The organism is Burkholderia sp. HI2500, assembly GCF_002223055.1.
In the GTDB taxonomy this organism is placed as follows: domain Bacteria; phylum Pseudomonadota; class Gammaproteobacteria; order Burkholderiales; family Burkholderiaceae; genus Burkholderia.
Map to the genome: position 1 here is coordinate 2,968,456 of NZ_NKFL01000006.1, position 57,535 is coordinate 3,025,990.

At 66.1% G+C, this 57,535-nt stretch carries 51 protein-coding genes (2 of these 51 running past the window's edge); 30 read left to right on the plus strand and 21 right to left on the minus strand.

Annotation, left to right across the window (positions count from 1 at the left end; translation table 11 throughout):
• Positions 1–960, minus strand: partial view of a propionate catabolism operon regulatory protein PrpR gene (gene prpR, locus CFB45_RS31140; RefSeq protein WP_089428837.1) — the beginning only. It extends 1,023 nt beyond the left edge of the window; only the first 960 of its 1,983 coding nucleotides appear in the window; the start codon lies at positions 958–960; its stop codon lies beyond the left edge, outside the window.
• Between the two features lie 170 nt (positions 961–1,130).
• On the opposite strand from prpR, the gene prpB reads away from it, so the two are divergent.
• The 4 genes from prpB (at position 1,131) to prpF (ending at position 7,347) form a co-directional block, all read left to right on the plus strand.
• A complete protein-coding gene (prpB, locus tag CFB45_RS31145) occupies positions 1,131–2,024 on the plus strand; it encodes a methylisocitrate lyase (RefSeq protein ID WP_039349639.1) in 894 nt (297 codons plus the stop codon).
• A gap of 260 nt (positions 2,025–2,284) precedes the next feature.
• Positions 2,285–3,457 (plus strand): bifunctional 2-methylcitrate synthase/citrate synthase, encoded by a 1,173-nt coding sequence (gene prpC / locus CFB45_RS31150; protein WP_043181158.1) that lies wholly within the window; start codon positions 2,285–2,287, stop codon positions 3,455–3,457.
• Between the two features lie 78 nt (positions 3,458–3,535).
• Complete coding sequence (gene acnD / locus CFB45_RS31155; protein ID WP_089428838.1) at positions 3,536–6,130, plus strand: Fe/S-dependent 2-methylisocitrate dehydratase AcnD; 2,595 nt, start codon at positions 3,536–3,538, stop codon at positions 6,128–6,130.
• A 26-nt stretch (positions 6,131–6,156) separates the two neighbouring features.
• The gene (prpF, locus tag CFB45_RS31160) at positions 6,157–7,347 is read left to right on the plus strand and encodes a 2-methylaconitate cis-trans isomerase PrpF (RefSeq protein WP_089428839.1); all 1,191 of its coding nucleotides are present in this window, start codon (positions 6,157–6,159) and stop codon (positions 7,345–7,347) included.
• Between the two features lie 57 nt (positions 7,348–7,404).
• Here the strand turns inward: prpF and CFB45_RS31165 are convergent, their stop codons facing one another.
• The 7 genes from CFB45_RS31165 to CFB45_RS31195 all read right to left on the minus strand — a co-directional run bounded on the left by CFB45_RS31165 (position 7,405) and on the right by CFB45_RS31195 (position 14,902).
• Complete coding sequence (locus CFB45_RS31165) at positions 7,405–8,343, minus strand: alpha/beta hydrolase (protein ID WP_089428840.1); 939 nt, start codon at positions 8,341–8,343, stop codon at positions 7,405–7,407.
• Between the two features lie 33 nt (positions 8,344–8,376).
• A complete protein-coding gene (locus CFB45_RS31170) occupies positions 8,377–9,531 on the minus strand; it encodes an acyl-CoA dehydrogenase family protein (protein WP_089428841.1) in 1,155 nt (384 codons plus the stop codon).
• 38 nt (positions 9,532–9,569) lie between these two features.
• Positions 9,570–10,892, minus strand: coding sequence for an MFS transporter (locus CFB45_RS31175; RefSeq protein ID WP_089428842.1), 1,323 nt, complete (start codon positions 10,890–10,892; stop codon positions 9,570–9,572).
• Positions 10,893–10,902: 10 nt separating this feature from the next.
• Positions 10,903–11,955, minus strand: a complete 1,053-nt coding sequence (locus tag CFB45_RS31180; protein ID WP_089428843.1) for a porin — start codon at positions 11,953–11,955, stop codon at positions 10,903–10,905.
• An 82-nt stretch (positions 11,956–12,037) separates the two neighbouring features.
• The gene (locus CFB45_RS31185; RefSeq protein WP_089428844.1) at positions 12,038–12,838 is read right to left on the minus strand and encodes an enoyl-CoA hydratase/isomerase family protein; all 801 of its coding nucleotides are present in this window, start codon (positions 12,836–12,838) and stop codon (positions 12,038–12,040) included.
• Entirely contained in the window at positions 12,835–14,055 is a 1,221-nt protein-coding gene (locus CFB45_RS31190; RefSeq protein WP_089428845.1) for a CaiB/BaiF CoA transferase family protein, read from the minus strand. Before CFB45_RS31190 ends, CFB45_RS31185 begins: the two co-directional genes overlap by 4 nt.
• Positions 14,056–14,119: 64 nt before the next feature.
• Positions 14,120–14,902 carry a crotonase/enoyl-CoA hydratase family protein gene (locus CFB45_RS31195; RefSeq protein ID WP_089428846.1) on the minus strand — a complete coding sequence of 261 codons (783 nt, stop codon included), beginning with the start codon at positions 14,900–14,902 and terminating at the stop codon, positions 14,120–14,122.
• Between the two features lie 134 nt (positions 14,903–15,036).
• On the opposite strand from CFB45_RS31195, the gene CFB45_RS31200 reads away from it, so the two are divergent.
• From CFB45_RS31200 to CFB45_RS31215, 4 genes are all read left to right on the plus strand, one after another.
• The gene (locus CFB45_RS31200) at positions 15,037–15,804 is read left to right on the plus strand and encodes an IclR family transcriptional regulator (protein ID WP_089428847.1); all 768 of its coding nucleotides are present in this window, start codon (positions 15,037–15,039) and stop codon (positions 15,802–15,804) included.
• Positions 15,805–15,890: 86 nt separating this feature from the next.
• A complete protein-coding gene (locus tag CFB45_RS31205) occupies positions 15,891–16,943 on the plus strand; it encodes a CaiB/BaiF CoA transferase family protein (RefSeq protein WP_089428848.1) in 1,053 nt (350 codons plus the stop codon).
• 141 nt (positions 16,944–17,084) lie between these two features.
• Complete coding sequence (locus tag CFB45_RS31210) at positions 17,085–17,333, plus strand: type II toxin-antitoxin system Phd/YefM family antitoxin (protein WP_089428849.1); 249 nt, start codon at positions 17,085–17,087, stop codon at positions 17,331–17,333.
• Positions 17,323–17,604, plus strand: a complete 282-nt coding sequence (locus CFB45_RS31215) for a type II toxin-antitoxin system RelE family toxin (RefSeq protein ID WP_089428850.1) — start codon at positions 17,323–17,325, stop codon at positions 17,602–17,604. The genes CFB45_RS31210 and CFB45_RS31215 overlap by 11 nt, the downstream gene beginning before the upstream one ends.
• 116 nt (positions 17,605–17,720) lie before the next feature.
• On the opposite strand, the gene CFB45_RS31220 is transcribed toward CFB45_RS31215, so the two are convergent.
• Positions 17,721–18,164, minus strand: a complete 444-nt coding sequence (locus tag CFB45_RS31220; protein WP_011353771.1) for a PaaI family thioesterase — start codon at positions 18,162–18,164, stop codon at positions 17,721–17,723.
• Positions 18,165–18,434: 270 nt separating this feature from the next.
• Between CFB45_RS31220 and CFB45_RS31225 the strand changes: the two genes are divergently transcribed.
• Positions 18,435–20,054, plus strand: coding sequence for a methyl-accepting chemotaxis protein (locus CFB45_RS31225; RefSeq protein WP_089428851.1), 1,620 nt, complete (start codon positions 18,435–18,437; stop codon positions 20,052–20,054).
• Here the strand turns inward: CFB45_RS31225 and CFB45_RS31230 are convergent.
• Positions 20,027–21,136 (minus strand): AGE family epimerase/isomerase, encoded by a 1,110-nt coding sequence (locus CFB45_RS31230; RefSeq protein ID WP_089428852.1) that lies wholly within the window; start codon positions 21,134–21,136, stop codon positions 20,027–20,029. The genes CFB45_RS31225 and CFB45_RS31230 overlap by 28 nt on opposite strands.
• Positions 21,137–21,250: 114 nt before the next feature.
• Between CFB45_RS31230 and CFB45_RS31235 the strand changes: the two genes are divergently transcribed.
• Positions 21,251–21,949: an MgtC/SapB family protein gene (locus CFB45_RS31235; RefSeq protein WP_046548701.1), complete on the plus strand. Its 699-nt coding sequence runs from the start codon at positions 21,251–21,253 to the stop codon at positions 21,947–21,949.
• 312 nt (positions 21,950–22,261) lie between these two features.
• Here CFB45_RS31235 and CFB45_RS38715 read toward each other — a convergent pair whose 3' ends face one another.
• On the minus strand, positions 22,262–22,480 hold the full coding sequence (locus CFB45_RS38715) for a hypothetical protein (protein WP_144025246.1): 219 nt from the start codon (positions 22,478–22,480) through the stop codon (positions 22,262–22,264).
• 485 nt (positions 22,481–22,965) lie between these two features.
• Between CFB45_RS38715 and CFB45_RS31240 the strand changes: the two genes are divergently transcribed.
• Positions 22,966–23,772 (plus strand): helix-turn-helix transcriptional regulator, encoded by an 807-nt coding sequence (locus CFB45_RS31240; RefSeq protein ID WP_242808562.1) that lies wholly within the window; start codon positions 22,966–22,968, stop codon positions 23,770–23,772.
• 11 nt (positions 23,773–23,783) lie between these two features.
• On the opposite strand, the gene CFB45_RS31245 is transcribed toward CFB45_RS31240, so the two are convergent.
• The 6 genes from CFB45_RS31245 to CFB45_RS31270 all read right to left on the minus strand — a co-directional run bounded on the left by CFB45_RS31245 (position 23,784) and on the right by CFB45_RS31270 (position 30,747).
• Positions 23,784–24,740, minus strand: coding sequence for a D-aminoacyl-tRNA deacylase (locus tag CFB45_RS31245; protein ID WP_089428854.1), 957 nt, complete (start codon positions 24,738–24,740; stop codon positions 23,784–23,786).
• 35 nt (positions 24,741–24,775) lie between these two features.
• The gene (locus CFB45_RS31250; RefSeq protein ID WP_089428855.1) at positions 24,776–25,378 is read right to left on the minus strand and encodes a LysE family translocator; all 603 of its coding nucleotides are present in this window, start codon (positions 25,376–25,378) and stop codon (positions 24,776–24,778) included.
• Positions 25,379–26,194, minus strand: coding sequence for a formyl transferase (locus CFB45_RS31255; RefSeq protein WP_089428856.1), 816 nt, complete (start codon positions 26,192–26,194; stop codon positions 25,379–25,381).
• Positions 26,191–28,761, minus strand: coding sequence for a lyase family protein (locus CFB45_RS31260; RefSeq protein WP_089428857.1), 2,571 nt, complete (start codon positions 28,759–28,761; stop codon positions 26,191–26,193). Before CFB45_RS31260 ends, CFB45_RS31255 begins: the two co-directional genes overlap by 4 nt.
• A 3-nt stretch (positions 28,762–28,764) precedes the next feature.
• Positions 28,765–29,697, minus strand: coding sequence for a PLP-dependent cysteine synthase family protein (locus CFB45_RS31265; RefSeq protein WP_242808635.1), 933 nt, complete (start codon positions 29,695–29,697; stop codon positions 28,765–28,767).
• 81 nt (positions 29,698–29,778) lie between these two features.
• Positions 29,779–30,747, minus strand: a complete 969-nt coding sequence (locus tag CFB45_RS31270; RefSeq protein WP_256978436.1) for a GHMP family kinase ATP-binding protein — start codon at positions 30,745–30,747, stop codon at positions 29,779–29,781.
• Positions 30,748–31,272: 525 nt separating this feature from the next.
• On the opposite strand from CFB45_RS31270, the gene CFB45_RS31275 reads away from it, so the two are divergent.
• The 16 genes from CFB45_RS31275 (at position 31,273) to CFB45_RS31345 (ending at position 46,327) form a co-directional block, all read left to right on the plus strand.
• Entirely contained in the window at positions 31,273–32,082 is an 810-nt protein-coding gene (locus CFB45_RS31275) for a hypothetical protein (protein WP_089428860.1), read from the plus strand.
• Positions 32,083–32,152: 70 nt separating this feature from the next.
• Positions 32,153–32,989 carry an alpha/beta fold hydrolase gene (locus tag CFB45_RS31280; RefSeq protein WP_089428861.1) on the plus strand — a complete coding sequence of 279 codons (837 nt, stop codon included), beginning with the start codon at positions 32,153–32,155 and terminating at the stop codon, positions 32,987–32,989.
• A 79-nt stretch (positions 32,990–33,068) separates the two neighbouring features.
• On the plus strand, positions 33,069–34,670 hold the full coding sequence (locus tag CFB45_RS31285; protein ID WP_089428862.1) for an amino acid adenylation domain-containing protein: 1,602 nt from the start codon (positions 33,069–33,071) through the stop codon (positions 34,668–34,670).
• On the plus strand, positions 34,603–34,860 hold the full coding sequence (locus CFB45_RS31290; protein ID WP_089428863.1) for an acyl carrier protein: 258 nt from the start codon (positions 34,603–34,605) through the stop codon (positions 34,858–34,860). Before CFB45_RS31285 ends, CFB45_RS31290 begins: the two co-directional genes overlap by 68 nt.
• A 29-nt stretch (positions 34,861–34,889) precedes the next feature.
• The gene (locus CFB45_RS31295) at positions 34,890–35,813 is read left to right on the plus strand and encodes a chlorinating enzyme (RefSeq protein WP_089428864.1); all 924 of its coding nucleotides are present in this window, start codon (positions 34,890–34,892) and stop codon (positions 35,811–35,813) included.
• An 85-nt stretch (positions 35,814–35,898) separates the two neighbouring features.
• Positions 35,899–36,135 carry a phosphopantetheine-binding protein gene (locus CFB45_RS31300; RefSeq protein WP_089428865.1) on the plus strand — a complete coding sequence of 79 codons (237 nt, stop codon included), beginning with the start codon at positions 35,899–35,901 and terminating at the stop codon, positions 36,133–36,135.
• A gap of 35 nt (positions 36,136–36,170) precedes the next feature.
• Positions 36,171–37,037 carry an alpha/beta fold hydrolase gene (locus tag CFB45_RS31305; protein ID WP_256978437.1) on the plus strand — a complete coding sequence of 289 codons (867 nt, stop codon included), beginning with the start codon at positions 36,171–36,173 and terminating at the stop codon, positions 37,035–37,037.
• On the plus strand, positions 37,034–37,612 hold the full coding sequence (locus tag CFB45_RS31310; RefSeq protein ID WP_089428867.1) for a GNAT family N-acetyltransferase: 579 nt from the start codon (positions 37,034–37,036) through the stop codon (positions 37,610–37,612). Before CFB45_RS31305 ends, CFB45_RS31310 begins: the two co-directional genes overlap by 4 nt.
• 69 nt (positions 37,613–37,681) lie before the next feature.
• Entirely contained in the window at positions 37,682–38,305 is a 624-nt protein-coding gene (locus CFB45_RS31315) for a LysE family translocator (RefSeq protein ID WP_089428868.1), read from the plus strand.
• Positions 38,306–38,326: 21 nt separating this feature from the next.
• Complete coding sequence (locus tag CFB45_RS31320) at positions 38,327–39,154, plus strand: thioesterase II family protein (protein WP_089428869.1); 828 nt, start codon at positions 38,327–38,329, stop codon at positions 39,152–39,154.
• Complete coding sequence (locus tag CFB45_RS31325) at positions 39,151–40,752, plus strand: gamma-glutamyltransferase family protein (RefSeq protein ID WP_089428870.1); 1,602 nt, start codon at positions 39,151–39,153, stop codon at positions 40,750–40,752. Before CFB45_RS31320 ends, CFB45_RS31325 begins: the two co-directional genes overlap by 4 nt.
• A gap of 7 nt (positions 40,753–40,759) precedes the next feature.
• Entirely contained in the window at positions 40,760–42,286 is a 1,527-nt protein-coding gene (gene ilvA / locus CFB45_RS31330; protein WP_089428871.1) for a threonine ammonia-lyase, biosynthetic, read from the plus strand.
• Positions 42,287–42,343: 57 nt separating this feature from the next.
• Positions 42,344–42,916 (plus strand): LysE family translocator, encoded by a 573-nt coding sequence (locus CFB45_RS31335; protein WP_174974202.1) that lies wholly within the window; start codon positions 42,344–42,346, stop codon positions 42,914–42,916.
• A gap of 1,061 nt (positions 42,917–43,977) precedes the next feature.
• Entirely contained in the window at positions 43,978–45,366 is a 1,389-nt protein-coding gene (locus tag CFB45_RS31340) for a flagellar hook-length control protein FliK (RefSeq protein ID WP_089428872.1), read from the plus strand.
• A gap of 175 nt (positions 45,367–45,541) precedes the next feature.
• Positions 45,542–45,697, plus strand: coding sequence for a hypothetical protein (locus CFB45_RS39200; RefSeq protein ID WP_006481665.1), 156 nt, complete (start codon positions 45,542–45,544; stop codon positions 45,695–45,697).
• 150 nt (positions 45,698–45,847) lie between these two features.
• Complete coding sequence (locus CFB45_RS31345) at positions 45,848–46,327, plus strand: GNAT family N-acetyltransferase (RefSeq protein ID WP_071333859.1); 480 nt, start codon at positions 45,848–45,850, stop codon at positions 46,325–46,327.
• Positions 46,328–46,462: 135 nt separating this feature from the next.
• On the opposite strand, the gene CFB45_RS31350 is transcribed toward CFB45_RS31345, so the two are convergent.
• The 3 genes from CFB45_RS31350 to CFB45_RS31360 all read right to left on the minus strand — a co-directional run bounded on the left by CFB45_RS31350 (position 46,463) and on the right by CFB45_RS31360 (position 50,366).
• Positions 46,463–49,552, minus strand: a complete 3,090-nt coding sequence (locus CFB45_RS31350; RefSeq protein ID WP_089428873.1) for a heavy metal translocating P-type ATPase — start codon at positions 49,550–49,552, stop codon at positions 46,463–46,465.
• Positions 49,553–49,767: 215 nt separating this feature from the next.
• A complete protein-coding gene (locus CFB45_RS31355) occupies positions 49,768–50,091 on the minus strand; it encodes a type II toxin-antitoxin system HicB family antitoxin (protein ID WP_089428874.1) in 324 nt (107 codons plus the stop codon).
• Complete coding sequence (locus CFB45_RS31360; RefSeq protein ID WP_206124945.1) at positions 50,088–50,366, minus strand: toxin HicA; 279 nt, start codon at positions 50,364–50,366, stop codon at positions 50,088–50,090. Before CFB45_RS31360 ends, CFB45_RS31355 begins: the two co-directional genes overlap by 4 nt.
• Before the next feature lie 311 nt (positions 50,367–50,677).
• Here CFB45_RS31360 and CFB45_RS31365 point away from each other — a divergent pair, with 311 nt between their 5' ends.
• Together CFB45_RS31365 and CFB45_RS31370 are read left to right on the plus strand one after the other, a co-directional pair.
• Positions 50,678–52,114 carry a DUF1254 domain-containing protein gene (locus CFB45_RS31365; RefSeq protein ID WP_089428876.1) on the plus strand — a complete coding sequence of 479 codons (1,437 nt, stop codon included), beginning with the start codon at positions 50,678–50,680 and terminating at the stop codon, positions 52,112–52,114.
• 148 nt (positions 52,115–52,262) lie between these two features.
• On the plus strand, positions 52,263–56,066 hold the full coding sequence (locus CFB45_RS31370; RefSeq protein ID WP_089428877.1) for a DUF748 domain-containing protein: 3,804 nt from the start codon (positions 52,263–52,265) through the stop codon (positions 56,064–56,066).
• Between the two features lie 56 nt (positions 56,067–56,122).
• Here the strand turns inward: CFB45_RS31370 and CFB45_RS31375 are convergent, their stop codons facing one another.
• Positions 56,123–56,347 (minus strand): hypothetical protein, encoded by a 225-nt coding sequence (locus CFB45_RS31375; protein ID WP_027790361.1) that lies wholly within the window; start codon positions 56,345–56,347, stop codon positions 56,123–56,125.
• 318 nt (positions 56,348–56,665) lie between these two features.
• Between CFB45_RS31375 and CFB45_RS31385 the strand changes: the two genes are divergently transcribed.
• Positions 56,666–57,535, plus strand: partial view of an alkaline phosphatase family protein gene (locus tag CFB45_RS31385; RefSeq protein WP_373558424.1) — the 5' portion only. 807 nt of this gene lie beyond the right edge of the window; the window shows 870 of its 1,677 coding nt (coding positions 1–870); the start codon lies at positions 56,666–56,668; the stop codon falls past the right edge of the window.

The window sequence follows — 57,535 nt, forward strand, 5'->3', positions numbered from 1 at the left end:
CTGCATGGTGGGCTGCGAGCGCAGCGCGCGGTCGAGCCGTTCGACCGCGCGCGATTCCTGGAACGTCAGCACGCTGCCCGACGTGACGCCGCGATCGACGAGCGGCCCGCGATGCACGACGTAGCGCACGCCGCGCACGGTCGCGAGCGCGTCACCGTCCTCGCCGCGCAGCGTGCGCAGCTCGGGCCGCAGGTCGACGAGCGCGCGGCCGACGGCCGCCGCGGGTTCGACCCCGAGCGCCGACGCGAGCCGCTCGTTGATCGCTTCCACACGGCCGCGCGCGTCGAGCGCGACCACGCCGTCGCGCAGATGCTGGAGCAGGTTGTCGAGCCGCTGGCGGCGGAACGCCTCGGCATGTGTCGCATACGCGACTTCGAGTGCCGTATCGACGGCCTTGCGTACCGATGCGTGCGAATACAGGAACACCGCGCCCATGCCGGCGCTGGCCGCGAGATCGGTGACGAGGCCGGGGCCGACGATCGTCTCGATGCCGCGGTCGTGCAGGTCGTGCACGCAGGCTTCCGCTTCCTGCGCGGACTGATATGACGCAAACTGCACGTCGAGGCCGTACGCGGCGACGAAGCGGCGCACTTCGGGCGGCGTTTCCCCGGCGCTGACGAGCGCGATCCGCGACGCGTCGCGCCGGGCGCGTGCCAGCGCCTGCATCACGTCGAAACCGGTCGGCGACACGACCACCACCGGCACCTGCGCACGCGTCTTCAGGAACCCGCCGTTCGAGCCGGCCGCGACGATCACGTCGGGCCGCGCGGTGCCGGCCTCGGCGATCGCGCTGAGCGCGTCCTCATAGGCGCGCGTCACGATGCGCACGTCGGCGCGTTCGTCGAATTCGCCGGCGATCTCGCGAAACAGATCGCGCAGGCGGCTGATGCCCATCGCCCAGATGCGCGGGCGCGCCGCGCGATCGGCCGGGCCGACGGGCTTGGTCGAGGAGAGGTCCATGGCGGTCGATTATGCGCGCGCGATTTCATTTTTGAAACATGAAATTGCTGAATTGAAATCGCCGGGCACTTCGACGCCCGTGCCGGTTGCTTAAGAATCAGTGGGTTAGCGACGTGGCGCGAGCTGGCCCGGTCCTTGCTGTTGATGGTCGTTCCTTCAGGAGGCCGTTCATGAGCAATACGCATCTTCAGAGCGCCGGCGCGAAATTCCGCGCGGCAGTCGCGGCGGAGCAGCCGCTGCAGGTGGTCGGCGCGATCACCGCCTACGCAGCCAAGATGGCGCAGGCCGTCGGCTTCAAGGCCGTGTACCTGTCGGGTGGCGGCGTCGCCGCGAACTCGCTCGGGATCCCCGACCTCGGCATCAGCACGATGGAAGACGTGCTGATCGACGCGAACCGGATCACCAACGCGACCGACCTGCCGCTGCTGGTCGACATCGATACCGGCTGGGGCGGCGCGTTCAACATCGCGCGCACCGTGCGCTCGTTCATCAAGGCCGGCGTCGCGGCCGTGCACCTGGAAGACCAGGTCGGCCAGAAGCGCTGCGGCCACCGTCCGGGCAAGGAAGTCGTGCCGATCGAGGAAATGGTCGATCGCGTCAAGGCGGCGGTCGATGCGCGCACCGACGACCAGTTCGTGATCATGGCGCGCACCGACGCCGCCGCCGCCGAAGGGATCGACTCGGCGATCGAGCGCGCGGTGGCCTATGTCGAAGCCGGCGCGGACATGATTTTCCCGGAAGCGATGAAGACGCTCGACGACTACCGCCGCTTCAAGGCCGCCGTGAAGGTGCCGATCCTCGCGAACCTGACCGAATTCGGCTCGACGCCGCTGTTCACGGTCGACGAGCTGCGCGAGGCGAACGTCGATATCGCGCTGTACTGCTGCGGCGCGTATCGCGCGATGAACAAGGCCGCGCTGAACTTCTACGAGACGGTGCGCCGCGACGGTACGCAGAAGGAAGCCGTGCAGACGATGCAGACGCGTGCCGAGCTGTACGACTTCCTCGGTTATCACGAATACGAGCGCAAGCTCGACGAGCTGTTCGCGCAGGGCAAGAAGTAACGCGCCCGCGCGCCGGGACGCGATTCCGGAGAGCGTTGCATGGGGCTGGATCAGGTGCTGAAGCGCCGAATCCGGCCGACAGCTTTGCATCGGTCGGGCCTTGTGCCGTGGCGCCGGTTCAACCGACAGCCTTGCATGGGGCCGCACCAGGCGCTAAAGCGCCAAGTCCGGCCGACCGCGAAGCATGGGGCCGGACTAAGCGCTGAAGCGCCAAGTCCGGCCGACAGCCAATATCCCGATACACATTGGAGAGCAGAAACATGAGCGAGACGAAAGACGCAGCAGCACCGGCCGCCGCAGGCGCATTCAAGCCGAAGAAGTCGGTGGCGCTGTCGGGCGTGACGGCCGGCAACACGGCGCTGTGCACGGTCGGCAAGACCGGCAACGACCTGCACTATCGCGGCTACGACATTCTCGACGTCGCCGAGTCGTGCGAATTCGAGGAAATCGCGCACCTGCTCGTGCACGGCACGCTGCCGAACCTGACCGAACTGGCTGCGTACAAGACCAAGCTGCGCGCGCTGCGCGGCCTGCCGAGCGCGCTGAAGGCCGCGCTCGAGCAGATCCCGGCGTCCGCGCACCCGATGGATGTGATGCGCACGGGCGTGTCGGTGCTCGGCACCGTGCTGCCGGAGAAGGACGACCACAACCTGCCGGGCGCGCGCGACATCGCCGACCGCCTGATGGCGTCGCTCGGCTCGATGCTGCTGTACTGGTATCACTTCTCGCACAACGGCAAGCGCATCGAGACGGAAACCGACGACGACTCGATCGGCGGCCACTTCCTGCACCTGCTGCACGGCAAGACGCCGTCGAAGTCGTGGGTCGAGGCGATGCACACGTCGCTGATCCTGTACGCAGAGCACGAATTCAACGCGTCGACGTTCACCGGCCGCGTGATCGCGGGCACGGGCTCGGACATCTATTCGGCGATCACCGGCGCGATCGGCGCGCTGCGCGGCCCGAAGCATGGCGGCGCGAACGAAGTCGCGTACGAGATCCAGAGCCGCTACAGCTCGCCGGACGATGCGGAAGCCGACATCCGCCGCCGCGTCGAGAACAAGGAAGTCGTGATCGGCTTCGGCCACCCGGTCTACACGATCTCCGATCCGCGCAACAAGGTGATCAAGGGCGTCGCGCACAAGCTGTCGAAGGAAGCGGGCGACCTCAAGCTGTACAACATCGCCGAGCGCCTCGAATCGGTGATGTGGGAAGCGAAGAAGATGTTCCCGAACCTCGACTGGTTCAGCGCGGTGTCGTATCACATGATGGGCGTGCCGACCGCGATGTTCACGCCGCTGTTCGTGATCTCGCGCACGTCCGGCTGGAGCGCGCACATCATCGAGCAGCGCATCGACAACAAGATCATCCGCCCGAGCGCGAACTACACCGGTCCGGAAGACCTGCAGTTCGTGCCGATCGAAAAGCGCTGACATGCCCACCGTGCACGCCGGCCGCCCGCGTGACGGGGGCGGGCGTGCGCCGGACGCCATACCCGAGTTCCCCACACCATGAATACCGCCAACCGCAAACCCCTGCCCGGCACGTCGCTGGACTATTTCGACGCGCGTGCCGCGGTCGAAGCGATCGCGCCCGGCGCCTACGACACGCTGCCGTACACGTCGCGCGTGCTCGCCGAAAACCTCGTGCGCCGCTGCGATCCGGCGATCCTTGCCGATTCGCTGAAGCAGATCATCGAGCGCAAGCGCGAACGTGATTTCCCGTGGTTCCCGGCGCGCGTCGTGTGCCACGACATCCTCGGGCAGACCGCGCTCGTCGATCTCGCCGGCCTGCGCGACGCGATCGCCGACGGCGGCGGCGACCCGGCCAAGGTGAACCCGGTCGTGCCCGTGCAGCTGATCGTCGACCACTCGCTCGCCGTCGAATGCGGCGGCTTCGATCCGGATGCGTTCGCGAAGAACCGCGCGATCGAGGATCGCCGCAACGAGGATCGCTTCCACTTCATCGAGTGGACCAAGAAGGCGTTCGAGAACGTCGACGTGATCCCGCCGGGCAACGGCATCATGCACCAGATCAACCTCGAGAAGATGTCGCCGGTGATCCAGGCGCAAGACGGCGTCGCGTATCCGGACACCTGCGTCGGCACCGACAGCCACACGCCGCACGTCGACGCGCTCGGCGTGATCGCGATCGGCGTCGGCGGCCTCGAAGCGGAGAACGTGATGCTCGGCCGCGCATCGTGGATGCGCCTGCCGGACATCGTCGGCGTCGAGCTGACCGGCAAGCGCCAGCCCGGCATCACCGCGACCGACGTCGTGCTCGCGCTGACCGAGTTCCTGCGCAAGGAAAAGGTGGTCGGCGCGTACCTGGAGTTCCGCGGTGAAGGCGCGGCGAGCCTCACGCTCGGCGATCGCGCGACGATCTCGAACATGGCGCCCGAATACGGCGCGACGGCCGCGATGTTCTTCATCGACGGCCAGACGACCGACTACCTGCGCCTCACCGGCCGCAGCGACGAGCAGGTGAAGCTCGTCGAGACCTACGCGAAGGCGGCCGGCCTGTGGGCCGATACGCTGAACGATGCGCAATACGAGCGCACGCTGACGTTCGACCTGTCGAGCGTCGTGCGCAACATGGCCGGCCCGTCGAACCCGCACAAGCGGCTGCCGACGTCCGATCTCGCCGCGCGCGGGATCGCCGGCCAGTGGGAAGAGAAGGCGGGCGAGATGCCCGACGGCGCGGTGATCATCGCCGCGATCACGAGCTGCACGAACACCAGCAACCCGCGCAACGTGATCGCGGCGGCCTTGCTCGCACGCAACGCGAATGCGCGCGGCCTCACGCGCAAGCCGTGGGTGAAGAGCTCGCTCGCGCCCGGCTCGAAGGCGGTCGAGCTGTACCTGGAAGAAGCGAACCTGCTGCCCGAACTCGAGAAGCTCGGCTTCGGCATCGTCGCGTTCGCGTGCACGACCTGCAACGGGATGTCGGGCGCGCTCGACCCGAAGATCCAGCAGGAGATCGTCGATCGCGACCTGTACGCGACGGCCGTGCTGTCCGGCAACCGCAACTTCGACGGCCGCATCCATCCGTATGCGAAGCAGGCGTTCCTCGCATCGCCGCCGCTGGTGGTCGCGTATGCGATCGCCGGCACGATCCGCTTCGACATCGAGAAGGACGTGCTCGGCCACGACCAGGACGGCCAGCCCGTCACGCTGAAGGACATCTGGCCGACCGACGAGGAGATCGATGCGATCGTCGCGTCGAGCGTGAAGCCCGAGCAGTTCCGCAAGGTTTACGAACCGATGTTCGCGCGTAGCGCCGATGCGGGCGAGCGCGCGGCACCGCTGTACGAGTGGCGCGCGCAGAGCACGTACATCCGCCGTCCGCCGTACTGGGAAGGCGCGCTGGCCGGCGAGCGCACGCTGCAAGGCATGCGCCCGCTCGCGGTGCTCGGCGACAACATCACGACCGACCACCTGTCGCCGTCGAACGCGATCCTGCTGGACAGCGCGGCCGGCGAATACCTCGCGAAGATGGGCCTGCCGGAAGAAGACTTCAACTCGTACGCGACGCACCGGGGCGACCACCTGACCGCGCAGCGCGCGACCTTCGCGAACCCGACGCTGATCAACGAGATGGCGATCGTCGACGGCGCGGTGAAGAAGGGCTCGCTCGCGCGCGTCGAGCCGGAAGGCAAGGTCATGCGGATGTGGGAGGCGATCGAGACGTACATGAAACGCAAGCAGCCGCTGATCGTGATCGCCGGCGCCGACTACGGCCAGGGCTCGTCGCGCGACTGGGCGGCGAAGGGCGTGCGGCTCGCGGGCGTCGAGGCGATTGCCGCCGAAGGCTTCGAGCGGATCCACCGCACGAACCTGATCGGCATGGGCGTGCTGCCGCTCGAGTTCAAGCCGGGCACGAACCGGACGACGCTCGGCATCGACGGCACCGAGACCTTCGACGTGATCGGCGAGCGCACGCCGCGCGCCGACCTGACGCTCGTGATTCATCGCAGGAACGGCGAGCGCGTCGAGGTGCCGATGACGTGCCGGCTCGATACGGCCGAGGAAGTGTCGATCTACGAAGCGGGCGGCGTGCTGCAGCGCTTCGCGCAGGACTTCCTCGAATCGTCGCAGGCGGCTTGATCGCGTCACACAGGGATAACGCACACATGGCTCACACTCTTCAAATCAGGATTCCCGCGACCTACATGCGCGGCGGCACCAGCAAGGGCGTGTTCTTCCGGCTGCAGGACCTGCCGGACGCCGCGCAGGCGCCGGGCGCCGCGCGCGACGCGCTGCTGCTGCGCGTGATCGGCAGCCCCGATCCGTACGGCAAGCAGATCGACGGGATGGGCGGCGCGACGTCGTCCACCAGCAAGACGGTGATCGTGTCGAAGAGCACGCGGCCCGGCCACGACGTCGACTACCTGTTCGGCCAGGTGTCGATCGACAAGGCGTTCGTCGACTGGACCGGCAACTGCGGCAACCTGTCGGCGGCGGTCGGCCCGTTCGCGATCAGCGGCGGGCTCGTCGATCCGTCGCGCGTGCCGCGCGACGGCGTCGCGACCGTGCGGATCTGGCAGGCGAACATCGGCAAGACGATCGTCGCGCATGTGCCGGTGACGAACGGCGCGGTGCAGGAGACGGGCGATTTCGAGCTGGACGGCGTCACGTTCCCGGCGGCCGAAGTGCAGCTCGAATTCATGGACCCGGCCGCCGAGGAAGAAGGCGCGGGCGGGTCGATGTTCCCGACCGGCAACCTCGTCGACGATCTCGCGGTGCCGGGCGTCGGCACGCTGAAGGCGACGATGATCAACGCGGGCATTCCGACGATCTTCGTCGAAGCGGAAGCGATCGGCTATACGGGCACCGAGCTGCAGGACGCGATCAACGGCGATGCGAAGGCGCTCGAGAAGTTCGAGACGATTCGTGCGCACGGCGCGCTGCGCATGGGCCTGATCGACACGCTCGATGAAATCGCGACGCGGCAGCACACGCCGAAGATCGCGTTCGTCGCGAAGCCGGCCGACTACGTCGCCTCGAGCGGCAAGCGCGTGAACGCGGGTGACGTCGACCTGCTGGTGCGCGCGATGTCGATGGGCAAGCTGCACCACGCGATGATGGGCACGGCGGCGGTCGCGATCGGCACGGCCGCGGCGATCCCCGGCACGCTCGTCAACCTGGCGGCGGGCGGCGGCGAACGCAACGCGGTGCGCTTCGGGCATCCGTCGGGCACGCTGCGCGTCGGCGCGGAAGCGCAGCGCGAGAACGGCGAGTGGACCGTCACCAAGGCGATCATGAGCCGCAGTGCGCGCGTGTTGATGGAGGGCTGGGTGAGGGTGCCGGGCGACGCGTTCTGAGCGTAGCCGGTTGAGCGGTACGGATGCGGGCGGCTTCGGCCGCCCGCGTCGTTTTCATCATCCGTGCAGGAACCGGCGCAGTGCATCGTGGCTGAGGCGGCGCGCCGTTTCGGACACGCGCGCGCCGGGCACGATGTCGAAACCGTGCACGCCGCCGGGGAGCACGTGCAGTTCGGTCGGCACGCCCGCGCGAAGCAGGCGCTGCGCGTAGTCGAGATTTTCGTCGAGGAACAGGTCGAGCGAGCCGACCGACAGGAACGCGGGCGGCAGGCCGTCGAGCCGCGTGGCGCGTGCGGCGGCGGCGTACGGCGACACGCCGTCGACGCCCGGCGCGTGACCGAGCAACGCGCTCCAGCCGAACCGGTTGTTGGCCGCATGCCAGACGAACTCGCCGGCATGCGGATGCGACGCACGCGTGCAGGTGCGATCGTCGAGCATCGGATAGATCAGGTGCTGGAACGCGAGCCGGTATTCGCCGCGGTCGCGTGCCAGCAGCGCCAGCGCGGCGGCGAGCCCGCCGCCCGCGCTTTCGCCTGCCACGCCGATCCGCGCCGCGTCGATGCCGAGTGCATCGGCGTGGCGGAAGACCCACGCGAGCGCGGCGTAGCAGTCCTCGATCGCGCCGGGAAACACGGTTTCCGGCGCGAGGCGGTAGTCGATCGAGATCAGCGCGCAGCCGAGCTGCGTCACGAGCGACCGGTGCACCGCCTCGAGATCCTTCGCCGCGCCGCGCACGTAGCCGCCGCCGTGCATGTGGACGATCGCCGGGAGCGGGCGTGCGCCGGCCTCGGGCAGATAGACGAGGACCGGGACGTCCGGCGCGCCGGCGGGGCCGGGCACCGCGCGGTGTTCGAGCGTGCTGCCGGCGAGGTCGGGCGGTGGCAGCGGCAGCACGCGTTCGCGCGACTGTGCGAGGTTGTCGGCGCTGAGCGTGACGGTCGGCCAGGCCGCGAGCAGCGGGCGGATTTCAGGATCGACGAGATGCAGGGTATCCAACGCATGGCTCCATCGTGACGGTGGGTCGCGCGATCACAGCACGCTGCGCGCGACGACCCAACGGTGTACCTCGGTCGGGCCCTCGAAGATGCGCATCAACCGCGCTTCGCTGGCCATCTGCTGTAACGGCATTTCCTTCGTCATGCCCATCGCGCCGAGCGTCTGCATCGCGTGATCGATGACGCTCGATGCCATTTCGGTCGCGAACACCTTGACCATCGAGATCTGCGTGCGCGCGTCCTGCCCGGCATCCACGCGCGCGGCCGCTTCGTAGGTCATGAGGCGGCACGCGTGGATCTGCGTGAGTGCGTCGGCGACCCACCACTGGACAGCCTGGCGTTCCGCGAGCGGCACGCCGAAGGTCGTGCGCTGCTTCGCATGGTCGCACAGCATCGCCACCGCGCGCTCGGCGCGGCCGATGCACCAGGCGGCCATCTCCAGCCGCCGGTTCGCGAGCCGGGCCTGCATCGGCGCGAAACCGGCGCCTTCCCGGCCCAGCAGTTGCGCGGCGGGAAGGCGGCAGTTCTCCAGCACGATTTCATACGTGGACAGCCCGCCGATCATCGGGATCCGGCGTTCGATGACGAAGCCCGGCGTATCGCGGTCGACGATGAACGCCGACATGCCGCCGCGCTTGCCCTTGCTTCGATCGGTGAGCGCCATCACGATCGTCCAGTCGGCTTCGGTCGCATGGCTGATCCAGATCTTGCGGCCGTTCAGCACCCAGCTGTCGCCGTCGCGCACGGCCGTCGTGGACAACGCGCCCGGATCCGAGCCGGCGCCCGGCTCGGAGATCGCCATCGCGGCACGCGTGACGCCGCGTGCGTACGGATCGAGATAGCGCGCGCGCTGCGCGTCGTCGGCCACTTCGCACAGCATCCGCAGGTTCGGCGAGTCCGGCGGCAGGATGTACGGGGTCACGGTCGCGCCGATCGCTTCGTTCACGCCGACCATCGCGACGGCCGGCAGGTCGGCGCCGCCTGCCTCGAGCGGCGCGTCGAGCCCCCACAGGCCGAGCTGTCGCGAGCGCTCGTCGAGGTGCGCGCGCTCGTCGTCGAGCAGCCCGAAGCGCTGGCCGTCGGCCTCGCGCGCCATCACGGCCGCTTCGAGTGGAATCAGTTCGTCTTTCACGAAGCGTGCGACGAGGTCCCGGATCATCCGGTGGTCGAGTTCGAGGTCGAAATTCATGAGGGTCGATGAGAGTGAGGGAGGAACGGCCGACGCGGTCAGCTCGCGTCCGGACGAGACGATGCGCGGGTGCGCAGCGTGAACAGCAACGCGATGGCGCCGGCTGCGAGCAGCGCGGCGTTGAAATAGAGTCCGCCGCGCATCGACCCGGTGGCCGTGTTGAGCACGCCCATCAGGAACGGACTCGCGAATCCGCCGATCGCGCCGGACATCGTGATCGCCGCGATCGCGACCGCCATCGAGCGCTTCGGCAGCGCGAGCCCCGGCAGCACCCAGAACGCCGGTAACGCCGCGGCGTGCGTCGCGACCGCGACGCAGAGGGCGATCATCATGTGTGTCGTGCCGGTCACGCGCGCCAGCCCGGCGAGCGCCGCTGCGCACGCGATCATCGCGATCGCGCCATGCCCGCGCCATTCGCGCCGGCGTTCGGTGCGCCAGCCCATCCCGAGCATGCCGACGATGCCGCACAGGTAGGGCAGCGCGGACAGCAGCCCGATCTGCATCGCGCCATGCAGGCCGCCGCGATGCAGGATCACGGGCATCCAGAACACCAGCGCATAGCCGGCGGCCGCGATCGCGAAATTGGCCGCGCACAGCAGCCAGAAATCGCGCTGCGCGAGCAGCGGGCGGGCCATGTTCGCCTCCGGCGTGCCGGCTTCGGCCTGCGTATGCGCGGCGCGCAGCGCGGCCTTGTCGGCGTCCGACAGCCAGCGTGCGTCGTCCGGCCGGTCGTCGAGAAACCGCAGCGCGACGAAACCGAGCACGCTGCTCGGCAGCCCTTCCACGAGGAACAGCCATTGCCAGCCGCTCAGGCCCGCGGCGCCGTCGAAGTACGACAGGATCGCGCCCGACACGGGGCCGGCGATCATCCCCGCGAGGTACAGCGCGGTCATGAAGAGCGCGAACGCCTTCGCGCGCTGCTGCGGCGGATACCATGCGCCGAGATAGAACAGGATGCCGGGGAAGAAGCCGGCCTCGAACACACCCAGCAGGAAGCGGCACGCGTAGAACTGCGCGGGCGTCGTGACGAACATCGTCGCGGCCGAGCCGAGCCCCCACAGCACCATGATCCGGGCGATCGTCCTGCGCGCGCCGATCCGCGCAAGCAGCGCGTTGCTCGGAATCTCGAACGCCATGTAGCCGATGAAGAAGATGCCCGCGCCGAGCCCGTAGACGGCGTCGGAGAAGTGCAGCTCGGCCGCCATCTGCGCGTGCGCGAAGCCGATGTTGATTCGGTCGATGAACGACAGCGTGTAGCAGAGGATCAGGAACGGCAGCAGCCGGCGCGAGATCCGGCGGTAGAGCGCCGGCGTCGCACCATCGTCGGCGGCGGCCGGGTGGGTCGAAAGGGTCGGGGTCATGAGCACTCCGTCAGAAGCGGTGAACGAGGCCGAGCGCGAACACCTGCTCGGTGCCGCCCGGTTGCGGCTGCAGGCCGACGACGACCGTGTTGCGGGCGTTGCCGGCGTTCTTCATGAAGAGATAGCGTGCGTAGAGCGACGTCCGCTTCGACAGCGGGTGGTCGTACCCGATGCCGAGCGCGGTCGCGTCGTTCGCCGAGCCTTTCACGTCGCGGCGCACGACCGAGACGAGCACGCGATCGAGCGCGCCGACGTCGATCGACGCACCGGCGCTCGCGGTCGAGAACGCAGGCAGGTTGCGCGCCGTGCTGACGCCATAGAGAAACGCGGCGTACAGCTTGACGTGCGCGAATGCGTAGTTGGCCGCGAACACGTAGTGGCGGGTCGTCGACGGGGAGACGACGGGCGCCAGGTTGCCGGCCGACGTGTCGCCCTGGAAGCCGGCGCCGACGTAGAGCCCGCCGATCCGGTACTGGAGTCCCGCGCCGTAGTTGCGGCCGGCCTGCGTGGACAGCGCGTTCGGCGTCGGGAAGCCGTACGTGGCCATCACGCGCAGGCCGTTCCAGTCGGGGCTCAGGTATGACACCGCCTGGTTGAAGCGCGGAATCGGCGGCGTCGTGTTGGCGGTGATCGTGTCCGTCGACGTCGCGAGCAGCGCGAGCGGCGACAGCCGTTCGTTGAGCCCGAACGGATCGCCGTCATAGACGACGTAGAACGATGGCGTGTATTGCCGGCCGAGCCGGAGGTCGCCGTAGCGCGTGTTCTGCAGCGCGACATAGGCCTGCCGGTAGAACAGCGTGCCGCCCTGGAACGACCCGTCGGCCGGCGAGAAGCCGCTTTCCAGCACGAACTTCGTCGACGTGCCGCCGCCGAGATCCTCGACGCCCGTCAGCCCGAACCGGCTCGTCGACGAGCCGCCGCCGCTTTGCCGCACGCTCGACAGGCTGCCGACGCGATCGAATTCGACGTAGCTGTCGACGATCCCGTACAGCGTGACCGACGACGCGTGCGCCGATGTGGCGCATAGCACGCACACGCCGACCAGGAATGCTTTCCGTTGCATGAAGGTGTCTCCGTTCCATGTTTTTTGCGCGCCCGCGTTCTGGGAGCGGTTGCGTGCGCTTTGTCGCCGTGCTGCGTCGGGCTCAGCGTCCCTTGAACACCGGCTTGCGTTTCTCGAGGAACGCGCGGGCGCCCTCGAGCCGGTCTTCGCTCGCATAGACGTCGGGGCCGACGTCGAGCCGCAGCGCGGCGGCCACCGGCAGCCCCTGGCTGCGGGTCGCGGTTTCCTTGATGCGGCGGATCGTGAGCGGCGCGTTCGCGGCGATCGTCTGCGCGAGTTCGCGCACGGTGTCGTCGAGTGCGGCGCCGGGGACGACGCGGTTCAGCAACCCGGCGCGCTGTGCCTCGTCCACGTCGAAGCGGCGGCCCGTGAACAGCAGCTCCATCGCGATCGCGCGCGGCAGCAAGCGCGGCAGCAGCACGCTCGCGAAGTTCGCGCCCATGCCGACGCGCGCTTCGGGCAATGCGAAGTACACGTGGTCGGCGGCGATCCGCAGGTCGCACGCGAGCGCGATCTCGAAGCCGCCGCCGATCGCGTAGCCGTTGATCGCCGCGATGGTCGGCTTGCGCAGCTCGAGGATCAGCTCGTGCACGTTGCGTGCGAGCCCGCGCATCGGCTGCATGCCGCGTATCTCGGGGTCGCCGAGATCGACGCCCGCGCTGTACGCGCGTTCGCCCGCGCCGCGGATCACGATGACGCGGATCGACGGGTTGTCGTCGAGCGTGACGAGTTCGTCGCACAGCCGCCGGATCGCTTCGGCGGACAGTGCATTGGCGACGTGCGGACGATGGATCGTCAGCCACGCGATGCCGCTGTCGTCGTTGCGCAGGATCGACGGGGCGTCGTCGCCCGTCAGCGAAGAGAGCGAGCCGGATGGGGTCATGACGCGCTTCCGGTGGCGTCCGCACGCGTGTCGTGGAGCACACCCGCCTGCCGCAGCGCGTCCCGGTGCGCCGCGTCGATGCCGAGCGCGTCGAGCACGGCGTCGGTGTCGGCGGCGAACGGCTGGGGCGGCCGGCGTATCGATCCGGGCGTGCGGGAAAGTTTGGCGGGGACGCCCGCGCCGGTGTACGTGTCGGTCTTGACGAACATCGCGTTGTGCGTGGCTTGCGGGTGGCCGAACGCATCGGCGACGGTGTTCACCGGGCCCGTCGCGACGCCGGCGTTCAGCAGCCGCTCGACGATGTCGTCGGCATGCAGTTCGGCGGTCAGCTGGCCGAGCAGCGTATCGAGCGCATCGCGATGTGCGACGCGCTTCGCGTTGGTCGCGAACCGGGGATCGCGCGCCAGCTCGGGCACGCCGAGCGTTTCGACGAGCCGCGCGAACGTGCGGTTGTTGCCGGCGCCGGTCGAGATCGGCTTGTCCTTGCACGGATAGACGCCGTACGGCGCGATCGCGGCATACACGTTGCCGGTCGCGACGGGCACGTCGCCGGTCGCCATCCAGGTCGTGCTGACCGGATGCAGCATCGACAGCGCGGTGCTGAACAGGTCGATGTCGACGTGCTGGCCGAGTCCGGAGCGGATCCGTTCGACCAGCGCGAGCAGGACGCTCGACACGGCGCTCAGGCCCGCCGCGTAGTCGACGACCGGGAACGGCACCTTCAGCGGCATGCCGCCCGGCTCGCCGTTGATCGACATGAAGCCGGCGAGACCCTGCGCGACGGCGTCGTAGCCCGGAAACCGCGCCAGCGGGCCGTCGGTGCCGTATCCGGAGATCGAGCAGTGGACGAGGCGCGGGAAGCGCTCGCGCAGGCAGTCTTCGTAGCCGATGCCCCAGCGTTCGAGCGTGCCCTGCTTGAAGTTGTCGATCAGCACGTCGGCCGTGTCGAGCAGGCGGAACAGCACGTCGCGCCCGTCCGGATGCGACAGGTCGAGCGCGAGATTGCGCTTGTTGCGGTTGAGCCCCCAGTAGTAGCTGGAGATGCCGCTCGGCATCGCGGGCCCCCAGTCGCGCGTTTCGTCGCCTTGCGGCGGTTCGATCTTGACGACGTCCGCGCCGTGGTCGGCGAGCGTCTGCGCGCAGAACGGCCCCGCATAGACGCGGCTCAGGTCGACCACGCGCACGCCAGCGAGTGCGCCTTCGTGACTGCTTGTCATGACGATGTTTCCTTCGATGTGGGATTCGGCTGGCCGGCACGCCGGCATGCGATGCGTCGCGGATTCAACCGCGCGCGGCGAACAGGGCGTTCACGGCTTCGCGGTGTTCGGGGGTGGCGTGCGCGAACGCCTGGTACGACGCCGACAGGTCGAGCAGCGTGTCGAGGCTCGCGTGGCGGCCTTCGCGCAGCAGCCGCTTGGTCAGGCGCAACGCGGTGCCCGAATGCCGGGCGATGCGGCCGGCCAGTTCAAGCGCGTGCGCAAGGAGGTCGCCATCGGGAACGACACGCGATACGAGCCCGCAGCGCAGTGCCGCCTGTGCGTCCAGCGCATCGCCCGTGAACGACATTTCCGCGGCGACGGCGGCGCCGACGATCTGCGGCAGGAACCACGCGCCGCCGTCGCCGGGCACGAGGCCGAGGGCGATGAAGCTTTCGGCGAAGCGGGCGCGTTCGGCGGCGATGCGGATGTCGCACATGCACGCGAGATCGGTGCCGGCGCCGATGGCCGGGCCGTTGATCGCCGCGATGGCCGGCACTTCGAGGTGCTGGAACGCGTGTGCAATGCGCTGGATGCCGCGGCGATAGCTGGTCCGTATCGCGGCGAGGTCGTGCTGGTCCGATTCCATGAACGCACGCATCGCCTTCACGTTGCCGCCCGACGAGAACGTCGTGCCGGCACCGGTCAGCACCAGCACGCGGATCGATTCGTCGCGGTTCGCGTCGTCGCAGCATTCGGTCAGTGCGTCGATCGCATCGTTGTCCGAAATGGCGTTGCGTGTTTCCGGACGGTTCATCGTGACGGTCAGGATCGGTCCCTGCCGTTCACGGATCAGAAAGGCTGTCATGGTGTCTCCGAATGTTCCGTGCCGCGCGACTTCACGCCGCGGGCCGAAGCCTAGTATCGTCACGACGGTTGGCGGCGGGAAATTCCGTTCCACGTATGTGGAAGGCTCGCCCGGTGGCGTGAGGAGACGGCGGGATGAGCGGAAACGTGGTCAAGAGCGCGGCGCGCGTGTTTGAAGTGCTGGAGCTGTTCAGTGCATTGCAGCGGCCGCTGAGCGTGCGGGAGATCTCCACGCGCTGCGGCTATCCGGGGTCGAGCGCGGCGGCGCTGCTGACCAGCATGAAGGCGCTCGGCTATCTCGCGTACGACGATGCCACCCATACGTATGCGCCGACTGCGCGGCTCGTCAATCTCGGCGAAGCGCTCGTCGATTCGACGGCGGGCAGCCGGCGGTACTGGCATGCCGTCGCAAAGCGGCTGGCGGTCCGCACGCGCGAGGCCGTCGTGATCGCGGTGCAGAGCGACCTGTACGTGCAGTACATCGATGCGGTCGAGGGCGCGCATACGCTTCCGATCCACTTCTACGCGCCGATCGGCACGCGTCGCGAGATCTGCATGTCGAGCCTCGGCTGGGCGTTGCTGAGCCTCCAGCCGGACAGCGCGATCCGCCGGCTCGTGTCGCGCAGCATCCGCCGGCTCGGCAAGTCGGGCCGGACGATCGACGAGGATGTCGTGGTCGACAAGGTCGAACAGACGCGCCGGTTCGGCTATTCCTATTCGGCGCACACGGTCACGCAGGGCGCCGCGATGATCTCGATGGTGATCGCGGACGGCTGGAACGGCCTGCCGCTGGCCATGGGGGTGGCCGGGCCGGTCGAGCGGATCGACGCGCAGCGCGACGCGATCGTGCGGGCGATGCGGGAGGTGCTGGCCGGGCAGGGGCCGGATGCCGCGGCGGGCTAGCCGGCCGCGGCTGGCGCGCGCAGGCATTCGCATAGAATCGGGAGGTTTCGTTGCTCCTGTCCCGGCTGCATTTCAGCGAGGTCGCCATGCCATTGAACACGCCGCTTGCCGGCATCCACATCGTCGAATTCGAAGGGCTCGGCCCCGGCCCGCTGGCGGGCTGGATCCTCGCCGGGATGGGCGCGCGGATCACGCTGATCGCGCGCCCGGCCGGCCGCACGAGCGCGCCGGACGCGTTGAAGGCCGGCGATGGCGACCTGTTGCGCGAAGGCAAGACGATCGTCGAACTCGACCTGAAGTCGCCGGCCGGCCGCGACGCTGCGCTCGACCTGGTCGCGCAGGCCGATGCGCTGATCGAGGGGCTGCGGCCCGGCGTGATGGAGCGGCTCGGCCTGGGGCCCGACGATTGCGCACGCCGCCATCCGACGCTCGTGTACGGGCGGATGACCGGCTGGGGCCAGCACGGCCCGCTCGCGGCCGCGGCCGGGCACGACCTGAACTACGTCGCGTTGACGGGGCTGCTGTCGCTATCGGCACCGCGCGACGGCCGGCCGGGGGGGCCACCGACCGTCGTCGGCGATGCGGGCGGCGCGCTCGGGCTCGCGTTCGGGATCGTCTGCGCGCTGTTCGACGTGCGCGGCGGTGGCCCCGGGCGCGTGGTCGACGGCGCGATCGTCGACATCGTGTCGATGCTCGGCTCGCTCGCGCTGTGGGCACGCGCGAACGGGCAGCTCGACGGCGCGCAGCCGAGCCTCTTTCACGATGCGCCGTTTTACGACGTGTATCGCTGCGCGGATGGCGAATGCGTGACGATCGGCGCGCTCGAGCCGCCGTTCTATGCGCTGCTGGTCGAACGGCTCGGGCTGACCGACGTCGATCCGGCGTCGCAGTACGACCACGCGCGCTGGCCCGCGCTGAAGGCGCGTTTCGCAGAGATATTTGCGCAGCAACCGTCCGCGCACTGGCGCGCGCTGCTCGAAGGCACCGACGCGTGTTTCGCGCCGCTGCTGAGCGTGGCCGATGCGGCCGTGCATCCGCACAACACGGCGCGCGCGATCTATCGGACGGATGAGAACGGTAACGTGCGGGCGCGCGTGGCGCCGCGGTTTCTGCCGCTGACGGGGGACGCGGCGGAGTAGACGGACTGGCATGTCGAGGTCGTTGAGCCAGCCGCGAAAAGCACATTATCGAAAGACTTCGCGAGTCGTGGGTGCCAATTATGGTGCTAAATTTGGCGTCAAAAAGAGTACAATCGATCTCCTGTTGAAAAAGGAGTCGACATGCCTCATACCATCCTGGCCAGCGTTACGGCGAGCGTTTCGGAACTGAAGCGGAACCCAATGGGCACGGTCGCGGCAGGAGAGGGTTTCCCGGTCGCGATCCTGAATCACAACGAACCCGCGTTCTATTGCATCCCGGCGAAGACCTGGGAGGCGATGGTCGAACGCCTTGAAGATATCGAAGACAACGCGCTGGCCGACAAGCGCGCCAAGGAGAAGGTCGTCAAGGTCAAGCTGAATGACCTTTGAGCTTGCCTTTCTCGAACCTGCTCTGAAAGAGTGGAAGAAGCTCGACCGCACCGTTCGCGACCAGTTCAAATCCCGGCTCGCCGAGCGGCTCGAGAATCCTCGAATACCGTCCGCACAGCTGCAGGGTCATCCGGACCGCTACAAGATCAAGCTGCGCAGCGTCGGCTATCGGCTCGTCTACGAAGTGCGCGATTCGGAAGTGCTCGTACTGGTCGTGGCGGTCGGTCGACGCGAGCGCGATGCGGTCTATCTTGCCGCGATGAAGCGTTAGATCCCGATGCGCCGCACGGGGAGCGGCAAGCTTGTCCGCATGTCTGACCGCTTGGCTCGGCTACGCGCTCGTCGTCTTCTGGAAAGACGGGCGATCCATCAAGTGCGGAGAACCGCTCACGCCGTTTCCTCCGGCGCATCCGGCATCTTGCCGTCGCCGACGCGGTTGATCGTGCCCTGCGCGATCGCGACGAGCCGCTCGTGATCGCCGTCGATGACGAACACATGACACTGGCAGGTCGCCTGGTGCCGCCCCGCGTAGACGAGCTTCGCGCGGGCGACGAGCGTGCCGTTCACGGCCGGCCGCAGGTAATTGATCTTGTATTCCGCGGTGATCACGCGCGGGCCGAGCACGAGCGCGCCGGCAAACGTCAGCGCGTTGTCCGCGAGGTAGCTGATGACGCCGCCGTGCACGAAACCGTGCTGCTGCCGCAGTTCCTCGCGCACGGGCAGGCACAGCGACACTTCGTTGTCGCCGATATGCATCAGCTCCGTGCCCAGCAGCATGCTGAACGGTTGCGCGCGCAATGCGCCGCGCGCGTGGTCCGTGATGTCGGTCATCGACTTTCCTCGAAATGAGTGCCCGCTTGCGCTGAACTCTAGGAAGGGGGATGCCGATAAGCAAGGAAATTCGTCCGCATTTCGCGCAATTTCCAGCGCGATGCGACGCGATTATTGCGTCGAATGCCGTAGATTTCCCTGTTTGCGGGGGATTCCGCTGGAATGCGCGGACAACGTGAATTTCGTTGCCGTCCGTACCTAAAGTCGGACGAAGAAATGCCGCTAATGCCGGGGCATTGCCTCATCGTCCGCTTTCCAGGAATCTCCCCCATGTTCGGAAAAATCAAGCTCGCGTCGGGTCTGCTCGGCGTGTTGACCGTGTTTTGCGTCTTCCTGTTTGCGATCGAGGCGCTCGGCTTCTGGGCGCTCAAGTCGACGCGCAGCGGCGTCGACGATCTGTCGAACGTCGCGATCACGCAGGTCGAGGCGGCCAGCCAGGCGACCCAGCAGCTGCTCGACGCGCGCATCAACCTGTCACGTGCCGGCACGCGGATGGTGCGCGGCGGCCCGAAACCCGAGGACATCATCCGCCATGCCGGCGCGTCGCTCGCGGAAGCGGACAAGGCGTTCGCCGCGCTGACGGCCGCGCAGCCGGTCGACGATGCCAACCGCGCGCGCGTCGCGGCGCTCACCGAGCGCTATCGCGCGCTGCGCGGCGCGCTCGGCGAACTCGTGCAGTTCCTCGACGCCGACAACATCCAGGCCTTCCTCGACCAGCCGACGCAGAGCATCCAGGACGCCTATATCGCCGAGTTGCGCCGCTTCACCGACTACGGCGGCGCATCGAGCCGCACGGCGCTCGACACGATCGACGGCGGCATGCTCTGGTTCAAGTCGGTCGGCATCGTGCTGCTGGTGGCGATGCTCGTGGCGAGCGCGGCGATCTACGCGGCCGCTCGGCGCGCGGTCGTCGCGCCGCTGGAAGAAGCCGGCCGCCATTTCGAGCGGATCGCGCAGGGCCGGCTCGATGAGGTCGTGCGGGCAGGCGGCGTGTTCGAGATTGACCGGATGCTGCGCGGCCTCGCCACGATGCAGACGAGCATCGCGGGCACCGTGCGCACGGTGCGCCAGGCGTCCGACGCGATCCACCTCGGCGCGGGCGAGATCGCGGGCGGCAACGCCGACCTGTCGGCGCGCACCGGCACGCAGGCCGCGTCGCTCGAGGAAACGGCCGCGAGCATGGAGGAACTGACGGCGACCGTCCGGCAGAACACCGACAGCGCGCGTGCGGCGAGCGCGCTGGCCGACGCGGCGCTCGAGGCGACGAGCCACGGCGGCGGCGTGGTCGACAGCGTGATCGGCCGGATGCGCGGCATCGCGCAGAGCTCGGGGCGGATCGCGGAGATCATCTCGGTGATCGACGGCATCGCGTTCCAGACCAACATCCTCGCGCTGAACGCGGCCGTGGAAGCCGCCCGCGCGGGCGAACAGGGGCGCGGCTTCGCGGTCGTCGCGGGTGAGGTGCGCTCGCTCGCGCAGCGCAGCGCGCAATCGGCGAAGGAGATCAAGGCGCTGATCGAGGATTCGGTCGCGCAGATCAACGGCGGCGCGGAGCTCGTCGAGCGCGCCGGCGATGCGATGCGGACGGTGTCGGCGTCGATCACGCGCGTCGTGCAGACGATGTCCGAGATCACGGCGGCGTCGGTCGAGCAGAGCGTCGGGATCGAGCAGGTGAACCAGGCCGTCACGCAGATGGATCAGCTCACGCAGCAGAACGCGGCGCTGGTGGAGGAGGTCGCGGCGGCGGCCGCGTCGCTGAACGACCAGACCGCGCACCTGATGCAGGCGGTGTCGGTGTTCGAACTGGGCGACGGCCGCGCCGCACGCGGCGAGCGCGCGGCGCCGTCGTTCGACGACGCGGGTTACGCGCCGGCCGGCAGCGCCGCGTAGGCGGTCTCGAGGTGGTAGGGCGTCGTCGACGGCATGTCGGCGCGCGCCACCTGCCCGTCCGCCGTCTTGCACTCGAACCAGCCGCGCGGATGCAGGAAGCGCGCGGCGAAGCGTTCGATCTGCCGCGCGAGCGGCGCGGAGGCCGGCGTGCCGCCGTGCGTCGCGAGCGCGCGCAGATACTCGGTCTGCGCCCAGATCCGCTGCGTGCCGTCGATGCACGCGCCTTGCGCGTCGAGCGCCGCGCAGACGCCGCCCGTCTGCGGATCGACGCCGTATTGCTCCGCGAACACGAATGCGCGCGCCAGCGCGCCGGGGAGCCCGGTCTGCGCGAGCCGCGCGCCGGCCGCATCGACCAGATAGAACCATTCGAACTGATGACCGGGCTCGAACCGGTTGTCGGCTGCGCCGAGCGGCAGTTCGGCCACGCAGCCGGTTGCCGCGTCGACGAACGTGCGCTCGACGGCCTGCGCGGTGCGTGCGAGCGCGTCGTCGAACGCCGTGTCGCCGAATGCGGCGGCCGCCGCGAGCCACGCTTCGGTCAGGTGCATCAGCGGATTCTGCAGCGCCCCGCTGCCGGATGACGAGAAATCGGCGTGGCGCGCCGCGTCGAGCAGCGCGTCGCCGCGGTGCGGCGCGAAGCGGTCCTGAATCAGCGCGGCGGTCTCTTCGGCTGTCTTGCGCGCGGCGGCGTCGCCCGACGCCGCATACCACGCGGCGCACGCGAACACGATGAAGGCGTGCGTGTAGAGATCCTTGGTCGTGTCGAGCGGGGCGCCCTGCGCGTCCACGCTGTAGTGCCAGCCGCCGTGGCGCGGGTCGCGAAAGTGGCGGCCCAGCGCGTCGAACAGCGTGGCCGCGTGCGTGGCGTCGCCGGCCTGCGCGAACACGAACAGTTGCCGTGCGCAGGCCATCGCGCGATAACGGGTCACGGGCAGCGGCGCGTGGGTGGCCGGATCGACGGCTTCGAACGGCAACTGTAATGTCTGGTCGAACCCTGAACCCCGCCAGATCGGCAAGACGACGTGCGCGAAATGGTGGCGCAGCTGGGCGGCCTGGGCGGAAGCGGAGTCGGAAACGGACATGACGGGGTTGAGCGCTGGGTTCGAAACGTGTCGGCGCGGCCCGGAGGATCGGCGCGGCCGGGGCCAAGGATAAAACATTCCGCACGGCCGGCACCAGAAAAGGAGATAAATCGCATGCTGAGCAACCTGGAACTCGTGATGCGGCTCGTCCTCGCGGCGGCACTGGGCAGCGTCATCGGCTTCGAGCGCGAGCGTCTGTCGTGGGCGGCCGGCCTGCGGACGCACATGCTCGTCTGTGTCGGTTCGACGCTGATCATGATCGTGTCGGCGTTCGGGTTCGCCGACGTGCTCGGCAGCAGCGAGCACATCGTGCTCGACCCGTCGCGGATCGCCGCGCAGGTCGTATCGGGCATCGGCTTCCTGGGGGCGGGCTCGATCCTGCTGCGCGGCGAGATCGTGCGCGGGCTGACGACCGCCGCGAGCCTGTGGTCGGTTGCCGCGATCGGCCTCGCGGTGGGCGGCGGGCTCTACGTCGCGTCGATTTCGGCGACGATCATCATCCTGATCATCCTGGCCGGCATCAAGCCGCTGGAGCGGCGCTACTTCACGGTGCGCCAGCGGCGCCAGCTCGCGCTGACGGTCGTGGGCGGCACGCTGAACTTCGATTCGCTGCACGCGGCGCTCGGCCCGGACAGTGCGCGGGTGAAGCAGTTCATCGTGCAGCGCGCCGACGACACGGGCGAGCACGACGAGGTGCGCATCGCGCTCGCGCGGGTGTCGGAACTCGAATACCAGGCGATCTGCGACAAGCTGCGCGCGCTGAAGGGCGTCACGCGTTTCGAAGAGGGCAACGGGTTGTCGGGCGACGAATAGGCGGAATCGGCGACGGGGCGTACGACAATGGCCGACCGCCGATTCCGTTCGACATCCGGTTCCGCGCTTGCGGGCCCCGCCATCCGATTTTCTTGATCTCCGCCAAATACGAGTCGAAACTGTCGTGATTTTCAAGGGTTTGCGGAGAATTGCTTTTCGACCCTTCAATCGCGAGAGGCTTTGCTTCAAGTCAGTCGATCCATCTGGGGATGGCGGGAACGAGGGGAGGGTGGGGCACCGATACGATTCGTCGGGCGTGGGCGACCTTGCGCCAGTCGGGCGCTGTTTGTGGGGCGCTATCATCTCGCCACTTCAAAGACTGGGGTTCGTCCGCATCCAGGTTGCAAGCAATCGCGGGAGATGGGGCGGCGCCGGCACTTTGTCGGCACCTTTCACAAGATCATTCATTCTCAGCCCGATTGTGGTGGCTGGCGTGGCCGCTGCTTCAATCGCTTTGAGGGTTTCATGTCGATCGAGTGCGACTTCCCATTTTGTCGTCGCAAGCATGCACTTGGGAAGTTGTGCGGTCATTTTTTCTTTGGTAATGCGTATCTATTGCTGAATTCGGCGACGTCTTTATATCCATGCCTGGATGCAAGAAAATGCTTAATTCTTGCTTCGGCATCTCAATGTTTGATCGTCCGAAATGAGTGGTTTTTGACGGCGCAACCATAAAAGAACGACATTCAATGGAATCATCGTCTGTCATTTTCGAGTAGAGCGCTTTACTTCGACGTGAGTGGGTTGCCCGCCCGCTTGCGGCGAACTTAAGGTAAGCTGGCGGAGCATGGTCGCGCTTGCCGAAAGGCACAGCATGACTGTCTATGTGCTGGATGACGGGCGCCGCCCCAAAGTGGGGCGATTATTCCGAACAGCGCGTGCGGTATGCCGCTTTAAGAGGGAAAGCCGTTCTTCCGCGCCACATTCACAACCCACTGTTGCGACACATGTCTTGTCCTTACTCGATTACGGTTCGCGGCGCGTTGAATTCGGCAGGAGCCGAAGTCGTTCGATCCATGCAATTGCCGTCGGGCATAACCCTGTCAGAATGGACAGGTCGCAATACGTTGACCGAATATAAAAGCTCGGCGGAGAACGTGCTGAGTATCTATTTGTCGGGCGGCGAAAATTGTGCACAGGTCGACGGAAGGCAGGTCGTTCGCCGGGGATTCAAAAGTGCAGTCTGTCTGTTTCCGGTTGGCGAAGGCGAATCGCAGTGGCAAATCACCGAGCGCCTCAATTTTCTGCATATCTACTTCGACATGCGCAACTTCGAGCCCAGCCTGCTTCGGGCCTTGCGCCAGCCACCGGAGGCCTACCGGTTCCGCGAGGTCTTCCAGGAAGCCTCCCCGGTCATCAGTGCGGCGGCGCACAGCATTGCGCAGTCCGACTGGAACGACGAGACGCTGTCGCTCGGTATCGATAGCCTGATGAGCTGGATTCTGCTCAACGCGATCCGCGGTTACGCCGAGGCCGATCTGGAGCCCGTGGATACGCGGGGCTGCCTGTCGACGAAGCAGGCCGACATGATCCGCGAGTATTGCAACGCCAATCTCGGCGAGATGGTGCGGCTCGAACATCTGGCGGATCTCGTGAGTCTCAGCCGCTACCACTTTCTGCGTAAATTCAAGAACACGTTCGAACAGTCTCCGCACGCGTTCTTGACCGGATTGAGGATGGCCCGGGCACACGACCTGCTGAGACATACCGACCAGAAGATCATGAGCATCGCACTCGAGTGTGGCTATGCGCAGCACAGCCGGTTCTCGACCGCATTCAAGCGACATTACGGCTATTCTCCCGGCGCGGTGCGCGGAAAGTGATATCGCTCAAGTCAGGGACCGTTTTGCGCGTCGCGGATCAAGCCGGCCAGGTCGGCTGATCTCAACTTGCGATGCGAGAGGGCGGGGACGCGAAGTTCCTGTGCGAGATTGCGCACCTGCTGCTTGTGGGCAGCCTTGAGGTTGTCGTGAAACGCGATCGCATCGACACCGCCCTTGATCGACCGGGCGCATGCGATCAGGTCCTTCAATCGTTCCGGCGAGTCGTAGTCGTGCGCGACCAGCCAGTGATTGGGAAGCACGTGCGACAGCGCGAGTCCTTGCGTGTCGCCGTAATCGCGCAGCAACTGCGTGAATCCGGGCTCGAAATGGGTTCCGCCGATACAGAGCAGCGAAATCGCCGGTTGAGCCGCGTGTTCCCCCGCCGTCAGCAGTGCACGCACAAGCACGTCGGCGGCATCCGGGTTTGCCCACGCGTCCGCCGTGCTGCCGATTTCCAGATCGATGACCGATGGCGTCACCGCGGAGACGAGGCTGCCGGGTTGGGCGCCGTAGAGCGGGCCGGACCAGTGCGTGGCTTCCATCCACGTCGAATACGAATCCAGGCCCGCTTTCCGACGCTCGTGTTCGACCGCCAGAAACAGGCTGCGCGTGATGGCGGGATCGACCGGACTGAACGTGCCGCTTTCCATGTCGCCGGTCGTCTGGACCGTGAAAATGCGGTCGGGCGCATTTTTCCCTTCATGCCAGTTGACGATAACGATCGCGTCGGCGTCGCCGAAGGCCTCGTTCACCCGTGGCGCGTAGCGTCGGTAGTCGTGGCTGAGCACCTGGTCGAGCTGCAGCAGGTCGTAGCGCACGCCGCCGGATTGCGCGCGCAGTACCGGATGTCCGTCCAGGGTGCCTTCGGCTTGCCAGTCGATGCCGGAGCCGAGGAGCCGGGCCAGCACGTGCGCCGACACCGGATCCTTGTCGAGATCGGTGCAGAAAGCCAGAACGATGTGCTTCACGGGTGAGTTTTCCTGAAGTGGATCATGGCGAACGTTCAGAACAGCAGAAACGCGATCGAAGAGGCGGACAGCAGGGCCAGTGTTCGTTGGAGTGCCCTGCCGCGCAGGACTTGCGACATCACGAGGCCGAATACGGCCCAGATCGAGTTGCACGGGAAGAAAATGATCCCGAGCGTGAGCGACAGGAGCGTTGCGTCGACGTACAGGTTGCTGGTCAAGGGCAGGAACGTTGACGTCGCGCTGGCGCCGAGCAGCCAGATTTTCGGATTCAGAATCTGGAGCAGCGCGGCCTCACCGAACGTGATGGGATGCTCGATCGAGAGATTCCCGGCATGCGTCGGCTGCGACGTGTACAGCTTGTAGGCCAGGTACAGGATGTACGCGGTGCCCACCACCTTCAGCGCCGGGTGCAGCAACGGGTATCGGCTCAGCACGCTGGACAGCCCGAGCGCGATGACCATGAACAGGACGAATACGCCAACCGAAATGCCGGTCAACGACGGCAGCGTGCGTCGATACCCGAACTGCGCGCAGTTGGCGGTCGTCATCAGGTTGTTCGGCCCCGGAGAGATGATCAGCGGGATCGAGAACAGTCCGATCTGGAGCAACTTGGCGACAAGCGCGGCGTCGACGTTCATCTAGCCTCTCACCTTGTCGCGATTCGCGCCTGCCGCTGTGCGCCGTCGGCGAATTGCGCCGAGGTGATGGGCAAGCTCGACGAGCGGGCCGCGGTCGCGCATGCGGTAGGTCGAGCCGACGTCCGGTTGCGGTTCGCTGTGCCACGTCGCGAGATCGGCGTTCTGCTTCAAGCGGGCGACGAGACTGTCCACTGCGGCTCGTTCGGCGCGCGAATAGAGCGTTTCCGAATTGTCGCCGTAGGAGAACCGGACTGGATGACGGCTGATGATGGCGCCCGTATCGAGGCCGGCGGACACGCGATGAATCGTCGTGCTCAGCTTGTCGAATTCGCCGTGATGCAGTGCGAAGAAGAAGCAGTGATTGCCCCGGTAGTACGGCAGGTGACCGCCGTGGATGTTGATGATGCGCCCGGGCGGTACGAGCGACAGCAACGCCTCGCCGATCTTCTTGGTGCCCATCACGATATAGACGTCGGACATGTCCTCGCGCAGTGCGTCGAGCACGCTCGTGTCGTTGATCCACGACGTTTCCAGATATCGAACACCGGCGTGACGTCGAAGTGCGTCCCAGGTTCGCAGTTCGTCGTCGCGAAGAAAATAGCGGCGGCGGTACGCGTCGTATCCTGATAGTCTGCGTCGCCATTCGTGATAGCGAGTCCACAGATACGCACGATAGTTGCCGTTGCGAAACAGGCGAGATGCCTGTTCGCGCCCGGGCTCGACGATGACGCGAACGCGTCCGAACGCGGTAACAAGCTCCGCGGCGAGATAGAGATGATGCGGACCGTCCGAACAGAGCAACGTGACGTTGGTCATGCGAGCACACTCATGAAGCGGCGATCGAGCGCCTGTTGTGTCGCAGCGGTGCGGGACTCGCAGGATCGCTGGCGCCGGCGCTGATCCAGCAGGCGCGTGGCGAGTACTGCTACCGCCGCGTGCGTGTTCCGCGTCGATGGCCCACCGCCGCCGTCGAGCGCGTCGAACACGTTTGCACTTTCCAGCCGGGCATGAACGCGGTCGAGCATCGCTGCCGCCGTGGCGTCGAGCGAATCCGACGTGGCGCCGGGCACGCCGGACAGTGCGCGTCCGACCGCGGCATGGGCATCCCTGAAAGATGCCGCGCGTTGCTGCACGAGCGATTCCGCGACGAGCGTCGCGCCTGCATTCCCGATTTCGATCGCGCGGCGTGCGGCGTCGGCGTCGAATCGGATCTCGTTCATCGCATAGACGAGCACCCTCAGCATGTCGATGACGAGTCCGCTCATCTCGGCGACCGTTTCGACCGCGGTGCGGCTGGCCTGATACGAGTTGCCGGTCGGCAGATGCGATAGCGACGACAGTGCCGCGGCGCAATGTCCGACGATGCGGTCGTGACCGAGACGCAACCATTCGAGCAAGTACGGGTTGCGTTTCTGCGGCATGTTGGACGAGCCGCCGTACATGCCGTCCGGCAATGTGACGAGCCCGATTTCGCGCATCGACCAGAGCTGCAGGTCGGTCGCGATACGGTTCAGATTGCCGCTCAGCTCCGCCAGCAGGCACACGCAGCGCAGTGCCGGATTCTTGTCGGTGATCGCGCTCAGCGAATTGAGCGGGCCTGCCGAGAAACCCAGCAGGGTCGCCGTGCATTGCGGGTCGGTGGCGAACGTCGTGCCCGCGCCGGCGCATGCGCCGAGCGGGGAAACCGTGAGGCCGTCGCGCAGCGAAGAGAGCGCGTCAAGCGTGCCGAGCAGTATTTCGCACTGCGCGACGAGGTAATGCCCGGCCGATCCGGGCATCGCGGTCTGGTACTGGCTATAGATCGGCAGCAGGATGTCGGCCGAATCGGCGGCGCGTCGCATGAGCGCCGTGCCGAGATCGACGGCCTGGCCCGTGACGTGCGATAGCGCCTGGCGAATGGTCAGCAGAAGGTGCGTGCCGTTGATGTCGTTGCGTGAGCGCGCCGCCTGAATCATGCCTCCGGTGTCCCGTCCGCAGCGGCTGATCACATACTGTTCGTAATCGAAGTAGTCGCCGCGTCCGGAAACGTGTTCGAGCAACAGCGCCGGATTCGCTTCGAGTGCCATGACCGCATCGCGCAGCGAGTCGAACTGCTCGGCGTTCAGGATCGATCGTTCCCGCAACATGATCAGATGGGCTTTTTCGATCGCGAGAAGATGGGTCTTGAGCTTGCCGAAGCACGCGGGCGTACGTTCGTAGACGATGTCGTGAATCGTGTCGCGGTTCGGCACCGCCCGATCCGGTTCGTCGTAAAGCACGCGTGAACGCCTCCGGAGCGACAGCGCCTGCCGGAGCACCGAAGCAGCGCTTCGGCCGAACGAAATGACGTAACCGGCGCGATCGGAGAAGTCGAACTTGCCGGCGTTGACGCCTGCTTCGCGAAACAGGCCGGCGTCGGCGCAGTCGTCCGGAAAATCGATGCCGACATAGCGGCGCCCGACTTCCGGCACGACGAACGCGACCGCGCTATGCAACGCGGGCGTCGGCACGACGAACTGGCTGCGGCGCGCAAGATGGCTGCGCACGTATAGATCCGCGATCGACCATCCGTATGCACGCTCCATCAAGCGCGGAATCATCCCGCCGGCAAGGCGCGCGTTGATTTCGATGACGGTGATCGTGCCGCCGTGAACTTTCAGTTCCGTGTGCGCGGGACCGAATGCATAGCCGACCGCATCGAGTGCGCGACGTACCGTATCGACGATGCGGGCATGGGTGGCTGCATCGAGGTCCGCCGGCAGGACGTGCGCGAGTTCGAGAAAATGCGGCGGCTTGGTCACGAACTTGCGCGTGACCGCAAGCACATGATGGCCGTCGGCATCGCTGAACGATTCGACCGAGAACTCCGTTCCCGGAATGAAGCGCTGGCAGATGAGCGCGCCATCGGACGCATCCGGAAAATCCGGCTCGTGTTCGACGAGGCGCACGCCGATGCTGCCCGTGCCTTGCCTCGGCTTCACGATGACCGGATAGGTCAGATTGTGCGCCGCCTCCGCGGAATCGATCGCAGCGGTATACGGGTACGGGACGCCGTGGTCGCGCAACACATCCTGCAGTCGCAGCTTGTCTCGACACAGCGCGACCGTGGCGCCCGGATTGCCGGGCAAGCCGAGCCGCTCGGACAATCGTGCCGCGTTCTCGATGAATGCATCGCTCGTCGATACGACGTAACGCACGTTGGCGATTTCACCGACGACACGCTCGAGTGCATCGACCGATTGCGTGTCGCAATCGATCACGCGAACGCCGGGCGGCAACCGATCGATAAACGCGTAGCGCGCACGGTCGCGCACGAGGAAGCAGGTTTCATCGTAGTGCAACGACGCGTCGAGCAGCATCTGCCCGAACCCCGTGGTGTTTGATTCGATGTAGATGATCGCCATGATTCACTGAAACCTGTGGATGTCCGAGCGATTCCAGTTCATCCACGCCCATTCCGTCTCCGCATCGTAAGCCGTCGGGTGCCCGATCTCGATCGGACGAAGTCGATCGTATGCGGGACTGTCGGGATGCGCGGTGAAGGTCGAGCCGACGTAGCGGGAACCGTCGTCGGGGCTCAGGAAGACGATCGGCGTATCCGGACATCTGTCGCGCACGGATCGGACGACCGCGTAGGCGGCGCCGGTGGTCGGCCCGCGGAAATGTCCGGTGGACGCATAGAGCTTGCGCGTGAAATGATCGGCAAGCTCCGCGCTGACCCAATGTACTTCGTCGAACAACGCATGCTTCAGGTTTCCGGGCATGATCGTGTTGCCGAGACCACGCAGTTTGCGCGGGCCGTCGACCTGGCCGAACAGGACGCTGTTGAAGGTGTCGACGCCGACGAGCGTGCAGTCGGCGCCTGCCGCGCGCAGCGACGTCGCCATGCCGCAGCTCGAGCCGCCGGAGCCGACCGGCGCGACGAGAATCAGGCGGGGGCCGATCCGGTCCAGCAGCTCGTGGGCGATGTTGGCGTAAGCGAGCGCGTTGTTCTCGTTGTCGTACTGGCGGCACCAGAACGCCCCTTGCTCGGCATCGAGAATTTCGTGCAGTCGATCGAGTCGCGCCTTCTGGTACCCCTGGCTGCCCTTTTTGTCCGTGACGATTTCCACTCTACCGCCCAGCATTTCGAGCTGGCGCTTGAATGTCGGATCGATCACGGGATCGCCGATCGCCACGAAGGGGTGGTTCAAGCGGTTGCACACGATGGCCATCCCGAGCGCGAAGTTGCCGCTCGATGTTTCCACGACCGTTCCGCCCGGCTGCAGTTCGCCGCGGGCGCGTGCCGTGCTGATGATGTAGTTGGCAGGCACGATTTTCATCGCCTTGAACGACACCATGTGCAGCGAACGCTCGATTGGAAACAGCACTGCGTCCTGCATCGCGTCGAGCGACGATTCGTATTGAAGCATGTACGTTTCCTATACCGTTGTGTATTGAGTGGATTCGATTCGAAGTGCGTGCAGTCGCTTCCGTGCATAAGCGGCCGCGTCGGCCGTATCGGCTGCGTTTGCGTCGTAGAGCAAGCCGACACACGTTCCCGAATGCGTCGCGGCGAGGCCGAGCGCGCCGGTCTCGGCGCGCAGCTTGCGCAGGACAGGGAGGTGCGGGTGAGGGTTGAATGCCTGCGACAGCTCGCAGCTTCGCGTCGCGATCTCGCCGAGCGCGTGCAGATCCGAGGTGCGGATCGCTGTTTTCATGCGCGCCAGCATGCTGCGGTATTCGTCACGCACTTCCGCGGGCGGATCGCGTTTCTTCCGGTTGAATTCGATCGTGTCGCATTCTCCGCCGCGATCCGCGCTGACGATCATGAGGGCAGGCGTCTTGCCAAGCTGCTCGTCGAGTTTTACCTCGCGGTGGTAGAACGAGACGATGCCGTCATACATCACGCCGTCCGTCGGTTCGATGAAACGGAGGATCGATTCGATCGTCTCGGGCGTCGGCGTCCGGCCGTATGCCGACGCGGCGGCACGGATCGACGCGACCATATCCGCCGACGAGCTCGCCAGTCCCTTGCCGACGGCGAACATCGACTTGAAATGCAGCATGCCGCCCGGCGGCAAGTCGTGAAGGCGCAGATAGTCCTGAACCGCGCGACACGCCTTGGTCTTGAACCCGACATCGACCGCGACATGATCCGAATGCGTGATCTCGAATTCGACGATGCTCTTCAGGTTGACCGGCAACGTGACCAGGAAGTGCCGGTCGTCCGGCAGCACGCCTTGCATCAGCTCGCCGAAGGTCCCGTGGCATTCGCCTTTGGGAAACGGCGACAGGTGTCCGTCGCTTCGTAGCGCGTCAGCTTGCTCTGAGAGAACGGCCATTTCTCCCCCTCGAAATGAAAAAATTTTGAGTGTCGAGCTGGAAGCATAGCGACGGCAGCTCTCCATCTTCTTTGAAAAAATTGCTCACTAGTATCGAAATATTGCTCCGGAACCGGGGCGCGGGGAGGGTGCCGACGGCTTGGAAAGTAGCCTGGATTCGATCGGCCGGCCCCGCTCGCAACGCGGTGAAAAAGGCCGCCGGATTGTTGTCGCGAAAGGGTTTGCGGCCGCGTGAACGGCGCGGCATTCGGGCTCGCCGATCGGCGTGCCATTGCGTGGCGATGCGTGTCGAGTCGCGCGATCGCGCGATGGCCCGGCACTTTACGTGCGCGGTGGGGCCGGGATAGAGTATTTCCACGACGATGAGGATGTGTCGGGCAGGGAAACGCGGACCAACAGAATTGGAACCGACGTTCCCTCCTGGAGCCTGTTCCGCAGAACACGGCATCACGTGCCGCCGAAAAATCAATCGCGGCTTCTCCGAATTAAATGGAATCGATGGAATTCGAACGCTCGGTTCGAAAGCCGTTCCATTGATTTGTCATCCTTATCAAGTTTGAAAAATCAATCAAACTATCCGGGAAACGTGAAATGGAAACGATGTTCGCTGGCCGGTTCATGACGTTCGACGGGCGGGACGTGAGCAGGAACATGACGCTGCGCGACGCCGTCGAATGCGTGCGCGATCGGGAAGTCGCCGCGGCACTGCTGGACGTGGTTGCGCCCGCCGACATCGATACGTGGTGGAACGATCGCGGGTTTCCCGATATGCGCGGCCACCAGTACCATCGCGCCCTGAATGCGACGGGCATCACGCTCGGCCAGTTGCAACGTTCAGGATCCGAAGCGCTGGTCAGCAATATTGCCGAGTATTTCGGGCACGCCGGCGTGGCGAATCTTCACATGCGCGAGACGCATTTCATTCAGCTGTTCATCAAGGAGTTGGGTGCGGAAACCCTGCGATTCGGCAACTGGAGTCAGTTCATGCTGGCCACGAAGCGTGAATATCCTCCCTTCGAAGGGGATCCGTTCAGCTTTGCGCCGCATTGCGATTGCATCGACTTCGGGCGCGAGGTGGAGCGTTGGCCATTTCGACTCAATCTCGAGCAGCTGGGAGCGTTCATCACGATCCAGAAGGCCGAGAACGAAGCGGGCTTCGTTCTGTGGAACATCCGCCCGGAATCGCGTCGTCAGCTGGACCAGTGGGCCGAGGAGTATGCGCAGCACAAGACGCTGGGCGTGCTCGAGGGCGTCGATGCGCTGACCGTGCGGCCGAAGAGTGGCCAGCTCTGCGTCTTCAACAGCCGCAATCTGCATGCGGTCGAGCGATGCTCGTCGCTGCGTCGCACGATCGGTACGTTCCTGGTGTATCACGAGGCGGGCTGGAAACTGCTGCACTAGTCAGGCCGACGTGCATCGTGTTCAGCCGATGGTCGTACGAGGCATCCCATTTCATTCGCAAACCCAGCATATGTACGAATCGTTCGTGACGGCGTCTGACGGAGAGCGGCTGCGAGTATTTCGCGGGGATTGGCGCGAAGCGAAACCGTTCTTGACGCTGATACTACCGTTCGGGCTTCGCCTCGATGCGGCCGGAACACTGTGCGCGATGCTGTCGGGCGAATTCAACGTGGTGACCTGGCAAGGTCGCTCGCTATGCGATCAGCCGCCCGCCGCGCACGAAAGCGGGATGACGCCCGAAGTCCATGTTCAGGACATGTGCTCGGTGCTGGACGCGTTGGGCGTATGCAAGACGGATGTGGTCGGATTCTGTTCGGGTGCCGGCATCGCACTCGTCGCCGCGCGCATCGAAGGGCATCGAATCGATCGTCTCGCGCTGGTTTGCGGAGAGTACATGCTGAGTCCCGCGGTCTGCCCTCAATCGAATTTTCAGCGGGAAGTGGACAGTCTGCTGCCGTTGGCGGCGGAAAGCCTGAACTATGCGGCCGCGTTGTGCGAGAAGCTCACGGCGAGCCGGGTAGGGGTTCCCGCCAAGACCGAGTTCGACGAAGAAGTTCTCGTGCCGTTTTCATCGGCCGCTCGCCTGCATCGTCACGGGCTGAACTACCTGTCGTATCGCGGCACCGACTTCATGGCGCTCGCCGGCGAAGTCCCGCACCGCACGCGCGTAATTTCGACCGATGGCGACGAGCAGGTCTGCCCTGCCAGCTCGCGGGTCATTGCCGCGCTGTTGCGCAATGCCGAGCGACATGTCGTGGTGCCGGGAGACCACTACGAAATTCTGCGCGAAAAGAACGCCGTCAACGATTCGATCATCGAGTTCCTCGGTCGCCGGGAGGCCGTATGACGGCGTGTACCGTGGTTCGCGTCGGGCCGTCTTGCCGCCCGGAGACGAGCGTCTGCCTTGTGTCGACCTGGAGCCGGAGATGAGCATACTCGAGCGATTCGGACAGGTGGTCCGGCTTCATGCGACACACACGGCGCTTGCCGCGCGAAGCGCGCGTTACACCTACGATCAGCTTGACGCGCTGTCCGATCGGTTGGCGGCCTGTCTCGACGGATTCGACGTGGCCGCCGGTTCGCCGGTTGTGCTGCTTCTGCCGCGCTCGCCCGGTGCGGTGATCGCGATGATCGGGGTGTTGAAGATCGGCGCCTATTACGTTCCGGTCGATCCGGCCGGTCCGACCGCGATAGTGAACGAGCATCTGCGGGAGCTCGGCGCGCGCGTCGTACTGACCTTGCCCGAATACGCCGCGCATCTGCAGCTCGATCCGGATCTCGAAGGCATCGTGCTCGTCGAGGTCGGTCGGGACGGGGTGTTGTGGACCCGGCATGACGTTCTCGACAGGCCTGCATGTTCGCGGGCGGTGGCGCCGGATTCGCCCGCCTACGCAATGTTTACCTCCGGCAGCACGGGCAGGCCGAAGGGCGTGCTCGTGCCGCATCAGGCGATCCGGCGGCTGGTCGTCGAGACGAACTACGTCGAGCTGAATGCGCAAGATCGTGTGCTGCAAATGGCGCCGATTACGTTCGATGCGTCGACTTTCGAAATATGGGGCGCGTTGCTCAACGGTGCGACCTTGGTGGTCGAGGAATCGCCGGTGCTGGATCTGAATGCCATGGGCTGTCTCGTACGCGATGAACAGGTCACGGTCATGTGGTTGACGGCTGCACTTTTTCATCTCGTGGTTCGCAACCGCCTCCCGTTGATGGCGGGGCTTCGCGTGCTGCTGGCGGGCGGCGACGTGCTTCAGCCGGAGTCAGTCAGAACCGTGCTTTCCGCGTTCCCGTCGCTCACCGTGATCAATGGGTACGGGCCGACCGAAAACACGACCTTTACCTGCTGTCATGCGATGACGGCGGCTACGCCACCGGGCGCAACGGTACCCATCGGCAAGCCGATCACGGGTACCACCGTACGCGTACTCGACGAGAACGGGCGGCCGGTACGCCGAGGCGAGGCGGGCGTGCTGTATGCGGGCGGGATCGGCCTCGCGCTCGGCTATCTGAACGATCCGGAACGAACCCGTGCCGCTTTCGTCGACGATCCTGACGGTCAGGATCGGAAACTGTATCGGACGGGTGATCTCGTGCGCGAACGTGACGACGGTACCTACGAATTCATCGGTCGTCTCGACAGGCAGGTGAAGATCCGCGGGTATCGCGTCTCGGTGGAACAGGTGCAGCAGGTGCTCGCGATGGCCGACGGTGTCGAGGACGCGATCGTCGAGGTCGGCCAGGACGAGCTGGGGGAGAAGCGGCTCGTCGCATTCGTACAGTCGCCCGGGGATCCTGCCAAGGTCAGGGCGGCGGTCCGACAGTACCTTCGGCAGCGTCTGGCGGGTTACATGATCCCCGACGTGATTGAAGTGCAAGCGACGCTGCCGTTGACTGCCAACGGCAAGGTCAACAGGAAGCGTCTGATGAGTTCGCGGGAGACCCGCAACACTGGAGAGGAGCATGAGCGAATCGCTGCAGTTCAAGGAGCCCATTCGGAAACGGCTGGCGGGGTTGCTGAAGGATCGTGAGGTCGGCGACGACGACGATTTTTTTGATCTCGGCGCAAGTTCGCTGTCGATCGTCGAACTGCAAGTCAAGATCGAAGCGGATCTGGGGGTGACCGTACCCACGGCCAAGCTGATGCTGACGCCGACGCTGGCCGGCTGGGCCGAGCTTTATCGCGCGGCGGCCGTTGCTGCGACGGCCGTCGAGAAATAGCACGAAGTGACTCAATCAAGAGGACCGACATGACGCAGTTTTCATTGACTCCGGACGAACTCGCTCAATTCCGCGCACAGGGCTTCTTCGGGCCGTTTCGCGTGTACTCGCCCGAGGAGGCGCGCAAACGCTACAGGGCAATCCGGGCCGAGCTGTTCGACAGGGAATACGCGATCTACGACCTGCCGGCAACCAGCCCCATCGCCAATTACGATCGTCACCTGGACGTGAACCTGCTCAGCGAGCATATCGGCAAGCGTGAGATCGTCGATCGCGTGGCGGGCATGCTGGGCCCGGACCTGCTGTGCTGGCGATCGGAGATGTTTCCGAAGTATCCGGGCGACGAGGGTACGGACTGGCATCAGGCCGACACGTTCGCGCATGCGTCGGGCGAACCTCAGATCGTCTGGCCCGGGGACAGCCGGTTCGGCGGTGCCATCACCGCATGGACGGCATTTACCGACGCGACCGAGGAGAACGGTTGCCTTCGCTTCATCCCCGGCACGCACGAGGAGATGTTCTACGACGAGTCGAAGAAGATGGCCTACGACTCGTCGAAGATCAATAACCAGGAAAAGGACGGGATCAAGCGCGGCTTTTTCGGTTACGACTACCGCACCCTTCAGAAGGATCCGTCGTGGAAGCCGGACGAATCGCAGGCGGTGTCGATCAAGATGCAGGCAGGCGAGTGCGTGATCTTCTGGTCTACGCTGATGCATTCGTCGTTTCCGAATTCGACGACCGACACGACGCGACTTGGATACGCGAGCCGTTACGTTCCGACCGGTGTGAAGGTGTATCCGAATACGGATGTCGTTGAGGAGTACGGCAGTTCCATCTCGCTCGACAAATACGGCGTGGTCCTGGTGTCGGGAGAGGACCACTACGGGCATAACAAGCGTGTCCATAACAATGCGAGAGGGCAGGTGTTCGCCTTCGAGGGTCGCGGCTGACGGCCCGGCACGGGAAATATCCGGGGCGCCGCATCCTGCGGGATGGCAAGGACGGCGGCGTTCCGATCAATCCGACGGAGTGGACATGCAGACAACCAGGGCACTCGTGAAGCGCCTTTTTTCCGAATCGCTCGGTATCGAGCACATCGCTTCCGATGCGGATTTCTTTGTGCTCGGAGGTGGATCGCTGGCAGCGGCGGTGCTGGTGACGAAGGTCGAGCAGGCATGCGGCATCGAAGTATCGCTGCTGGACTTCATGAACCATTCGACGATCGATGGCTTCGCCGGTATCGTCGAACAGCGCCTGAGCAGCGTCGCATGAGCCACGCTACCTGCTCGCCGGCCCTCGCGGACGGAATGCGCGGCGCGGTCGATGCGGACGACGTCGAGATACATTACCTGAAGCGAGGCAGCGGCCCGTTGGTCATATGCTCGCATGGCTTTCCCGACAATGCCTTCACATTCCTGCCGCTGGTCGACGCACTGGCGGAAGCCGGCTTTACCGCGGTCGCTCCGTACCTGCGCGGGTATGCGCCGTCGGGCGCAGCGCCGGTGGATCAGTACCACACCTGCTATATGGCCCGCGACCTGATCGCGCTGATCGACGGGCTTGGCTTCGAGCACGCGATTCTGGTCGGACACGACTGGGGCGCGCAGGCGTCCATCGCGGCCTCGATCCTGTTTCCGGAGCGCGTGACGAAGCTCGTCGCACTGGGTTGGAGTCGTCCCGATGCCGCGCAGCGATTGCACTACGAATACCTGAAGGGAATCTGGCATACGTTCTTCTTCCAGTCGCCGTCGGCCGAGCAGGTACTGGCCCATGACGATTTCGCCTTCATCGAAGCGTGGTGGCGCGATGCTTCCCGAAACTGGGACGTGCCGCGAGACACGATCGAATCGGTGAAGCGCACGTTTCGCCAGCCGGGCGTGCTCGAGGCTGCGCTCGCGCAATATCGTTGCCGCCACGTCCCGTTGCGTGATCCGCAGCGTCATGCGGAGCAGGCACGCATCGCCGCCGGGCCGGTACCGGTGCCGACGCTTCTGATGCATGGCACGCACGATCGGGAAGGGCGCCTCGACGCCTTCGTCGGCGACGGCGTGCCGGGGTATTTCTCGGCGGCGCTGACACGCAAGGTCGTCGAGGGGGCAGGGCATTTCCTTCACCTTGAAAAGGCAGCCGAGGCGAATCGCTCGATCATCGACTTCATTCTGGCGCAATCATGAACCGGATTCATCTGTCGGATATCCACGTGGACGACTTCACCGAGCAGGACATCGCCCCCTGTCTCGACTACTGGTATCGCTCGCCTTCGACCCTGATGGAGTCGATGAATGTCGATGTCGACAAGCTGCCGAGCGAGCGCCGGATGCGGGAGCTGCTGACGATTCTGGTGCGATGGAACCGCAGCGGTGCCGCACCTGCGCCGATCCTGGCGATCCGGCACATGGGCCGCGCAATCGGCGTACATGAACTGACGCATCTCAGCCCGGGATGCAGCGCCGTCATGCATGCTCATATCTGGCAGTCCCGGTATCGCGGCATCGGCATCGGGTCGGTTTCGTATCCGGCGGCCATGCGCATTTTCTTCGACCGATTCGCGCTGAAATGCATCCGCTTCGAAACGCCGATCGACAATCTCTCGGCGCAAAGCGTCAAGCGCAAGCTCGGGATCGAGCCGCAGGGTGAGGGCACCATCGATATGCCGATGCTTCGGACTCCGGTAAAAACGATCAGCTATCGCGTGCTGCGCAACGAACTGGAAGATATCGAGAAATTCGTCAACCCGATCGCAGGTTGACCGTGAATCACGATCAACGCCCGCTGCCTCCCGGCAGCCATTGCAATCCTATCCGTCACGAGGCACTTCATGTCGTTTGCTCTTTCATCAGGAATCGACCAATTCAAACCACTGGCGGTCGCTGCGTATATTCTCGCGTTGTCGATTACGCCGGGCCCGAACAACGTCATGCTTGCTGCTTCGGGGGCGAACTTCGGATTCGTGCGCACGTTGCCCCATCTGCTGGGCATTACGGTGGGCGCGACCGTTCTGGTGATGCTGAGCGCAACGGGGCTCGGGGTCGTCTTCATCGAGTATCCGGCGGCGAGACTGGCGTTGTTCGTGATTGGCGCGCTCTATCTGGCGTACCTCGCCTACAAGATTGCGAACGCCGGGCGGCCCGCCGCGAAAGAGGCGGAAACGAAGCCGTTTTCGTTCGTTCAGGCCGCCATGTTCCAGTTCGTCAATCCCAAGACCTGGCTCATGGCCGCGAACCTGATCGTTCTGTTCTCGGTCGATGGCCAGGGATTCGTTTCATCCGTGATCGGCATCTGCATCCTGATGATCGTGATCAATTTCCCGGCGGTGTCGGTGTGGGCGGCGCTGGGCGTCGGCATGCAGACCCTGTTGCAGACCGAGCGCGCGCGCGTGATCTACAACCGCACGATGGCGCTGCTGCTGCTGGCGTGCGTGCCGTTGCTGTTCTGGAAATAAGCTCGATCGAGCGCATTCGCCATGCCGGAAATCGTCAAGTCGAGCCGCGGTCTCGTGTCTTTTTCCGCGCACGGGAAACCTGACGCGCGGATTTATTGCCTGCCCTACGCGGGCGGCAGTGCCTCTATTTTTGCCGGTTGGCGGCAGGCGCTGCCGGCGAACCTCGAGGTGTGCGCGATCGAGTTGCCCGGGCGGGGGGGGCGGTTTTCCGAACCTGCGCTGACGCACATGGATGCCGTCGTCGATGAACTGGTTCGTGTCGTCGGCGACCGCGCGGACATTCCTTTCGCGCTGTTCGGCCACAGCATGGGGGCCGTCATCGCGGTCGAGCTGGCACGTCGGCTCGTCGACTTGGGACGTCGTCCGACCGCACTCGTCGCGTCCGCATGTGCCGCGCCGCACCTGCCGCTGCGCCGCGAGCACGTGCTGCACATCCTTCCGCGCGATGCGTTGATCGACGCGTTGATACGCCTCAACGGGTTGCCGGCCGTCGCGCTCGAGCGCAGAGACTTCATCGACACCTTCATGCCGACCATCCGTGCCGATCTGCAGTGCCGGGAAACGTGGCGCAGTACGCCGCGCGACCTGGGCATACCGATCCACGTGCTCGCCGGGAAGGACGACGAACTGGTGTCGGAAGCGGATGCGCTGGCGTGGCAGGTATTCACGTCGGCGCAATTTTCGATCACGCGCTTCGACGGTGGGCATTTTTTCATTCAATCGGCAATGCAGGCCGTACTGGATCACCTGGCCACGATCGTCCTGCGGTCGCTGCAGCCTTGTCACGGCAGCCCGGCTTCGCCCGCACGCGTCACGTGCGCCCTCAATCACGACAGAGGCATGAAGTGACTCATTTTGAAAACTGGCAGATCAGGAAACCCGTGGTTTCGGCTTCCGGCGGCATCGTTGTCAGTCAGCACTACAAGGCATCACGCATCGGGGCAGCGGTGCTGGAGGAGGGCGGTAACGCCATCGACGCGGCGATCGCCGCGAGCTTTGCAATCGGTGTGCTTGAACCCTGGCAAAGCGGCTTGGGCGGCGTGGGGCATATGGTCGTCGCGCCGGCCGACGGAACCGCATTCAACATCGACTTCGCGGCGAAGGCCCCGTTGGCGCTCGAGCCCGACGACTATCGCCTGACCGGAGAATCCGCACGGGGCATGTTCGGGTGGCCCGCGGTCGTCGACGATCGAAATCTCGAAGGCCCGTTTTCAATCGGTGTGCCGGGGCAGGTTGCCGGCATGACGCTGGCCCACCGTGAGTTCGGTTCGCTCCCGTGGCGGCGGCTCGTGGAGCCGGCGGTTCGCTGTGCCCGCGAGGGGCTCGAAGTCGATTGGTATCTGACCTTGAAGGTGGCGTCGGCTGCCCCGGGGCTCGCACGTTATCCGGCGAGCGCGGCATGCTATCTGCCCGGTGGGCACGTGCCCGCGTCGGACTGGTCCGGCGCCGCCCCGCCCATCATGCTCGAGCATCAGGCCGCCACGCTGGAGGCGCTTGCCGAACGGGGCGGCGAGGATTTTTACCGCGGCGCGCTTGCCCGCCGGATCGCTGCCGATTTCGCGGCGGTGGGATCGCGCCTGTGCATCGACGATCTGGCCGCCTATGGCGCGGAGATCAAGCAGATCGAAGCACTGTGCTACCGGGATGCGACCATCCTGACCTCATCGGAACTGACCGCGGGGCCGGCGCTGGCCTGCGCGCTATCGCTGTTCGCACGGCAACCGGCCGGCGACGACATGGCGGTTCCGGACGCGCGATTCTTTTCGCGCATTGCCGACGCGCTGGCGCAGACCTATGCCGAGCGTATCGGCGCCGGGGCGCCCACGGACGACGCACGACGCGGTACGTGCACGACGCATATCAGTGTCGTCGACCGACATGGCAACGCGGTCGCGTTGACACAGACGTTATTGTCGATGTTTGGCTCGAAAGTGACGTTGCCGCAAACCGGCATCGTCACGAACAATGCCGTCATGTGGTTCGATCCCCGGCCGGGGAACGCCAACTCGATCAAGCCCGGTGCGGTGCCGCTGTCGAACATGTGCCCGACGGTGATCCGGCGAGCGAGTGGCGACGTGCTTGCGCTGGGCGCGTCGGGTGGTCGACGGATCATGCCGGCCGTCATGCAGCTCATTGCGTATCTGGTCGATTGCGGCATGTCGGTCGAGGACGCGATTCACTTCCCGCGCCTGGACGTGAGCGGCGACCCGTGGGTCACGGTCGACGAGCGTATCGAAGCATCGGTCGTGAATGCGATCGGCGCGACGCACGAGGTTCGGCGCGCGGCCAACCTGATCGCGCCGAACCTGTTCGGTTGCCCTAACGTCGTACTGCGCCATGCGGAAACCCGACAGCTGACGGGCGGTGCGTTCGTCTCGTCGCCATGGTCGGCGGCAGCGGCGGAGCGCGACACACGTCGGGACCGCCACGATCCAGTTCATGATTGATCACGCCATGCATGCAGAATTCAACTATCTGACCGGTATTTTGAACGCACCTGTCTACGACGTCGCGGTCAAGACGCCGCTCGAATGCCTGTCCCGGCTTTCCGAGCGTTTCGGCAGTCGTGTGTTGCTCAAGCGCGAGGACATGCAGCCGAGTTTCAGCTTCAAGGTGCGGGGTGCCTACACGCTGATGGCACGGCTGTCGAGCGACGCGCTCGCGCGCGGGGTGGTGACCGCTTCGGCCGGCAATCACGCGCAAGGCGTGGCGCTCGCGGCGCACACGCTGGGCTGCAAGGCCAGCGTGTTCATGCCTCACACGACGCCTGCAATCAAGGTGCAGGCCGTGAAGCGCTACGGTGCCGAGGTGGTGCTGTGCGGTGACAATTTCGACGACGCGTGCGATGCCGCGCTGTCCTGCGCGAACGATCGAAAGCGTACTTTCGTGCCACCGTTCGACCATCCTCATGTGATTGCGGGGCAGGGCACCGTCGGGATGGAGATTCTGCAGCAGACGACCCAGCTCGATGCGATTTTCGTGCCGATCGGCGGCGGAGGGCTGGCTGCCGGCATTTGCGCGTACGTCAAGCGCGTGAAGCCGCAGATCAGGATTTTCGGCGTGGAGCCGAACGATGCCGACAGCATGAGTCAGGCGCTCGCCGGCGGCGCGCCGGTGCGGCTCGCACACGTCGGTCGCTTTTGCGACGGTGTGGCGGTACGCCAGGTCGGGGCGCACAGTTTCGCGTTGTGCAAGCAGTATCTGGACGGCATCGTGCTGGTGAACAACGACGAAGTCTGCGCGGCGATCAAGGACGTCTTCGTCGATACCCGCTCGATTCTCGAACCGTCGGGCGCACTGGCGCTCGCCGGATTGAAGGCCTGGCAGCAGCGCGAACAGCTGCAGGGGGCGACGCTGGTTGCGATTGCGTCCGGGGCCAACATGAATTTCGATCAGCTACGCTATATCGCCGAGCGCTCGACGATCGGTGAACACCGGGAGGTGCGTCTTGCCGTATCGATCGCCGAGCGTCCCGGGAGTTTTCGCGCACTCATCGAGCAGCTCGGCGAGCGTGTCGTGACGGCATTCGACTACCGCCGCACGGCCGGACGCGAAGCGCAGGTTTTTGTGGGGGTGCAGACGCCGGGTGCCGAGGACGCGCAAAGCATCATTCACGACCTGGAAACGGCTGGCTACCGGGCCACGGATCTTGGCGGCAGTACGTTGTGGAAGACGTATGGCCATCAGCTCGTCGGCGCGGACGCATGGCATCTCGAGCAGGAAAAGCTCTTTCAGGTGATGTTTCCGGAGCGCCGCGGCGCGTTGCTGGAGTTCCTGCTGACACTCGACGATGCGTGGGATATCAGCCTGTTCCACTATCGTAACGAAGGGTTCGACTACGGGCGGGTGCTGATCGGGATTCGATGCGATCGCGCCGATTCGTCCCGGCTGACCCGTGCGCTGGAAGCGACGAATTTCGAGTTCAGCGAACAGACCGATGCGCGGCCGTATCTGGCATCGCTTCATCATCCGGAATACTGATAAAAAGCGGCTAACACGTCGTTCGAGGCTACGTTGAATACTCACCAATTGATCACGATGTGTTTTTACGCGGTTCTGGTGCTGGTTGTCCCGGGGCCGACCAACACGTTGCTGTTTTCATCGGGCATCAGTGTCGGCCTGGCGCGAACGCTGCCGCTCGTGCTGGCCGAGGCGGCAGGCTATGTCATCGCCATCTCCGTGTGGGGATTTTCGCTACTGACGTTCGCCGCGGCGCATCCTCACGTCCTGACCGTGATCAAGGTCGCATGTTCGTCGTACCTGCTGTTGCTGGCGGTCAACATGTGGACGCAGGGCCGGATGGAAGAGGACAAACGCGCGAAGGCCGTGACGTGGCGGAACCTGTTCGTCGCCACGCTGTTGAATCCGAAGGCCTTTCTGCTGGCCAGCACGGCGTTTCCATTGCAGGCGTTTCATGATGCCGGCAACGGGGTCGTGGCATTCGGTGCGTTTCTGCTGGTGCTCGTGCCCATCGGGACGGGCTGGGCCAGCCTGGGGCGCGTGACGAGCGTCCTGGCATCCGGGCCGCGGCATATTACGACGCTGCTTCGTTCTGCGTCGATGCTGCTGGTGTTGTTTTCCGGAACCCTGCTGTATTCACTCGTCAAATGAGCGTCCGGTGACCGTGCCGCTCGCCATTGAGGGGGCGGCCTTTGCGGGTGCAGATGTCCCGGATACGCTCCCGCAATTCGCGAGCGCTCGCGTCAAGGCTTTCGGCTGATGCACTGCCTCACGTCGGTATCGACGGAGCGCTGCGCCGGCGTTAGCGTGCGCGTTGTCCCCCCGCCGGCTGGATCAGCCAGGCCCTCGGTCGACATCGGGTTGGTGACATCGTCGACCTTGCCATCGAGCGCCGCACCCATTCCAGCATTGACCTCACACCGGAAGCAATTTTCTTTTTGGAGGTGCCGGCACGCGGCAGGACGTCGAGTCCTGTGGCATGTCGCAGTTGGGTGAAACAGTGCACCTGGATCCGGGCCTTTCGTTCGACCCGGTGTGTGCTGGGCAAGGTGAGTCGCGACGAATTGCGGCACCAGGGGCCACGGCATTGCCGGTTGGTGTGTCGCTTGGGTCGACTGTTTTGGAGGGGTGTAGTCGACTGCCATGACAGGATTCGCCGCGATGTGACCGTGTGCCCGCATCCACTGCATGACGGCTGCATGCGTTGACGAGTACGGCAGGCTGTAACAGTCTTCGTCAGCCAGATCGGGCGTAGGGCGTCTGCACAAGTCGCCCGGGCCAATCGCGTCGAGCTTCCGGTTACCGAGCCTGGGAAAGACGTCGCCTTCCAGGCTGCTGATCCAGTGGATTGCATGCTTTTTACTCGTTCACCCGGGCTCACGTTCGTCGTGGACTTGGCGGGCGGCTTGCTCGAACGCAAGGGCCGCCGCAACACTGGCGCCTCTTGATCCCGATTGCGCGGGTCGATGCGGTCTGCGCCGCTCAGTAGTCCGGTCACTTTTCCGTCGAAGCCGGGTTTGTCGGGTGGTTTGAGCGTTTTGGCTTGTTTGTCGGTTAGCATCGGTTTCAGGCCCATCACATCGCCCATCGGAAATCACTGGATAGGGTGGAATTCTGTCAGCGTAAAATGGACAGGTTGATGATGCAAATTATTGATTTGTTTAGAGATAGTTGGAATTCGATAGATGTTCTTGGACAGTAATTTGGCAGAAGTGACCGAATCCGTTTCCTCGCCTCGCTCCCGTTCCAATCGTTCGTCGGCCCGTTCGCGCCCGCGCTCGGCTGCTGCCGCGGGCAGTACGTCCGCGAGGGCGACGGTGCGGTCCGGCAATGCGCCGGCCGGCGACGCGTCGCGAGACGAACGGACGCTCGACCTGTTCGGCGATCCGGTGCTCGAGCCGGGCGAGCGCGTGCCGGCTGCGGCGCGTGACGAAGCGGGCGCGCAAGCCGAGGCGGCAGTCGATGTCGCGGACGATGTGGCGTCCGGGCGGCAGGCTGCGCTGGACGGGTTCAGTGCGCCGGATGGGCTGGCCGCGGCAGGACATGTGGAAGCAGCGGAAGGTGCAGTGACGCCTGAAGTCGCGACGGTAACGCATGGCGTTTCGTCGCCTGAAGGTGGTGGTGACGCAAACGTTGACGTCGTGCCGGCTTCTGGCGCGGCTGCGATGACGGCGGTCGATATTCCCCTGGCCGATGGCGTTGCAACGAAAGCCGCCGACATGCCTGCGGGCGATGGCGCCGCAACGGTGGCGACCAAGCTGCAAGCAACCGATGGTGTTGAGGCGAAGTCGACCGGATCTCAAGCGGCTGATGGTGAAGTCGAGAAGGCTGTTGTTGTTGCTGCTGCCGCCGCCGTTAAATCCCGCGAAGGGCGATCCTCCGGTGACGCCGCGAAGGAACGCCGTGCGTCGTCGGGCGGCAAACGCCGGACGGCTGCCGGTGCAAGCGAAGCGACAACGGAGCAATCCGCGCCGGTCGTGTCGAGCGTTGGCATGGTGCCGGAGGCGGCCGGGGCGAGCCCGGTGACGACGGTCGAGCCGCAGACGTCGGCGCATCTGGCCAGGCCGGTGATTGCCGCGAACACGGCCAACACGGCAAACACCGCGAAGGCCCATGACGCCGTGTCGGGGGTCGACGCCACCGTATCCCCCGTTACGCAGCCGCTGGCTTCCGCTGCCTCCTTTGTCACGAAGCCGTCGGCGGAGCGCACGCAACCGGCCGCGCCGGCCTTCGATCCGGATACGCACCTGCGCCCGCTGACCGACCGGATGGCCGCACTGCAGGCCGATGTGGACGGCTTGACGCGTACGGCCGATCGCGAGATGCGCCGCGTCAATCGCCTGCTGCTGGCGTTGGCCGTCGTCGTGCTGGCCGGACTCGTCGCGCTGGTGATGCAGACGCGGCAGATCGCGCACCTGAAGCAGGACGTCGCCACGAAGCAGCAGCGGATCGATCGCCTTGCGGCCGATCTGTCGACGCAGCAGGCAACGCTGATGACGCTCGAGGAGCATCACGAAGCGCTTCTGTCTCAGGTCGACCGGCTTCAGCGCAACGCGAACCGCGAAGCGGCCGTCGCGAAGCGCGCTCGCCGCACGCGTTAATTGTTTCGACCCTATCCTGGGAGCCAGATGAAGCAAGGATCGTCGTGATGTATCGGCGATCGGCCGTCATGCGCATGCGGCAAACTGATGCTGTGCGCTGGCAGAGTTCAGGGAAAACCCTTAGAATGGAGTCCATCTAAGGGAAAACCCTAGCCACATCTGTCAGGAGTCTCACATGAGCTTCATCCTCGCCCTGCTGCAAAAGATCGACGACCTTTTCGTGTCCCCGCACCTGCCGCTCGACGCCGAATACTCGTACGCTGCGCGTCGTGCCGAGGCCGAGCGCGTGCGCCGTGCGCACCTCGTGCCTATCGTCCTGTACCGTCGCTGATTCGCTGATTCGCTGATTCGCTGATTCGCTGATTCGCTGATTCGCTGTCAGCGCGGCGCACCTGCCTGTCCGCTTTCCGCCGCCGCATCGCGCGCCGGCGCGACCGTCCCGCTACACTGGAAGTCCGATTCCGTACACGGTGACCGGGCCATGCTGCAGATGCGGCCGATGACGGCCAGCGAATTCCACGCGTACCGCACGCGAGCCATCGACGGCTACGCGAGCGATCTCGTTTCATCCGGACAAAATGCTGTCGAAGACGCGGCCAGCCGGGCGCGCGCCTGTTTCGACACGCTGCTGCCGGACGGCCTGCGTACCTCCGGCCAGACCCTCGTCGTGCTCATCGACGGCGCCAGCGGCGACGCGGTGGGCGACCTCTGGTACGCGATCGTGCCTGAAGGGCCGAACCGCACGCTGTTCATCTACGACCTCGACATCGCCCCGTCCCGGCGCCGCCAGGGTTGGGCCACGCGTACGCTCGAGGCGCTCGATGCCGAGGCACGCCGGTACGGCGTCACCGAGATCGGGCTGTCGGTGTTCAATCACAACGCGGCGGCCCGTGCGCTGTATCGTGCGTGCGGCTTCGCGCCGATCACGACGACCTTGATCAAGCCAGTCATTTCGGACTGAAGCCACCGGCCGGCGCCGCGTCGTCGTGCGCTGGCGGTTCGACCCGCCGCGATCGGCCAATGCCGGCCGACCTCACGATCCTTCCTGTTCGCCAAGCGCCCGGCGCCGAACGGCCATTTGGCCGTTCGGCACACGTCACCGCGCGCGCCCCTTCCATCTCCGCAACAGCAACGCGTTGGTCACGACGCTGACGCTCGAAAACGCCATCGCCGCGCCTGCGATCACCGGGTTCAGCAAGCCGAGCGCCGCGAGCGGCACGCCGACCAGGTTGTAGACGAACGCCCAGAACAGGTTCTGCTGGATCTTCCGGTACGTGCGTCGGGAGATGTCGATCGCGTCGGCGACGAGCGCCGGGTCGCCGCGCATCAGCGTGATGCCGGCCGTATGCATCGCGACGTCGGTGCCGGTCGCCATCGCGATACCGACGTCGGCCGCTGCGAGCGCGGGGGCATCGTTGATCCCGTCGCCGACCATCGCGACGATCCCGCCGTGCGTGCGCTTCAGCTCGGCGACGACACGCGCCTTGTCGTCGGGCAGCACCTGCGCATGCACCTCGCCGATCCCGAGCGACGCCGCGACGGCGGCCGCGCTGCCGCGGTTGTCGCCCGTCACGAGTACGCTCGCGACGCCGCGCGCCGACAGCGCCGCGATCGCGTCGCGGGCGCCCGGCTTCACGGTGTCGCCGAAAGCGATCAGCGCGAGCAACGCGCGCGGCGCGTCGGCGCGCATCAGCCACGAGATCGTGTTGCCCGCGCGCTCGAGCTCCGCCGCGCGTGCGTCGAGCGCGGGCGCCGCCGCGATGCCGAGCTCGTCGCGCCAGCGCGTGCTGCCGAGCGCGAGCAACTGTCCGCCGACGCGCGCTTCCACGCCGCGTCCGGCCACCGCACGGGCATCGGCGGCGACGGGCGACGGTACCGCACCGCCGCGTGCGGCCAGGTCGGCATCGTGCGCGGCGACCACGGCGCGCGCGAGCGGATGGTCGCTCTGGCGCTGCACCGCCGCCGCGAGCGCGAGCGCTTCGTCATGCGGCACGTCGACCGCTTCGAACGCGGTCACGGATGGCTTGCCTTCGGTCAGCGTGCCGGTCTTGTCGAACGCGATCACGGTCGTGCGCTGCGCGAGTTCGAGCGCCTGCGCATCCTTGATCAGCACGCCGTGCCGGGCCGCGACGCCCGTGCCGGCCATGATCGCGGCGGGCGTCGCGAGGCCGAGCGCGCACGGGCACGCGATGACGAGCACCGCGACCGCGTTGAGGATCGCGGTTTCGGTGCCGGCGCCGGCGATCAGCCAGCCGACCAGCGTCAGCAAGGCAATGCCGAGGATCGCCGGCACGAACACCTCGCTCACGCGATCGACGAGCCGCTGGATCGGCGCCTTCTCGGCCTGCGCGGATTCGACGAGGCGGATGATGCGTGCGAGCGTCGTCTCCGCGCCGATCGCGGTGGTTTCGACGACGAGCGCGCCTTCGCCGTTGATCGAGCCGGCCGTGACGGCGTCGCCGTCGTCCTTCGGCACGGGCAGGCTTTCGCCGGTGATCAGCGATTCGTCGATGTGCGAGCGGCCCGACACGATCCGGCCGTCGACCGGCACGCGCTCGCCGGGACGGATGCTGACGTGGGTGCCGACGCGTACCTGCGCCAGCGGCACGTCGCGCTCGACGCCGTACTCGACGACGCGCGCGCGGTCGGGACGCAGCGCGTTCAGCGCGCGGATCGCGTCGGTGGTCTGGCGCTTCGCGCGCGACTCGAGCCACTTGCCGAAGCGCACCAGCGTGACGATGACGGCCGACGCCTCGAAATACAGGTGGCCGGGATGCAGGGGGGCGCGCAGCAGCATCCACAGGCTCAGCCCGTACGCGGCCGACGTGCCGAGCGCGACGAGCAGGTCCATGTTGCCGGTGCGCGCCTTCACCGCATGCCAGGCCGCACGATAGAAGCGCGCGCCGTAGCCGAACTGGACGATCGACGCGAGCATGAGCTGGAGCCAGCCGGGCAGCATCAGGTCGATGCCGAACGGCGCGACGAGCATCGGTGCGACAAGGGGCGCGCTCAGCACGGCGGACCAGATCACGAGATCGCGTTCGCGAATCGCTTCGAGGTGCTTGCGGGTGTCCGGGTCTTGCGCGGGGCCGGCCGGTTGCGCGTCAGCCCCGGCGGTGGCGCCGGCTGATGATGCGGCGGAGAGCGACGCGCGGTAGCCGGCCGTGGTGACGGCCGCGATCAGCGTGGCGGCGTCGAGCGCGCCGGCGCCGTGCACCGACGCACGCTCGGTTGCGAGGTTGACGGAAGCGCGCGCGACGCCCGGCACGGCGGCCAGCGCCTTTTCGACGCGGCCGGCGCAGGATGCGCAGGTCATTCCGCCGATGTCGAGTTCGAGATCGGCGGAGGCGGTGGAGGCTGCCGGCGGGATCGCGGCGCCGGCCACCGGCGTCGCGCCATAGCCGGCTTGTTTCACGGCTTCGGCGAGTTGTACGGCGGTCACATCGGGCGCGGCGTCGACGGTAGCCCGTTCGGTCGCGAGATTGACCGACGCGCGCGTGACGCCCGGCACCTTCGCCAGCGCCTTTTCGACACGCGATACGCAGGACGCGCACGTCATCCCGTCGATCTCGAGTTCGATGCTGGCGGGCGCGGCAGGCGACGAAGGCGCGAACGCGGCGACGCCGGCCTCCGTTACCGTCGGCGTCGCGCCGTAGCCGGCCTGCTTCACGGTGTCCACCAGCTGCGCGGCGGAAACGTTCGCCGCGGCATCGACGGTGGCGCGCTCGGTCGCGAGATTGACCGACGCGCGCGTGACACCCGGCACCTTCGCCAGCGCTTTTTCGACGCGCGACACGCACGATGCACAGGTCATCCCGTCGATCTCGAGTTCGATGGTGGTGCTGTCGGCCGGAAGCGGGTGGCGGGTCGTGGAAGCGGCTGCGGCCAGCGGTGCGGGCGATGCTTCGACAGGATGGGCATGCGGCGTCGTGGCGTCTTCGAGCAGCGGGTCGCGCACGGCGGCGCGGTAGCCGGCTGCGTCGACCGCCTCGACGAGTTGTGTGGCTCCTACCGTTTCCTGCGCAGTCACCGTCGCCGTGTGCGTGTCGAGGTCAACTGCCGCGTCGACGACGCCCGGCACCGCGGCCAGCGCCTGTTGCACGCGGCCCGTACAGCCGCCGCAATGCATGCCGTCAATGCTCAGCTCGGTCGTATGCAGCGCTGCGGAGGCAAGTGATTCAGTCATGTCGGATTCCCTGAATGCGCGGCTCATGCCGCCAATGATCCCAGTATCAACATTCCCATGATGGTAAGGTCAAGCGGTGCGTGATGCATGCGATGCAAGGCGGGCGGATCGGCTCAAGGCCATCCTTGTTCACAGGGTGCCACGGCCCGGAAAAAGCGAACGCCCGGCTTCCGCGAGAAAAGCCGGGCGTCACGGGCTTGCACGCGATCGCGTGGCTACGCGCAGAGCTTGGCGCTGGCGAGACGGTTCAGGCTGACGCCTTGTTCGGCGGCCTGGATCACCAGCGCGCGGTGAGCCTGCGGCGGGATGCGGACCTTGAATTCACCGCTATAGGTTCGGTCGGCGATCGGTTCGGGCACCTTTTCGCCGTTCGCGGTCATGTCGCGCACGACATCGGCAACGAGCCGGCGGATGCCGGCGAGCGCGCCTTCCGGCGTCGCGGCGAGCCACGAAAGTGACGGGAACTCCGCGCACAGGCCGACGTGCTCCCCGTCCTCCGGGGACCACGTTACGCGGTACGTAAAGTGGTCTTGAGTCATGATTTCTGTTCCTTCAGTCGGTCGATCGCGTCGAGAACCTGCCGCACCTGATAGGCCTTGGCTTTCCCGCGATCGTTCTGGATATTCACTCGAGGATCGCCTTGCCACGGTGTCTTGAAAATGGCGTGGCTCGAACCGGATTGGCGGGCCTGGCCGAAGTGTGCCTCGCAGACCTTGAACAGATCGCCGAATCGCACATTCGCGGGCTCGCGCCTCATTTGTTCGAGGATCTTCCAATCGCTTGCCATGCTGAATGGTGTCAATAGTGACACCATCTGTCAATCCAGATGGCAACTCAATCGCTACTGGGACCGATCCGAAGTCGGCCGACATCGCTTCGATGTCGCCCCAATTTATCTGAAGATCCGGCGAAACATTTGGGACCGGTCAGCCCGCGAATACGCGCCACCCGCTAATCGGCATATTGGGGGATGCCCTGAGGCGCTATGATACCGGCCTGACATCAGCGCCCACCGTTACGAACCGTAGCGAGACGGTTGTCCGGGCAGGCTGGGGTGCCTTGCTTTCGCCATTCGCAAGTCGAACAAGGCGTTGACTGAAAAGAACGATATTCGGCCAGTAATCGATGATTGAAAACCAGCAGGAATCAGTTTCTCTGCGGCGCGCGTGCGCGTCGCTCGCCATCATGGCGTTGCTAGCGGGGTGCGCGTCGCAACCGGACGCAATCCAGCGGAAAACCGGCTGGATGCGCGCGGAAGTCGCCGACTCCTATGTCTACGCGTATCCGCTCGTGCTGATGGACGTCGCGAAGGAAGCGGCGACGGGCGGCGACGGCGCGCAACCGGGGCAGGCGCCGCTCAACACGCTGCGCCATGCGCAGGCGCTGCCGCCCGTCGGCGCGGTCAATCCGCCGCTGCCGGGCGTCGACACGCTCGACTCGACCGGCTGGCTCGACGTCGCGACCGAACCCGTGATCGTCACGTTGCCCGATACGCGCGGCCGCTACTGGGATGCGCGCGCACTCGACATGTGGACGAACGTGCTGTGGTCGTCGTCGAGCGTGGCCGCACGCGGGGCACGCGGCGGCGCGCGATCGCAAACGATTGCCTTCGCCGCGAAGGACTGGCAGGGCACGCTGCCGAAGGGCGCGGTCCGGATCGACGTGCCGTCGGCCAATGCGTGGCTCGAAGTCCGGCTGCAGACGAGCGGCGGGCGCGACCTGACGAACGTGAAGAAACTGCAGCGCGCGATCCGCGTGGTGCCGCTGTCCGTCTACACGGGCGCGGCGCGCGGCGCGTCGGTCGCGGTGCATGCGGGCAGCGCGCCGTCCGAAGCGGTGGGCGGCGGCACGCCGGCCGAGCAGGTGGCCGCACTCGATCCGAAGGCGTTCTTCACGCGCTTCGCGCAGGCGCTGCAGGACAACCCGGCGCCGGCCGACGATGCGCACGCACAGGAACTGCTCGGCGACATCGGCGTGTCGGCCGGCTACCCGGTGCTGTGGACGGGCGACCGCCTCGCGGCCGCGACGGCCGGCGTCGCCGAGGCGCGCGCGCGGCTCTCGACCCCGCCGTCGAACCTGCTGAACGCGAACGGCTGGAGCTGGATCGGCGATACGGCCGGCAAGTACGGCCAGGACTACACGCTGCGCGCGTACGCGGCCTACACGCAGTTCGGCACCGCGACGCGCGACGACGAAACGCTCGCGGTCGTCCGCGTCGACAGCGACGGGCATCCGCTGAACGGCGCGAACCGCTACGTGCTGCATTTCGCGCCGGGCGCGCTGCCGCCGGTGCGCGCGTTCTGGACGCTGACACCCTATTCGACCAACGGCGCGCTGCCCGACGTCGGGTCGGCACGTCGCTCGCTCGGCGATCGCGACCGGTTGCGCCGCAACCACGACGGCTCGATCGACATCGTCGTGTCGGCGTCGCCGGGCGGCACGCATGCGGCCAACTGGCTGCCGGCGCCGCGCGCCGATTTCGCACTCGCATTGCGCCTGTACGCGCCGAAGCCGCAGGCGAGCGACGGGTCGTGGATGCCGCCCGTCATCGTCCGGAAATGAACGGATGACCGGCGGCGTTGTCCGACCGGCGGGCGCGACGGCGCCCGAACCCCGTACCGTCACCTCCTGAGCCTATACTTTCGGGATAGCGTGCGCGGCCGCCCGGTTCTCCGGCGCGGCCCGGCATTCCATCCCGAGGCATTCAAGCATGGCAAGCGCAGACAAAGAAACCGTACCCTCGACCCTCCATGCCCTCGGTGGCGTTACACGCTCGCGCCGGGCCCGGCGCATCGGCATCGGCCTGCTGATCTTCATCGTTTTATTCGGACTGCTCGGGTTCTTCGCGGCGCCGCCGCTGATCCGCCATATCGCCGAACAGCAGTTGAGCAAGCAGCTCGACCGGCCCGCCACGATCCAGCGCATCGCGCTGAACCCCTACACGCTGAACCTCGAAGCCGACGGCATCCATCTCGGCGACAAAGGCGGCCAGGGCGACTTCATCGACATCGCGAAGCTCGTCGTGCGGCCGTCGTGGTCGTCGCTGTTTCGCGGCGCGCCGATCGTCAATGAAGTGCGCCTCGACTCGCCGCGTTTTCATATCGTCCGCTACGACGCGCAGCGCTTCAACTTCACCGACCTGATCGAGAAGTTCTCGACGCCGTCGCCGAAAACCGAAAGCAAGCCGACACAGTTCTCGGTGTCGAACATTCAGGTCAACAACGGCCGGATCGATTTCGACGACCGCCTGCTGAACGAAAAGCACGTCGTCGACAACTGGACGCTCGGCATTCCGTACATCGCGACGCTGGCCTCGAAGACCGACATCTTCGTCGAGCCGAAGCTGCGCGCGCGCTTCGACGGCAGCCCGATCGCAATCGACGGCAAGACCAAGCCGTTCGCGCAGTCGCGCGAATCGGAGATCGCGCTGAAATTCGACGGCCTCGACGTGCCGAAGCTGATCTCGTACGTGCCGGCGAAGCTGCCGGTGGCCGTGACGAGCGGCCTCTTGAGCAGCGACCTCGCGGTCAATTTCGTGATGAGCGGCGAGACGCCCGCGCTGCGCGTGTCGGGCACCGTTGACCTGAAGGACGCGAAGGTGACGGACCATGCGTCCGCGCCGCTGTTCGCCGCGCGCGGCGTGCACGTCGCGGCGGCCAGCCTCGAGCCGCTGCGCAATGCGATGCATTTCGACGAGATCCGGATCGACCAGCCGGTGGTCGACCTGGCGCGCGACAAGCAGGGCGTGCTGAACGTCGAGAAGCTCGCCGCGCAGCCGGCAGCCGCCTCGAAGGCCGCCGAAGGCAAGCCGGCGGCGTCGGGCGCAACCGGGGCTTCCGCCGCGGTCGCAGCCACCGCCAGCGGCGCGAAGGTCGAAGCTGCAACGAAGGAGGCGCCGCCGCTCGACCTGACGATCCGCCATTTCGCGATCGACGGCGGCACGGTCAACGTCGACGACCGCGTGCCGGCGACGCCGACCGCGCTGTCGCTCACGAAGCTCGCCGCGACGCTCGACGGCTTCACGATGCAGGGCAAGACGCCCGCGAAATACACGCTGTCGACGTCGCTGTCGCGCGGCGGCGACGTGACGGCCGCAGGCTCGTTCAATCTCGCGGAGAAGCAGGTCGAGAGCAAGCTGACGGTCGCCGCGCTCGCGCTGCCGGCGCTGCAGCCGTACCTCGGCGAGGCGACGCGGGCGCGCGTGCTCGACGGCACGCTCGGCGCGACCGTCAACGCGAAGGCCGACTGGGGCAAGACGCCGCTCGCCGCACAGGTTGCCGGCAGCACGGTCAGCCTGAAGTCGCTGAAGATCGCGACGCCCGATGCGAAGGCGCCCGCGATCGTGCTGCCCGACGCGAGCGCGAAGATCGCGAAGGTCGACGTGGCCACGCGCATCGCGGAGATCGCCAGCGTCGACGTCAGCGGGCTCGCGCTCGACGTGCAGCGCCTGAAGGACGGCAAGATCGACCTCGCGTCGCTGGCCGAACCCGCGCAGGCTGCGGTGCCGAAGCGCACGGTCGCGCGCAAGGCCGAGGCCGCCGCGCCGTCGTGGCATTACCGGATCGACGCGCTGAACGTGAAGGATTCTGCCGCGAACTTCACCGACCTGTCGACGCCGCGCCCGGTGAAGCTGGCGATCAAGCCGCTGGACCTGTCGGTGCAGAAGATCAGCGACGACCTGACCAAGCCGCTGCCCGTGCAACTGAAGGCGACGCTGAACCGCAAGGGTTCGTTGAACGTGACGGGCGACGTGACCGCGCAGCCGCTGAAGCTCGGCCTGAAGGTCAACGGCAACCGTCTCGACGCGGCCGCGTTCGAGCCGTATTTCGGCAGCGCGCTGAACGCGACGATCGCCAGTGCGCTGCTCAACGCGCAGGGCAACCTGACGTTCGCGCAGGTAAAGGGCGCGCCGCGCGCGACCTATCGCGGCGATGTCGCGCTGGTCGACGTGCGGATGCTCGACAAGGCGACCTCCGACCCGTTCGCGGGCTGGCGCTCGCTCGCACTGACGAACCTGAAGGCGAACTACGACGAGAAGGGCACCGACGTCGATGCCGCGCGCGTGACGTTCTCGAACTTCTACGGCCGCGTGCTGCTCGACGCGCAGGGGCGTTTGAACCTGAAGGACGTGGTCGCGAAGGAAACGGGCCCCGCGCAGTCGCTCACGCGTGACGCGAGCAAGGGCGAGCCGGTGCCGCTGTCGCCGGGCATGACGCCGCCGGCCGCCGCGCAGGCCGCGTCGGCTGCGGCCGCGCAGCAGGCGTCCGTGCCGGCCGCCGCCTCGGCGACGGTGGTCGTGAAGGCCGCGCCGCCGCCGCAGAACCCGGTGCGCATGCATTTCGGCGAGTTGCTGCTGCAGAACGGCCGCGTGACGTACACCGACAACTTCATCAAGCCGAACTACACGGCGAACCTCGTCGCGATCAAGGGCACGGTCGGCGCGTTCGGCACGGATTCGACGACGTCCGCGCCGGTCGACGTCGCCGCGAACCTCGCGGGCAACGGGCCGATCTCGATCAAGGGTTCGGTGAACCCGCTGACCGAGAAGCCGGCGCTCGACCTCACCGCGACCGCGCACGACATCGAGCTGACCAACCTGACGCCGTACTCGGCGAAGTACGCGGGCTACCCGATCACGAAGGGCAAGCTCAACGTCGACCTGCATTACGAACTGGCGAACGACCAGCTGAAGGCGAACAACCACATCTTCATCGATCAGCTCACGTTCGGCGACCATGTGGAGAACGACACGGCGACCCGGCTGCCGGTGAAGCTCGCGATCTCGCTGCTGAAGAACACGCGCGGCCAGATCGACGTGAACCTGCCGGTGTCGGGCTCGCTGTCGAATCCGGAGTTCAGCGTCGGCGGGCTGATCTGGCGCGCGGTGCTGAACCTGATCGCGAAGGCCGTCACGTCGCCGTTCTCGCTGCTCGCGCATGCGTTCGGCGGCGGCGGCGAGGATCTCGGCTACGTCGAATTCGCGCCGGGCTCGTATCAGCTCGACGACGCGCAGCAGAAGAAGCTCGACACCGTCGTGAAGATGCTGACCGAGAAGCCGTCGATCCGCCTCGACCTGATCGGCCGCGTCGATCCGGCGAAGGACACGTCGGGGCTCGGCGACGCGTACGTCGATCGGCTCGTGCGCCAGCAGAAGCTGAGAGACGTGGTCGGGCAGGGCGAGAGCATCGACCCGATGTCGGTGAAGGTCGAGCCGGCCGAGTACAGCAAGTACCTGACGCGCGCGTACAAGGCCGCCGACTTCAAGAAGCCGCGCAACGTGATCGGCCTGCAGAAGACGCTGCCCGACGCCGACATGAAGAAGGCGCTCGCCGACCATGCGCCGGCCGACGACAACGCGCTGCGTGCGCTCGCGCAGCAGCGCGCGCAGGCCGTGCGTCAATACCTCGACGGGAAGATCGATTCGAGCCGCGTGTTCGTCGTCGCGCCGAAGCTCGATGCGAAGGGCATCGAGGACAAGGGCGCCACCACCCGCGTCGACTTCGGCCTGCAGTAAGCGAGCCATCCGCCGCCGCGTCCGTTCATCCGTTCGGGCGCGGCGGCGCGTTTTTTTCAGCGCGCGGCGATCGCCGGTTCCTCGCGCTTGCCCAACTCCTTCTTGGCAGCCAGCGGCAGGCGCGCGTCGTCCCACTGCGCCAGCCATTCGACTTCCTTCGCGGTGAACACCTGTCCGTAGTTGCGCAACGCGTACTGCAACGCGTCGACGACGTGGTGGCGAATGATTTCGGGGGTGCGTGCATCGTCCAGCACGAACCGGAGGGCTTCCAGGGTCGACATACTCGTGCTCCGGGTCAGGGAAAACCCTTTATCACACACCAATAGTCGTGCGCCAAGCCGGAAAAAAAATCGTGCGGCCGATGACGTTGCCGGCGGTTTGACCGATGCACCGGTGTAGTGCCGGCAGGTGAGCGCGCCCCGTCGCAATGTGCGCCAGGCCACCTTGCTTTGCGACCGATTCGTGTCACTTGCGATTGGTTACGTTTGATAGAAAACAGAAAGCCCCGCTTCATGCGAGCGACCCACGACGCGCCCATATTCTTGCGCGCCTGATGGCAAGTCACGCAGTTCAACGTCAATCGAAGAGGTGGGGTGATCATGTCTTTCCTTGGTAAGCAGCGGAAGGTGGTGGCGATGGTGGCAGGCGCGCTGGCGCTCGCCGGTGCGGGTGCGCACGCCGCGCAGCAGGACGGCGACAGTCAGGGCGAGGATCGCGGCCACGCGAGCCGCGTCGTGAAGCACGTGCTGCTGATCAGCGTCGACGGCCTGCACGAGCAGGATCTCGCGCGCTGCATCGGCGCGAACACGTGCCCGAACATCGCGGTGCTCGCGAAAAGCGGCGTGACGTACACGAATGCCTATACGCCGGGCCTGTCGGATTCGTTCCCGGGCCTCGCCGCGCTCGTGACGGGCGGCTCGCCGAAGACGGCCGGCCTGTTCTACGACGTGTCGTACGATCGCAACCTGTACGCGCCGGGCGACACGAGCTGCTCGGGCAAGCAGGGCTGGAACGTCGTGTTCGACGAGACGACCGGCATCGATGCCCAGAACGGCGGCGCGCTCGTCCACCTCGACGGCGGCGGCGCGTTCAACCCGCAGGCGATCCCGAACGCGAAGGTCAACGGCAAGTGCGTGCCGGTCTATCCGCACAACTACGTGAAGACCAACACCGTGTTCGAGGCCGTGAAGGCCGGCATCCCGAACGCGACCACCGCATGGGCCGACAAGCACGCGTGGGGCTACGACTGGCTGAACGGGCCGTCGGGCACCGGCGTCGACGACCTGATGCGCACCGAGATCAACTCGATCGACCCGGTGACGAAGACGGACTACACCGACGTCTATTCGCATACCGCGCAGTTCGACAACCTGCACGTGCAGGCGCTGATCAACCAGATCAACGGCCGTGACTCGACGGGCACGAAGAGCGCGCCGGTGCCGACGCTGTTCGGCGGCAACTTCCAGACG

Coding starts and splice junctions, on each gene's coding strand:
- prpB (WP_039349639.1), top strand. CDS start 1,131: ATGAGCAATACGCATCTTCAGAGCGCCGGCGCGAAATTCCGCGCGGCA.
- prpC (WP_043181158.1), top strand. CDS start 2,285: ATGAGCGAGACGAAAGACGCAGCAGCACCGGCCGCCGCAGGCGCATTC.
- acnD (WP_089428838.1), top strand. CDS start 3,536: ATGAATACCGCCAACCGCAAACCCCTGCCCGGCACGTCGCTGGACTAT.
- prpF (WP_089428839.1), top strand. CDS start 6,157: ATGGCTCACACTCTTCAAATCAGGATTCCCGCGACCTACATGCGCGGC.
- CFB45_RS31170 (WP_089428841.1), bottom strand. CDS start 9,531: ATGAATTTCGACCTCGAACTCGACCACCGGATGATCCGGGACCTCGTC.
- CFB45_RS31175 (WP_089428842.1), bottom strand. CDS start 10,892: ATGACCCCGACCCTTTCGACCCACCCGGCCGCCGCCGACGATGGTGCG.
- CFB45_RS31180 (WP_089428843.1), bottom strand. CDS start 11,955: ATGCAACGGAAAGCATTCCTGGTCGGCGTGTGCGTGCTATGCGCCACA.
- CFB45_RS31185 (WP_089428844.1), bottom strand. CDS start 12,838: ATGACCCCATCCGGCTCGCTCTCTTCGCTGACGGGCGACGACGCCCCG.
- CFB45_RS31190 (WP_089428845.1), bottom strand. CDS start 14,055: ATGACAAGCAGTCACGAAGGCGCACTCGCTGGCGTGCGCGTGGTCGAC.
- CFB45_RS31195 (WP_089428846.1), bottom strand. CDS start 14,902: ATGACAGCCTTTCTGATCCGTGAACGGCAGGGACCGATCCTGACCGTC.
- CFB45_RS31200 (WP_089428847.1), top strand. CDS start 15,037: ATGAGCGGAAACGTGGTCAAGAGCGCGGCGCGCGTGTTTGAAGTGCTG.
- CFB45_RS31205 (WP_089428848.1), top strand. CDS start 15,891: ATGCCATTGAACACGCCGCTTGCCGGCATCCACATCGTCGAATTCGAA.
- CFB45_RS31210 (WP_089428849.1), top strand. CDS start 17,085: ATGCCTCATACCATCCTGGCCAGCGTTACGGCGAGCGTTTCGGAACTG.
- CFB45_RS31215 (WP_089428850.1), top strand. CDS start 17,323: ATGACCTTTGAGCTTGCCTTTCTCGAACCTGCTCTGAAAGAGTGGAAG.
- CFB45_RS31220 (WP_011353771.1), bottom strand. CDS start 18,164: ATGACCGACATCACGGACCACGCGCGCGGCGCATTGCGCGCGCAACCG.
- CFB45_RS31225 (WP_089428851.1), top strand. CDS start 18,435: ATGTTCGGAAAAATCAAGCTCGCGTCGGGTCTGCTCGGCGTGTTGACC.
- CFB45_RS31230 (WP_089428852.1), bottom strand. CDS start 21,136: ATGTCCGTTTCCGACTCCGCTTCCGCCCAGGCCGCCCAGCTGCGCCAC.
- CFB45_RS31235 (WP_046548701.1), top strand. CDS start 21,251: ATGCTGAGCAACCTGGAACTCGTGATGCGGCTCGTCCTCGCGGCGGCA.
- CFB45_RS38715 (WP_144025246.1), bottom strand. CDS start 22,480: ATGACCGCACAACTTCCCAAGTGCATGCTTGCGACGACAAAATGGGAA.
- CFB45_RS31240 (WP_242808562.1), top strand. CDS start 22,966: ATGCAATTGCCGTCGGGCATAACCCTGTCAGAATGGACAGGTCGCAAT.
- CFB45_RS31250 (WP_089428855.1), bottom strand. CDS start 25,378: ATGAACGTCGACGCCGCGCTTGTCGCCAAGTTGCTCCAGATCGGACTG.
- CFB45_RS31255 (WP_089428856.1), bottom strand. CDS start 26,194: ATGACCAACGTCACGTTGCTCTGTTCGGACGGTCCGCATCATCTCTAT.
- CFB45_RS31260 (WP_089428857.1), bottom strand. CDS start 28,761: ATGGCGATCATCTACATCGAATCAAACACCACGGGGTTCGGGCAGATG.
- CFB45_RS31265 (WP_242808635.1), bottom strand. CDS start 29,697: ATGGTGTCGTTCAAGGCGATGAAAATCGTGCCTGCCAACTACATCATC.
- CFB45_RS31270 (WP_256978436.1), bottom strand. CDS start 30,747: ATGGAGAGCTGCCGTCGCTATGCTTCCAGCTCGACACTCAAAATTTTT.
- CFB45_RS31275 (WP_089428860.1), top strand. CDS start 31,273: ATGGAAACGATGTTCGCTGGCCGGTTCATGACGTTCGACGGGCGGGAC.
- CFB45_RS31280 (WP_089428861.1), top strand. CDS start 32,153: ATGTACGAATCGTTCGTGACGGCGTCTGACGGAGAGCGGCTGCGAGTA.
- CFB45_RS31285 (WP_089428862.1), top strand. CDS start 33,069: ATGAGCATACTCGAGCGATTCGGACAGGTGGTCCGGCTTCATGCGACA.
- CFB45_RS31290 (WP_089428863.1), top strand. CDS start 34,603: ATGAGCGAATCGCTGCAGTTCAAGGAGCCCATTCGGAAACGGCTGGCG.
- CFB45_RS31295 (WP_089428864.1), top strand. CDS start 34,890: ATGACGCAGTTTTCATTGACTCCGGACGAACTCGCTCAATTCCGCGCA.
- CFB45_RS31300 (WP_089428865.1), top strand. CDS start 35,899: ATGCAGACAACCAGGGCACTCGTGAAGCGCCTTTTTTCCGAATCGCTC.
- CFB45_RS31305 (WP_256978437.1), top strand. CDS start 36,171: ATGCGCGGCGCGGTCGATGCGGACGACGTCGAGATACATTACCTGAAG.
- CFB45_RS31310 (WP_089428867.1), top strand. CDS start 37,034: ATGAACCGGATTCATCTGTCGGATATCCACGTGGACGACTTCACCGAG.
- CFB45_RS31315 (WP_089428868.1), top strand. CDS start 37,682: ATGTCGTTTGCTCTTTCATCAGGAATCGACCAATTCAAACCACTGGCG.
- CFB45_RS31320 (WP_089428869.1), top strand. CDS start 38,327: ATGCCGGAAATCGTCAAGTCGAGCCGCGGTCTCGTGTCTTTTTCCGCG.
- ilvA (WP_089428871.1), top strand. CDS start 40,760: ATGCATGCAGAATTCAACTATCTGACCGGTATTTTGAACGCACCTGTC.
- CFB45_RS31335 (WP_174974202.1), top strand. CDS start 42,344: ATGTGTTTTTACGCGGTTCTGGTGCTGGTTGTCCCGGGGCCGACCAAC.
- CFB45_RS39200 (WP_006481665.1), top strand. CDS start 45,542: ATGAGCTTCATCCTCGCCCTGCTGCAAAAGATCGACGACCTTTTCGTG.
- CFB45_RS31345 (WP_071333859.1), top strand. CDS start 45,848: ATGCTGCAGATGCGGCCGATGACGGCCAGCGAATTCCACGCGTACCGC.
- CFB45_RS31350 (WP_089428873.1), bottom strand. CDS start 49,552: ATGACTGAATCACTTGCCTCCGCAGCGCTGCATACGACCGAGCTGAGC.
- CFB45_RS31355 (WP_089428874.1), bottom strand. CDS start 50,091: ATGACTCAAGACCACTTTACGTACCGCGTAACGTGGTCCCCGGAGGAC.
- CFB45_RS31360 (WP_206124945.1), bottom strand. CDS start 50,366: ATGGTGTCACTATTGACACCATTCAGCATGGCAAGCGATTGGAAGATC.
- CFB45_RS31365 (WP_089428876.1), top strand. CDS start 50,678: ATGATTGAAAACCAGCAGGAATCAGTTTCTCTGCGGCGCGCGTGCGCG.
- CFB45_RS31370 (WP_089428877.1), top strand. CDS start 52,263: ATGGCAAGCGCAGACAAAGAAACCGTACCCTCGACCCTCCATGCCCTC.
- CFB45_RS31375 (WP_027790361.1), bottom strand. CDS start 56,347: ATGTCGACCCTGGAAGCCCTCCGGTTCGTGCTGGACGATGCACGCACC.